Here is a 57671-nt window from a genome sequence, read left to right on the forward strand (position 1 = left end):
GGCGGCAACCAGGCCGCCGGGAGCCGAGCGGCCCGGACGCACGGAAAGCAGACATGCGGATTGGCCTTTTTGCTGTTGGCCGGCTCAAAGCCGGGCCTGAGAAGGATCTTGCGGCTCGTTATCTCGAACGGCTGGCAAAGGCCGGACCGGCGATCGGCATCGAATTTTCGCGCGTCGTCGAAGTGGCCGAAAGCCGCGCCGCAAACGCTGCGACTCGAAAACGCGAAGAAGCCGGCCTGCTGGAAAAGGCATTGCCGGAAGGCGCCGTTCTCATTCTCCTCGACGAACGCGGCAAGGCGCTCGACAGCGAAGCCTTCGCCACGACGGTCGGCCAGTATCGCGACAACGGCAAACGCGACCTGATGATCGCCATCGGCGGCGCCGACGGGCTCGATCCGGCCCTTTACGACCGGGCGGACGCCACGTTCTGTCTCGGCAAGATGACATGGCCGCACCAGCTGGTGCGCATCCTCATCGCCGAACAGCTGTACCGCGCCGTGACCATCCTTTCCGGCCATCCCTATCACCGAATTTGACGGCAACGGTCGCGTAGTGCCGGATTTTCGTCTTTCCTTAATCGGTAACGGCGATGTTCCTTGGCGATCGGCCGCAAATCAGCTTAGATTCCGGCTTCTTTTGACCGCGATGACCGAAGACCGAATGGACGCATCGACCTGCAAACCGAAAAGAGCGCTGCTGGCAGGGCTTAGCCTTGCCGTTGTCGCCGGTTTGTCGCAGCCACCGTTTCTCCCAGAGGCTTTCGCCCAGGAAAAATCCGGCACCCAGCCGAGGATCGTCGCGGAAAGCGACCCTACCGCCGAATTGCAGCGCGAGCGGGACCTGACACGCAGCGAGCTGGAAACGCTGTCCAGGACCATGACCCTTTCGGCTGAAAAAGCCGCGAGCCTGAAACAGAGCATCGACGCGCTGGAGAAAAGCACCGTCAGCCTGCGTTCGGCACTGATCGATTCGGCAAACCGCCGCAAGCAACTCGACAAGCAGATCGCCGCCAGCGGGGAAAAACTCGCGGAACTCAATATCCGCCGCGACAAGATCCATGGCTCGCTGAAGGAGCGCCGCGGCCTGCTGGCGGAGGTTCTCGCTGCCTTGCAGCGCATGGGCCGCAATCCGCCGCCAGCCCTTCTCGTGACGCCCGACGATGCGCTTGCCTCCGTGCGCAGCGCCATCCTGCTCGGCGCCGTTGTTCCCGGCATCCGCAAGGAGACGGAGCGGCTTGCCACCGACCTGCAGGAACTCGCGACGCTTTCGGCTGAAATCCTGACGGAAAAGGCCAATTTCACCACCACCGTCACCAACAATCTCGAAGAAGAGCGGCGCATGGACCTGCTCATCGTCGAGAACGACAAACTAAGCCGCAAGACGGCCGAGGAACTGGAGGCGGAGAGGCGGCATGCGAAAGATCTGGCAGCCCGCGCCACCAGCCTCGAAGGCCTGATCGGCTCGCTGGAAACGGAAATAACCTCCGTGCGCGAGGCAGCCGCACTGGCAAAGGCGGAGGAGGAAAAGCGCCGCCAGATGACCGACGAGCAGCGGCAGAAGGCAAAAGAACTCGCCGAGAACGGCGTGCCCGACAAAAACCGCATTGCGCCTGCATATGCTTTTTCCGATTTGAAAAATAAGCTGGAGCTTCCGGTTGCAGGCGAGATCATCCGCCAGTTCGGCGATGCCGACGGCACCGGTCACCCGGCCAAGGGCATGACGATCGCATCCACACCGGGCATGCTGGTCACGGCGCCGGCGGATGGTTCGGTGGTTTTCGCCGGGGTTTTCCGCAGCTATGGCCAGGTGGTCATCCTGAACACCGGCGATGGCTACCACCTGGTGATGTCCGGCATGGATCAGATCAAGACGCGCCAGGGCAAATTCGTCTTCGCCGGCGAACCCCTTGCAGTCATGGGTGAGAAAAGAGTGGCGAGCGCGACGGCATTGGCGCTGGAAACGGATCGCCCGACACTTTACATTGAATTTCGAAAAGGCGACCAGCCGGTCGATTCCCGACCGTGGTGGACCGCGACAGGCACTGGAAAGGCACGCAATGATACGTAGGGCTTCACTTGTTCTCGTAGGCGCTCTGATGGGTGCGACGGCGATGAGCGTCATTTATTCGGCTGGCATGCCTGCGGTCGCCGCAGGTGCGTCCACCTACAAGGAACTGTCGATCTTCGGCGACGTCTTCGAGCGCGTCCGCGCCCAGTACGTCACCCCGCCGCAGGAAGACAAGCTCATCGAGAATGCCATCAACGGCATGCTGACCTCGCTCGATCCGCATTCCAGCTACATGAATGCCAAGGATGCCGACGACATGCGCACCCAAACCAAGGGTGAGTTCGGCGGCCTCGGCATCGAAGTGACGATGGAAGAAGAACTCGTCAAGGTCATCACCCCGATCGACGACACGCCGGCCTCGCGCGCCGGTGTCCTGGCCGGCGACTTCATCTCCGAGATCGACGGCCAGCCGGTGCGCGGCCTCAAGCTCGAAGACGCCGTCGACAAGATGCGCGGCGAGATCAACACGCCGATCAAGCTGACGATCCTGCGCAAGGGCGCCGACAAGCCGATCGAGCTGACCATCGTCCGCGACATCATCCCGGTTCGCGCCGTCAAGTCGCGCGTCGAAGGCGACGTCGGTTACCTGCGTGTCATCTCCTTCTCGGAAAAGACCTATGACGACCTCGAAAAGGCGATCGTCAACATCAAGAAGGAAGTGCCGGCCGACAAGCTGAAGGGCTACGTGCTTGACCTGCGCCTCAACCCGGGCGGTCTGCTCGACCAGGCGATCAACGTCTCCGATGCCTTCCTGGAGCGTGGCGAAGTGGTTTCGACCCGCGGCCGCAATCCGGACGAGACCCGCCGCTTCAACGCCGGCCCGGGCGACCTGACCGACGGCAAGCCGGTGATCGTGCTGATCAACGGCGGTTCGGCCTCGGCCTCCGAAATCGTCGCCGGCGCCTTGCAGGACATGCATCGCGCCACGGTTCTCGGCACACGCTCCTTCGGCAAGGGTTCGGTCCAGACCATGATCCCGCTCGGCGAGAACGGCATGCTGCGCCTGACCACGGCGCTGTATTACACGCCGTCGGGCAAGTCGATCCAGGGCACCGGCATCCAGCCGGATATCAAGGTTGACCAGCCGCTGCCGGTCGAACTGCAGGGCAAGGTGACCATGGAAGGCGAATCCAGCCTGCCGGGCCACATCAAGGGCCAGAACGAGACCGAAGAGGGCTCAGGCTCCGTGGCTTACGTTCCGCCGGAACCCAAGGACGACGTGCAGCTGAACTACGCGCTCGACCTGCTGCGTGGCGCCAAGAAGGATCCGGCTTTCCCGCCGATCGCCGACAAGGCCGAAGTCACCAAGTAAATATCGGGAAAGGCGCCGGCCCCTCACGCGGGGGCCGGCGCCTTTTGATTCGCGATCGGGGCGGGCGCATCATTGGGAACGGATCTCCACGAACCGCTGGGCAGGAACCGCGCCGCGGCCAAAAAGCCTTATCGCCGGCTGACGGCGGCTGCGGTGTTTTCCGTTCTCGGCATCGTCTTCATCGGTGCCGTTTCCGTTTATGCCCTCCTGCCATCCGAAAAGCTGGGCCGTCCTTCCGAAACCGAAATCGCCCAGGCTGAAAAGCCGGCGGAGACATCGCAGAATACCGGCGAGATTGCCGCAGAGAAGCCAGCGGAGCAAGCCGATGGCCTGCCGCGCGAAAAATCGCATTCCGGCGCCAAGGTCGAGCGGACGCTGACCAATGACGGCTCCGTCGTCACCAAATATTCGCCGAAAACGAGAGACGGGAAAGGCCCGGTGCTGATCGACACCGCCGCCATCGGCCAGGATCCGCGCATGGCGGCGCTGCCCAACGACGACCTCCTGGAAGACAGCCCCTATGGAAAGCTGCCTATCATCGGCAAGGATGGATTGCGCCCGGTGGAGCAATATGCCCGCCCCTGGTCCGGCAGCCGCAGCACCCGCATCGCCATCGTCGTCGGTGGCCTCGGCCTCAGCCAGACGGGCACGCAGCGCGCCATCAAGCAATTGCCGGAAGAAATCACCTTCGCTTTCGCCGCCAGCGGCAACAGCCTGCAGCGCTGGATGCAGGAAGCCCGCCGCAGCGGCCACGAGATCCTCATCCAGTTGCCGCTGGAACCATTTGATTATCCGGATAACGATCCTGGCCCGGGCACGCTGCTGACGTCGCAATCCAAGGACGACAACATTGCCGATCTGCACCAGGCGCTAGGCAAGATCACCAATTATACCGGTGTGATGAACTACCTCGGTGGCCGTTTCCTCTCCGATGCCGATGCGCTCGACCCGATCATGCGCGACATCGCCGCCCGCGGCCTCCTGTTTCTCGACGACGGGTCGGTGGCGCAGACCCAGACGGGCAATTTCGCCAAGGCGCTGGACATGCCGCATGCCTTTGCCGACGTGCAACTGGACGGACAGCTGAATACCGGCGCCATCCTCGCCAAGCTGGACGAACTTGAGCGCATCGCCCGGCGCAACGGCCAGGCGATCGGTGTTGCCTCCGCCTTCGACGAAAGCATCGCCGCCATCCGCCAGTGGAGCGACGAAGCATCGCTGCGCGGCATCGAGATCGTCGGCGTTTCGGCGCTGGCAACCAATCCTTGAGATGCCAAACCTTGAGACCAATGATATGAGCAAGAACAAGAACGCCCCCGTGAAAGCCGAAGACCTGCCTTACCGTCCCTGCGTCGGCATCATGGTGCTTAATCGCCAGGGGCTGGTCTGGGCGGGCAAACGTATTCCCATCGGCAATTCCGAATATGACGGTTCGCCGCAGCTGTGGCAGATGCCGCAAGGCGGCATCGACAAGGACGAAGACCCGCTGAAGGCCGCCTATCGCGAGCTTTACGAAGAAACCGGCATGCGGTCGGTCTCCCTGCTTGCCGAGGCGCCGAACTGGATCAATTACGACCTGCCGCCGCAGCTCATCGGCATCGGCCTCAAGGGCAAGTTTCGCGGCCAGACGCAGCGCTGGTTTGCCTTTCGTTTCGAAGGTGACGAAACCGAGATCGCCATCAACCCGCCGCCCGGCGGGCACGAACCGGAGTTCGATGCCTGGGCGTGGAAGCCGATGCACGAATTGCCCGGCCTGATCGTCTCGTTCAAGCGCAGCGTCTACGATGCCGTGGTGGCGGAATTCAGCCACCTCGCCGGGCAGTAAGGGCCAGGAGGCGTTACCATGCTGCATGTCGGCTGGAGCCATCGGACCGAGGCGCCGGCCCGCATCATGGTCTACCCGGACGGCTGCCGCGACGTCATCATCGCCGAGCCGCCGGACCGGGCGCCATACATCCTGTTTTCGGATTGGGATTTCCAGCCGCGGGCGGTCGATGTGATAGCGGGCACGCGAATGACCGGCTTTCGCCTGCGCCCCGGCTTGACGCTGACGCCTGCCGCCCTTGCCGAATTGACCGGGCAGGAAACGAAGATAGCGACCTTTCTCGAAAGCATGTTGAGCCCGACAGACGAGCTTGCCGATGTCATCGCTCTTCTCGCCGGCTCCACCATGCCGCTTGCCCGCATCGCCCGCCATGCCGGTGTCTCGTCGCGGACGCTGCAGCGACGGTTGCGCGAATGCCAGATGCCGTCGCCGGATTACTGGCGCCGTCTCGGGCGGGCGCGACGCACGGTTTCCGCCCTATCCGGCAGCGAAACCCTGGCCGATACGGCGGCTCGTTTCGGGTACAGCGATCAGGCGCACATGAGCCGCGAATGCAAATCCTGGTTCGGCCGGAGCCCGGCGCAATTGCGCCGCGACCCCGGCACGCGCGCCATCCTGGCTCAGCCGGGGGTCGGCAACTGGACCGGCGAGCAGATCTCGATCAGGTAGCCGTTGGGGTCGCCGACATAGGCGATCACCTGCCCCCAGGGCACGTCTCTTGTGGCCTGAACCAGCGTCGCACCCGCGGCAAGCGCCTGCTGCAGCGCGCCCTCAACATCCTCCGTCTCGAAGGCAAGCTCGAAAGCCGGGGCGGCGAGCGAAGGTTTTTGCGGATGTTTTCCCAATTGCCGCATCAGCGCCGTGGAGGAAAAGGCAAGTTTGGTCGCGCCAGTCGAAAGCTCGCCGTAGTCACCGCTCTCATGCAGGAAGGCGATTTCGAAACCGAAGGCGCGGACGAAGAAATCGAGGCTGGCACCGACGTCGTCGACATAGAGGATGGTGTAGCGAAAATTCATGAGCTGCTCCTTTGCTTCACCCCGCGACAGATAGGGGAATGGCCGTGGAAGATCTTGAATTTTCGCGACACAAAAACGAAAAAGCCGCCCGCGAAACACCACGGGCGGCTTTTCAAAGCATGAAAAATTAGTGCTCGTCGCCTTCTGCTTCGTCGGCAGAGCCGGCATTGAGCTGGCCGTATTTCGCTTCGCCGATCTTGTCGAGCAGTTCCAGCTGGGTTTCCAGGAAGTCGATGTGACCTTCCTCGTCCATCAACAGCTGCTCGAACAGTTTCATGGAAACGTAGTCGCCGGCCTCGTAACAGATGTCGCGCGACTTCTTGTACGAGGTGCGGGCGTCGTATTCGCCGGCAAGGTCGGCTTCCAGCACTTCCTTGACGTTCTGACCGATGCGCAGCGGCGAAACCGTCTGCAGGTTGGGGTGGCCTTCGAGGAAGATGATGCGTGCGACAAGTTTGTCGGCATGCTGCATTTCTTCGATCGATTCGGCACGTTCCTTCTTTGCGAGCTTGGTATATCCCCAGTCTTCAAGAAGGCGATAATGCAGCCAATATTGATTGACCGCGCCCAGTTCGAGGAACAATGCCTCGTTAAGCCGCTCGATGACTCTTTTGTCGCCTTTCAAGGTCCGCTCTCCTGTTTTCTTCATGGAATTCTTTGAGGCGGGCCATAAAATCAAATATTTCGGCGTCCGTCGAGTCACGCCGGCTATGGTAATGTTCGGTTGTGCGGATGATGATGTCCACCACATTGGGGAAACAGCCGCAGCAGCGGCCGCGCTTTTCCATCGCGTGATAGACTTTTGCCGGCACGATCAGCTGCCAACAGTCCTCATCGAGGAGCCCGATGATGGTGTCTTCGATCTCTTTTACGGTAATGAAGTTGCAGCTGCAAACCAGCATGTCGTCTTGCCTGTCATACGCAACGTACTGAATTGGTTTCATAAAGCAAAAGAGGATATTTGCTGTCAACAAAAAACTGCCGCGACGGGGATCGACAAAGATTGGAATCGATCTAAACTTGATAAAATTGATCGTATTTTCATGAGCTTAGGGAGAGCCTTCGGCCCGAAGCACGACAAAAGCCTGCGTCATAAAACCGCAAAAATTCCAAAAAAATATTTTTGGTGAGGACGAAAAAACGATCGCCCGGATGCTGTTTCGGCGAAAGAAAGACCTCGGCATCCGCGACTCAATGAAAGTTGCGCCCCTTCGGCATGACCTGCGCCGCTTCGATGGCCGCCCTTCGTGCCGTTTCCCTGTCGCCGCCTCCTTCCTTCCCTGCGCCATGACGGCGCAATTCGATTGCCCTGGATTGCAGCCCCTCCGTCGGTGGCCCATCCCCCGCCTTGCCCTTCTGCAGCAGGGTCAGCAGCGGCGTCATGTCCTCCAGATGTTCGGCGACCACATGGATCACTCCGCTTTCCCGCTGCAGACGACCGCGAATGAGCACCACCCGCGCGCCCATGACCACGGGGCGGTAACGATCGAAAACCTTGTTCCAGACGATCGCATTGGCGACCCCGGTTTCATCCTCGATGGTCATGAAGATGACGCCTTTTGCCGATCCGGGCCGCTGGCGCACCAGCACCAGGCCGGCAATACTCACCCGCTGCCCCGCCGGTGCTGTCGCTAGGTCGCGGCTGCAGGTCACGCCTGCCCGGGAGAAACGCTGGCGCATAAAGGTGACCGGATGAGCCTTGAGCGACAGCGACAAGGCACGATAATCCTCGATCACCTGCTCGCCGGGCAGCATCGCCGGTAGGGCCACATCCGGCTCGCGCTGCAGATCGTTGTTGTCGCCCCGATCGAAGAGCGGCAGATACTCCGCCGCCGCCTTTTCATCCAGAGCCCTGACCGCCCACAACGCATCGCGGCGATCAAGACCGAGGGAGCCGAAGGCATCTGCATCCGCCAGCCGCTCGATGGTAGAACGCGACAGGCCGGATCGCAACCAGAGATCACGCACCGAGACATATCCGGCGCCGCGCCTTGCAACACAGGTCCGCATTTCGTCCTCGCCCGCCCCCCTGACCTGCCGGAACCCCAGTCGCACGGCTTTTTTTGTCAAAATGACGGCTCGCATCGTGGCATGCCGCGGATCCACCCGGCGCGGATCAAAGCCATCATCTTCCAGCAGGCAATCCCAATCGGAATGGTTGATATCGACAGGTCGAACAACGACGCCATGCTCACGCGCATCCCGCACCAATTGTGCCGGCGCATAAAACCCCATCGGCTGCGAATTCAGCAACGCGACGCAAAAAATGTCCGGGTAATAGGTCTTGAACCAGCAGGAGGCATAAACGAGCAGCGCGAACGAGGCTGCATGGCTTTCGGGAAAACCGTATTCGCTGAACCCCTTGATCTGGTTGAAGCACCGTTCGGCGAACTCTTTTTCATAACCTTTCTTCACCATTCCGGCGATCATCTTGTCGTGGAAATAGGTGATCGTGCCCGTCCGCTTGAATGTCGCCATCGCCCGCCGCAGCCGATCCGCTTCCGCCGGTTCGAAACCTGCGGCGGTGATGGCGATCTGCATCGCCTGTTCCTGGAACAGCGGCACGCCGAGGGTTCGCTCCAGGATTGCCTTCAATTCCGGCTTGGGGAATTCCACTGCCTTCCCATGACGGCGCCATTCCTCGCGGCGCTTGAGATAAGGATGGACCATGTCTCCCTGAATGGGGCCGGGCCGGACGATCGCCACCTCGATGACCAGATCGTAGAACTCGCGTGGCCGCAGGCGCGGCAGCATGCTCATCTGCGCCCGGCTCTCGATCTGGAAGACGCCGATCGTATCGGCCCGGCAGATCATGTCGTAGACCGGACCTTCATCGGCATGGACGGCATGGCCGAGATCGGAGAGCGACTTCTTCCGATCATAATGCAATCGAAGCAGTTCGAAGGCCTTGCCCAGGCATGTCAGCATGCCGAGCGCCAAAACATCGATCTTGAACAGGCCGACCGTATCGAGATCGTCCTTGTCCCATTCGATCATGAAACGGTCTTCCGAGGCCGTATTCATGATCGGAACGATCTCGTCGAGGCGATCCCGGGTGATGACGAAGCCGCCGACATGCTGGGTCAGGTGCCTGGGGAATTCCATGAGCAGACCGGTATATTCGAGAACCTGCTTGGTCGTGCGATCCTGCATGTCGAGACCGGCGGCCCTGGCCTGCTCGTCGGAAAAACCATGCGTCCACCAGCCCCACACGGAAGCAACGAGGGCAGACTGCACGTCTTCCGACAGCCCGAAGGCCTTGGCGACCTCCCTGCCCGCCGACCGGGTCCGGTAGGTCGTGACGGCGGCGGCAAGGCCGGCATATTCCTTGCCATAGGTCTTATAAATGTAATCGATGACCTCCTGGCGGCGGGCATGCTCGAAATCGACATCGATATCCGGCGGCTCATGGCGCTCCGTCGATAGAAACCGTGCGAAAAGAAGCTTCATCTTCCTCGGATCGACATCGGTGATCTCAAGGCAATAGCAGACCGTCGAATTGGCAGCCGACCCTCTTCCCTGGCAGAGGATGTCCTTGCTGCGGGCAAATTGCATGATGTTGCGGATCGTCAGGAAATAGGAGGGGTAGTCCTTGTCCTCGATAAGCTCGAGTTCCTGGCTGATCTGCTGGACAACGGCACCGGACGCACCTTCCGGAAAACGCTTGGCAAAACCTTCCCAGGTCAATCGCCGCAAGGTTGCCATCGGCGTTTCGTCCTCACGGGTCTCCATCGGATAAAGATGCCCGAGCTCGTCGAGAGAAAAAGATAGCCGGCGAAATAGTTTCTCCGTATTGCTGACGGCCTCCGGATAGACGCGGAAAATCCGCCGCATCTCCGCACAGTCTTTCAGGTGACGTTCTGCATTGGCGGCCAGCAGAAGCCCGGCTTCGGCGATTGTGACATGATGACGAATCGCCGTCACGACATCGGCCAGCGGGCGCCGCTCCACCCGGTGATACAGCGGCTCGTTGGTTGCGATGAGCGGCAGGCGCAATTTTTCCGCAAGCATGGCCAGTTCCGCAAAAATCCGCCGGTCATTGCCGTCGTAATGCGGGGAAAGAGCGAGATAGGCTCGGCCGGGGCAGCTGGTTTTCAGGCTTGTCAGAAAATCTTCGAGATGCTGCCAAGCGGCCGGGTCAATGCGCCTGCGGTCGGGCACCACCACCAGGATCAACTCCTCCTGCCATTCCATGAGATCTGCGGCGTACAGGGTGCAAGTCCCCTTTTCCGAGCGCAGGTTGCCGGTGCTCAGCAGGCGGCAGAGATGGCCCCAGCCCTTGCGATTGATGGGAAAAGCCAGGATGTCAGGCGTTCCGTCGCAGAAGACGAGGCGGGCGCCCGGCTGAACGGCGACAGGATCGAGCAGTTCCTCCCCCTCTTCCGTCTGCCAGGGTTTTCCGGCCATCGCCGCCTCGTATTTCTCCAGGATCGCCTTGGCTTTCGAATGCGCCCGCACCATGCCGGCAACGGAATTGCGGTCGGTGATGCCGAGGCCGGACAAGCCCAGCCGGGAGGCCTGGGCAACCATGTCTTCGGCGCTGGAGGCGCCTTCCAGGAAGGAAAAATTGGTGCGGGCACCGATTTCGCAAAAGCCGGCGGTGCTCATGCGAATACGCCCTGCATGTACCAGAGCGGCTCGCTGGTCTCGCGCTCGTAAAGGCCTTCACGATAGAGCCAGTAGCGACGCCCGACTTCGTCCTCGACGCGGAAATAATCGCGCGTGAACGTATCCTTCTCATCGACCCACCATTCCGCCGCCAGCCGCTCCGGCCCTTCGGCGCGGCGAACCCGGTGAAGCGTGCGCCGCCAGCGGAAGCTGACCGGCGGCCCTTCCGGGACGGCGGCGGTGGCCTCGACGATCTCGGGGTGGCGGAAAAGGCGCAGCGGCCGCTCGGATCGGCAGGCGGTGACCTCTCCCGCCGACGGCGGTGTTTTCGACAGGCCCTGGACCACCTCTGCCGCCGGCACGAACAGGGAGGCACGTTCCGGCAGGTGGCTTTGCCGGTCGACCGGCGCCAGAAGACAATCGCTGCCGAAGCGGGCGGTCACCTGGTCGATGAAGGTGCCAAGGCTAGCCTGCTGGTTTCCTTCCCCGGAAAAATCCTGCTGCTCGGCCGCAAAACTTTCCGACTGCAAGACATTGAGGCGAACGATCTCGATTCCGAATCCGGCATCGAGATCGTCATGCAGCGCCTGGAACCGGCCACGGAACAAGGCGGCCGTCCGTTTCGGCTCCCGCAACGGCAGCGATGCGCCGGCCGACAGACGCAGGACGGCGCCATCGACACGGAAAAGAAGCAGTTCGAAAAGACGGCCGCCCAACCCCTGCCTTTCCAGCTCCGGTTTTAGCGCTATCGCCAGCTGCAGGGCCAGATGCAGGAGATCCTCCTCCGCCTGGACCGGTTCGGCGAGCCGCCGCTCCACCGACAGGCTGGCCACCGGCCGCCGCGGCGAAATCGGCTCGTCGTCCTGCCCGAGCGCCTGGTCCAAGCGCAAAAGCAGGCCGGCGCCGAACCGGCGGGCAAGCGGTGCCCGCGGCTTGTGGAAGAGATCGCCGACCTGCCGCAACCCGACCTTGAAAAGCGACAGAACCATCTGTTCGTCGAGGCGCAGCGCCGAGAGGGGCAGGGGCGCCAGAGCCCGTTCGGCCTCGCCGTCACCGATAATGGTTTCCTGGCCGTAGCGGGCGATCGCCCAGGAGAGGCCGGGGGACGACGAGATGGTGGCGCGCACGTCGAGGCCGAACTGCTGCAGTTTCGACAGCACATCCTTGAGCAGGGCGGCCTCGCCGCCAAACAGATGGGCGCAGCCGGTGATATCGAGGAAAATGCCGTCCTCGCCGTCGAGCGCAACCAGGGGCGTGTAGCGATCGCACCAATCGGCGATCGCCGCCAGGAAACGCCGGTCGGCGGCGGCATCCGCCATGATCACCTCCAGCTTCGGGTGGATGGCGCGCGCCTCCGCCACGCCTTGCAGCTTTTTCAGGCCGATCCTTTCGGCAACCTCGTCGAGCGCCGTCAGCCGCATGGCATTCTTGATCGATGCGGCACAGACCAGCGGCGGCCCGTCAGGACGCCCGGTGCAACGCCACGACATGCCCCAGCGGCTGCGGGCGATGCGATCGGTCGCCAGATGCGGAAAATAGAGCGCCAGAATGCGCTGGCTGCGGCTTTTCGCCAGAAGCGACGGAGGGAAGGGGGAGGGCAGAGAACTGGCGGTCATGGGGGTTCCACTCCAGGTAAAAATCCGCAAGGGCCGGTAGCCGGCTCTTTTCGAAAACAAGGTGAAAGGCCGGGTTGTCGAGACTGCCCGGCAAGGCGGAACCATCCGCCAGATGCCGGACGGTGGCCGGCGCCGGCCCGATGCGCAGCCGAAAGACGGCGCTGCTCGCCTCCTCCTCTCCGGCCTGCCGCATCAGCAGCAGAGAACATCCGACGGCCCGCGCCTTCAGGCTCAGCCGCCGGCTTTCCGTCAGCCCGAAACGGGCGGGATTGCCGCGCACCTCCAAAAGTACGGCCGAGAAGGCCCGGCTTTCCAGCCCGGCCTCGGCCAGCCACAAGGCTTCGTCGATGCCCTTGGGCGAGGCATACAGGAGATGGTTGGCCGGCAAGCCGAAATCCTGCAGCCCCTGCACCAGGGGCAGGCCGGCTTCCATCGCCACCACCTTTTCGCCGATCCACAGGACCAGCGGCCGACGGGCCGCCTTTGCGAAATGGCGATGCAGCAGCACGCAGAGACCGAGGGCAAAACCCGTGACGGCCCCGGCATCGCGCAGCTCGGCGCCGCGCAATTCCATCATCTCGCCCAGCGGCAGACCGCCCTGCAGCACCGCATCGAAAGCCGGCACACCGAGCGGCAAAACCTTGCCCGACGGCTCTTCACCCGGCTTCGGCCGGGCTGTGAACGGCTTTTCCGACATCGATCCGATACAGGCGACATCCGCAGGCAAAACCTTGCCTTCGATGCGCGCGATGGTTTCGCGCAGGGCAAAAAGCGCCTCTCGCGCCACGGCGTTTCCGGCCATGGACGTTCACTCCTCATTCGATTGTCATAAGGGCCCGTTTTCATAAGGGCAGGAGGCGGGCCATCCTATGTGGCGCCTCCATGTTCACTTTATGTTCTTATGGATTCCAGAGGTGCAAAGGAGAGTCAACAGGATTCTTTGTGAATTTATTCCTGTCCCGAAATCCGCACTCGAAAAGTGCCGGCAAAGGGCCTATATGGTGTCAGCAATAAGGAGCAGTGATGGCCCGTATCGACCAGACCGAAGATTGGCGTGAACGTCATGCGCCGACGATCAGTACATTCGAATCGTTGGCGATTGAGGCCTATGGCAACCTTCCGGAAGAATTCCGCTCTCTCACCGACAACCTGATCATCGAGATTTCCGATTTTCCGACCGACGAAGTCTTCGAGGACATGGCGCTCGAGACGCCCTTCGACCTGCTCGGTCTTTTCGAAGGGCGCGGCATCACCGAACGGTTCACCATGGATACGGGCGAGATGCCGAACCGTATCACGCTCTATCGCCGGCCGATCCTCGACTATTGGGCAGAAAATGAAGAAACGCTGGGCGATATCATCACCCATGTGCTGATCCACGAGATCGGCCACCATTTCGGCCTCAGCGACGACGACATGGAGCGCATCGAAGAAAGCGCCGAGGCGGCAGCGGACGGGCGCTGACGCCTGCCGTGCTGCAACCCGGCTGGAAACGATCTCGTTTTATTGCTCGGAGAGCTTCATCTCTGGATCGTAATCCTTGCCATGCACCGTTTTCACCACGGCCTGGCCGGCGATCATCTGGCCCGTCTGGCTGTTGAAGGAAAGCGTCGGCGAACCCTGCAGTTCCCACCCCTTGTTGAGCGCGGCGCTGACCTTGTGGCAGAAGGACGCGTCGTCGGGACCGGTCAGGAAGCGGTAGAGTTTCATCGGGCAGCCTTTCGTTCGGCAATGAGGCGGACTTTCTGCATCAATCGTTCGGCTTCTTCAAGATGCAGGCGCTCGACCATGCGTCCGTCGAGATTGACGACGCCGAGGCCGGCGGCAGCGGGATCGGCAAAGGCGGCGATGATCGCCTCGGCCTCCCTGACGGCCGCTTCGTCCGGGCCAAAATGCCGGTTGGCGGCGTCGATCTGGGCGGGGTGGATCAGCATCTTGCCGTCGAACCCCATGGCGCGGCCCTGGCCGCATTCGGCGCCGTAGGCGTCGAGATCGCGAAAATCGTTGCAGACGCTGTCGATGACATCAAGCCCATAGGCGCGGGCAGCGAGAACCACCTGCATCAGCCACGGCACGAGATAGCTCCGGCCCGGCAGCGGCAGGACGCCGGTTTCCTTGCGCAGGTCGTTGAGGCCGACGACGAAACAATCGAGCCGCGGCCCTTCGGTGCGCCCGGTCTCGGCGATCGCCGCGATATTGAGGATGGCGCGCGGCGTCTCCACCATCGCCCAGATCCGCAGGCTCTCCGGCGCGTCGTTTTCGTCGAGGAGATCGGAAACCGCCAGGATATCGTCGGGGCTGTCGACCTTCGGCAGCAGCACGGCCTGCGGACGCAGCGCCAGCACGGTCTCCATGTCCTGGGCACCAAAATCCGAGGACAGCGCATTGATGCGGATGACGGCCTCGCGGCCGGCAAGCGGCGTTTCCGAAAAAAACCGCTTCAGATTGTCGCGCGCCTCGGCCTTCTTCTCCGGCGCGACCGAATCTTCCAGGTCGAAAATCACCGCATCACAATCCAGCCCATGCACCTTTTCAAGTGCCCGGCGGTTGATGGCGGGCACGCTGAGGACCGAGCGGCGCAGATGGGCGGGACGAAAATGCGGAGAAACAGGCATGACCAAGTTCTGCCAAGCTTTTGCCGGCGCCGCAAGTCAACAAAATGCCATGCTCCCCTTGCACAAGGGGAATCAAGGGACCACATTGCAATCAGAGAAAGGCTTGAAAATCATGCAGAACATCCGTTCATTCTTCTTCACCCTCTCCGCCGTTGCTCTGGTCGCCGTCCTCGCGTTCCTCACCTTCTCCGCAACACTTGCCTTTGCTGGCGTGCTTGCGGCGGTGATGATTGCCCGTGCCGTTTCCATGAAGCTGAAGCCGGTTCCGGTGCGCGCCCGCCATGGCCGCCAGCCGAATCGTGTCTGGAATGACGGACGCGGCACGATCATCGACATGTGATTCGATCTCCGGCAGCACCACTGCCGGCCTGCCGCAGGCATCCTGTCAAAATTCTCCTTCAATTTTGCCCGGATTTCCTCTATTGGCAGGGAAAATCCGCATGACAGCAAGGCAGGGTCCCATGGATAAGTTCGTAAAGCTCACCGGCGTCGCTGCGCCGCTCCCGGTCGTCAACATCGACACCGACATGATCATCCCGAAAGATTATCTGAAGACGATCAAGCGGACCGGTCTGGGTACCGGCCTTTTCGCTGAAGCCCGCTACAAGGAAGACGGCAGCCTGAACGAAGATTTCGTGCTGAACAAGCCCGCCTACCAGAACGCCAAGATCCTGGTTGCCGGCGACAATTTCGGCTGTGGCTCCTCGCGTGAGCATGCGCCGTGGGCCCTGCTCGATTTCGGTATCCGCTGCGTCATTTCCACCAGCTTTGCCGACATCTTCTACAACAACTGTTTCAAGAACGGCATCCTGCCGATCGTCGTCAGCCCGGAAGACCTGGACAAGCTGATGGATGATGCCCAGCGCGGCTCCAACGCCATCCTGACGGTGGATCTCGAAGAGCAGGAAATCACTGGTCCGGACGGCGGCCGCATCTCCTTCGACATCGACGCCTTCAAGCGCCACTGCCTGCTGAATGGCCTCGACGACATCGGCCTGACGCTCGAAAAGGTGTCGAGCATCGACAGCTTCGAGAAGTCGAACGCGGCAAGCCGCCCCTGGGCCTGAGCCAAGCCGGCGACAAGACGGTTACCATGATGAAGCAGCCCGACCAGGGCTGCTTTTTTGTTGCCCGCAGGGTGGCGGCCCACCTTGTGCCGCTCACCTGCAGCACATGGCAAAACCTCGCCAAGATCGCGGTCACGCTGCTTGAAATACAGGGCCGCGGCGTTTATGAACGCCCGCAACATATTCCCAAAACAAGCGTCCCAATACAGGGGTTTTCCATGACAGTGCGCAATCTTTTCCTTCTGCCGGGTGACGGCATCGGCCCGGAAGCCATGGCCGAAGTCCGCAAGATCATCGCCTATCTGAACGAGGCAAAGGGCACGGGTTTCGTTCTCGACGAAGGCCTGGTCGGCGGTGCGGCCTATGATGCGCACGGCTCTGCCGTTTCGGAAGAAGACATGGCCAAGGCGCTCGCCGCCGATGCCGTGCTGTTCGGCGCCGTCGGCGGCCCCAAGTGGGACGCCGTTCCTTACGAAGTCCGTCCGGAAGCCGGCCTGCTGCGCCTGCGCAAGGACCTGAAACTGTTCGCCAACCTGCGCCCGGCGATCTGCTACCCGGCGCTTGCAGCCGCCTCGTCGCTGAAGCCGGAACTGGTGGAAGGCCTCGACATCCTGATCGTGCGCGAACTCACCGGCGGCGTCTATTTCGGCGAGCCGAAAGAAATCATCGACCTCGGCAACGGCCAGAAGCGCGGCATCGACACCCAGGTCTATGATACCTACGAGATCGAGCGTATCTCCGGCGTCGCCTTCGAACTGGCCCGCACCCGCCAGAACCGCGTCTGCTCGATGGAGAAGCGCAACGTCATGAAGTCGGGCGTGCTCTGGAACCAGGTGGTGACGGAAACGCACAAGGCGAAATATTCCGACGTGCAGCTCGAGCACATGCTGGCGGATGCCGGCGGCATGCAGCTGGTGCGCCAGCCGAAGCAGTTCGACGTCATCGTCACCGACAACCTGTTCGGCGACATGCTCTCCGACGTCGCCGCCATGCTGACCGGTTCGCTCGGCATGCTGCCGTCCGCCTCGCTCGGCGCGCCGGATGCCAAGACCGGCAAGCGCAAGGCGCTCTACGAGCCGGTGCACGGTTCGGCGCCTGACATTGCCGGCAAGGGCATCGCCAACCCGATCGCCATGATCGCCTCCTTCGCCATGTGCCTGCGTTACTCCTTCAACCTCGTCACCGAGGCCGACACCCTGGAGAAGGCAATCGCCAACGTGCTCGACAAGGGCATTCGCACCGGCGACATCATGTCCGAAGGCTGCAAGCAGGTCGGCACCGTCGAGATGGGCGACGCGATCCTCGCCGAGTTCAAGGCGATTTCGGCCTAAGTTTTTCACGTGAAACATAAAACGCCGTCTCTTCATCCTGGAGAGACGGCGTTTTCATTGACGCAGCCCCGCCTGCTTCCTATCTCCGGAATGACACTGCCGCCGACCGGAGCGACGATCCTGCATAGATCTGCCCATCGCCGTTTTTTTGCGCGCCTTGCGACGCGCTACCAGACACGGATACAGCATCACAGGCGCCTCGCCTGGTTCGGCTATACGCTTTCGGCGTTGAACGTCGTCGCCATCGCCTTCTTCGTTTTCGATGCGGCACTGGGGCGCACCGCAAAGGACCTGCCCGGCCGCCTCGTCACCATCGCCGGCGATATCACCGATATCGGCAAGCTGACGGCAATCCTGACGGTGACGGTCACGGTGATTGCCGTGGGACTTCTGCTCGGCAGAAGGCTTTCGAACGTCCGCCGGCGCTATCGCATGGCGATCCTGACGCAGATGGCCGTCTATCTCAGCCTGTCGGTCGTCGCGGCCAGCGTGGTGGTCCATATCCTGAAACTGGCGATCGGCAGGGCCCGGCCGCTGCTCTACGACAGCACCGGCATCTTCAGCTTCGATCCGTTCAACGGCGGCTTCCTCCACGAAAGTTTTCCCTCCGGCCATTCGGCACATGTCGGTGCGGTCTTCGTGGCGCTGGCGCTGCTTTTTCCGCGGTTTCGCCTGCTGTTCGTCGGTCTCGGCCTCTGGCTCGGGGCAACACGCATCATCATCGGTGTGCATTATCCGAGCGACGTCATGGCCGGACTGGCGCTCGGTGCCTGGTTTGCCTTTGCCACGGCCGTCGTTTTTGCCCGCTATGGCGTCATCTTCGTGCTGTCGCCGGAGGGCTGGCCCCGTCCGCGCTTCATCGGCATGACGATTTTTCACCGATCCCCCGGCAACGTTAAAAAACTGTAGCAGCGCCGATCTAGAACGGGCGCCGGTCGTTGGGGAACGAACGGGACGATGGACGCCGATGAAAAACCTGATTGCGACGCTTGATCGGCGCATGCGGCGCAACCGCTGCAAATGGCCGTGCCTGCGCTGGCAGACCGCCCTTTTCCTCACTGGCAATCTGGTTCTCATCCTTGCCCTTCTCTACGACAGCCATTTTGGCGAGAATGTCCGGGAGTTGCCAAAAGAAATCCGCTTTTTCGGCCGCAATCTCACCGATCTCGGCAAATCCGGCTGGATCCTGTTCGTCAGTGCCTTCCTGCTGTTCGAGGGACTGGCACTGGCGCGGCTCTTGCGGTCACCGACGGAGCGGGGACGGGCGATGTTCATGAGCGCCATCGGCGCCTATGTGCTGATCAGCGTGGCCGCCTCCGGGCTGCTCGCCAATCTTCTCAAGCGCCTGATCGGCCGGGCCAGGCCGGAGAAATTCGAAGAACTGGGCGCCTTCAGCTTCCATCCCCTGGCCGGCAATGCCGGGTTCGAAAGTTTTCCGTCCGGCCATTCCACCACCATCGGCGCTTTTTTCGTCGCTCTTGCATTGCTCTGTCCGCGCTGGTCGCCGATCTTTCTCGCCGGCGGCCTGTGGCTCGGCATGACCCGCCTGATGGTCGGCGCCCATTATCCGAGCGACATCATTGCGGGACTTGCCTTCGGCGGCTGGTTTTCCTTCTTCATGGCGATCGTCTTTTCACGATACGGCCTGGTCTTCACCGCCGCCGCGAACGGCTGGCCGACGCCGCGCCATACATTCCTGCGGACATAAAAAACCCGGCGCCGTCAAGCGCCGGGGAGGGGCCGGAGGAGATGTCGCCGGCCGTTTCGGATTGAACCCGACGCTCAGTCGGCGTGGATATCGCGGTCCTTGGTTTCCGGCAGGAACAGGATACCGATCACCAGCGTGATGCCGGCGAAGACGATCGGGTACCAGAGTCCGTAGTAGATATCGCCCTGTGCCGCGCTCATGGCGAAGGCCGTGGCCGGCAACAGGCCGCCGAACCAGCCGTTGCCGATGTGATAGGGCAGCGACATGCCGGTGTAGCGGATACGGGTCGGGAAGAGTTCCACCAGTAGGGCGGCAATCGGACCGTAGACCATGGTCACGTAGATGACGAGAACCGTCAGCACTGCGATGACCACGACCCAATTGACCTGCTGCGGATCGGCGACCATGGCGAAGGTGCCGCCCTTGGCGATGGTGTAGACGGCCATCTCGGTGACGCCGTTCGCCTCGTCCGCCGTCAGCAGCTTGTCGGCCACCAGCTTGTCGGCCGGAACCGTGGCCTTTTCGCCGGCGCGAATAGCTTCGGCATTCAGGGCGAGTTCCGGGTTGGCGGCAACAAAGGCATCCAGCTTCGCATCCGGAACCTTGGCGGCGCCGCGCACCAGCGGATAACCGCTGTCATGCAGGGCCATGTTGATCTGCTTTTCGAAAGCGCCGCCCAGCGCCTTTGCCTTGTCGCCGGCGGCGATGGCATCGTAGCTGCTGACGGTTTCGTCGCCGATCTTCACCGTTGCCGGCGTGCCGGCCGGACCTGCAACCACGTCATAAGGAACGGAGTTGCGCGTCAGGAAGGCGGTGGCGATATCGCACGAGGTGGTGAATTTCGCCGTGCCGGTCGGGTTGAACTGGAACTTGCAGTCTGCCGGATCGGCGGTGACGGTGGCGCGGACGGTGGCCTGTGCCTGTGCCAGCGCCGGGTTGCCGGCCCAGGTGAGAGCCTTGAACAGCGGGAAGTAGGTGAGCATGGCGAGCACGAGGCCGGCCATGATGATCGGCTTGCGGCCGATCTTGTCCGACAATGCGCCGAAGACGACGAAAAAACCGGTGCCGATCAAGAGCGAGATCGCCACCATGATGTTGGCCGACTGGCCCTCGACCTTGAGGATGTTCTGCAGGAAGAACAGCGCGTAGAACTGGCCGGAATACCAGACGACGGCCTGGCCGACGACGGCACCGAACAGTGCGAGCAAGGCGATCTTGGCATTGCGCCATTGGCCGAACGCTTCCGTCAGCGGTGCCTTCGAACCCTTGCCTTCTTCCTTCATCTTCTTGAAGGCCGGCGATTCGTTCATCTTCAGGCGGATCCAGACGGAAACGCCGAGCAGGATGCACGACAGCAGGAACGGAATGCGCCAGCCCCAGGCGGCAAAGGCTTCCTTGCCGAGCGCCAGCTGGACGAGAATGATCACCACCAGCGACAGGAAAAGACCGAGCGTCGCCGTGGTCTGGATCCAGGAGGTGAAGAAGCCGCGCCGGCCATGCGGCGCATGTTCGGCCACATAGGTTGCCGCACCGCCATATTCACCGCCGAGTGCCAGGCCCTGCAGCATGCGCAGGACCAGCAGCGCGATCGGCGCTGCGATGCCGATCGAGGCCGAACCCGGCAGGATGCCGACCAGGAAGGTCGAAAGACCCATGATCAGAATGGTGACGAGGAAGGTGTATTTGCGGCCGACGAGGTCGCCGAGGCGACCGAAGACCAGCGCGCCGAAGGGGCGGACCAGGAAGCCGGCGGCGAAAGCCAGAAGCGCGAAGATGTTGCGCGTCGTTTCCGGATACTGGCTGAAGAAGCTCGCGCCGATATAGACAGCCAGTGAACCGTAAAGATAGAAATCATACCATTCGAAAACGGTACCGAGCGACGAGGCGAAGATAACCTTCTTCTCCTCGCCGGTCATGGGCCGGGCCTTGGCGCCCTCCGCAGTCGCGACATTTGCCATTGTCTGTCCTCCACAGAATGCAAAAAATATGGGCGTGCCGGAACCCTTACTCTCCTCCAGGTCGTCCAGACGGACGGGGCACGCTTATGGCAAGAGTGGCAGAAAACCAGGGCAAGGAAGAGAGCGCCTTTGGGATTATGACTTTAGTCTAATGCCGGCATGCAAATTGTCGCAGCCTGCGGCTGGATTTCACGGCGCGCATGGCCCAAAACTGCACCGCAAGCCCTGCACATGAAAGGACGACAATCGATGGTAAGCTTGGTCGGCATCTCCGGCAGCCTGCGCAAAGGCTCCTACAACACCGCACTGCTGCGCGCCGCCGTTTCGCTGATGCCCGAGGGTGCGACGCTCGACGCGCAGACCATCCACGGCATCCCGCTCTATGATGGCGATCTGGAAGCGCAATCAGGTATACCGGCCGCCGTTTCGGCCCTGAAGGACAAGGTGGCCGCCGCCGACGGATTGATCATCGTCACGCCGGAATACAACAACTCCCTGCCCGGCCCCCTGAAGAATGCCATCGACTGGATGACGCGGCCGAGTGCCGACATTGCCCGCGTCTTCGGAGATCGCCCCGTCGCCGTTCTTGGCGCCTCACCCGGCAATTTCGGCACGATCCTGTCGCAGGATGCCTGGTTGCCGGTGCTGCGCACGCTCAAAGCCCGCGCCTGGTTCGGCGGCCGGCTGATGGTGCCGCATGCCGGCGCGGTCTTCGATGCCTCCGGGACACTCGTCGACGACAAGATCCGCGAGCGGCTTGCGGAATTCCTGGCGGGTTTCGTCGCCTTCATCGAGGAAACAAAGTCCGGCGCGTAACGGACCAGTTACAGCCCGCCCGGCAAAGCGTCTTGACTCCGCAAGAAAAAATCGTAATAGCAACAGCGGAAAAGGAAACCGTACATGATCCTGCGCGATGTCATCGCTGAGCGGAATCACCTGGCACAATCTGCCGGGCGGATCTTTCCTGCTCCGGTTTCTTCCAAAACCAAGGCCAAAACGACGACGAAAACCGTCTGACGTCTCTGGCCTGCCGCTCTCTCCCCGGCTCGGCCGGGGATCGGAAACCGCGTTTTCGCGGCTTTCCCCTCACCAGCCCGCGGAGAGAAGAGAAAGAGAGCTTAAACATGGGTTTCAAGGTAGCAGTCGCGGGAGCAACCGGTAATGTCGGCCGGGAAATGCTCAATATCCTCGCCGAACGCGGTTTTCCCGCCGATGAAGTGGTGGCGCTCGCCTCCGCCCGTTCGCAGGGCACGGAAGTCTCCTTCGGCGACAAGACGCTGAAGGTCGCCAACCTGGAGAACTACGATTTCTCCACCACCGACATTTGCTTGATGTCGGCCGGCGGCGACGTGTCGAAGAAGTGGTCGCCGAAGATCGGCGCGCAGGGCTGCGTCGTCATCGACAACTCTTCCGCCTGGCGTTACGACGCCGAAGTGCCGCTGATCGTTCCGGAAGTCAATCCGGATGCGGTTGCGGGCTTCACCAAGAAGAACATCATCGCCAATCCGAATTGCTCCACGGCGCAGCTCGTCGTCGCGCTGAAGCCGCTGCACGACTTCGCCAAGATCAAGCGTGTCGTCGTCTCGACCTACCAGTCGGTCTCCGGCGCCGGCAAGGACGGCATGGACGAACTGTTCAACCAGACGCGCGCCGTCTTCGTTGCCGATCCGATCGAGAACAAGAAGTTCACCAAGCGCATCGCCTTCAACGTCATCCCGCACATCGACGTGTTCATGGAAGACGGCTACACCAAGGAAGAATGGAAGGTGCTGGCCGAAACCAAGAAGATGCTCGATCCGAAGATCAAGGTCACCTGCACGGCCGTGCGCGTTCCCGTTTTCATCGGCCATTCCGAATCGGTCAACATCGAGTTCGAAAACGAGATCACCGCCGACCAGGCCCGCGACATCCTGCGCGATGCGCCGGGTTGCCAGGTCATCGACAAGCGCGAAAACGGCGGCTACGTCACGCCCTACGAATCCGCCGGCGAAGACGCCACGTATATTTCACGAATTCGTGAAGATGCGACCGTCGAGAACGGCCTCAACATCTGGGTCGTTTCCGACAACCTGCGCAAGGGCGCAGCCCTCAACGCAATACAAATCGCCGAATTGCTGGTCAATCGCGGCCTGATCAAGGCCAAGAAGCAGGCGGCCTGATACGCTTTAGAAACCATTATCGAATAAAAGCTTCGCATGTCCCGTTCCGGGACTGCGGAGCTTTTCCTTTACATGCCCCTGGTAATGATCTTCTATTCATCTGGAGTCTGCAGCACGATGTACTGGCATTCTGCTGAGACGGCGATGACGGAAAAAGCCGTTACCGGCATGTTTCAAACACGATCGAAGATCTGAACACGGGGTTTTTCATGCGCGTCAAGAACATGGTCCTGGCGGCACTTGCGGGCGCGGCGGCCTTCGTCGCGGCTCCGATGGCCGCTTCCGCCGCCCAGTGCGGCAACAATGCCGGCGGTTTTCCGGCCTGGGTCGAAGACTTCCAGCGGGAAGCAGCGGGACAGGGTGTCAGTCCGTCCGTGCTCAAGAAGGCTTTTGCCGGCGTAAAATACAGCACCGCCACCATTCGCGCCGATCGTGGCCAGAAGAGCTTCAAGCTCTCCTTCGAGCAGTTCATGCAGAAACGTGGCGGCCAGGCGATCATTTCGCGCGGCCGCAGCATGAAGAAGAGCAATGCTGCTCTCTTCTCGCGCATCGAACAGCGCTACGGCGTGCCGGCCGGCCCGCTTCTGGCGATCTGGGGCATGGAAACCGGTTTCGGCGGCTTCCTCGGCAAGGAACACACGCTGTCGGCCGTCGCCACCCTGGCTTATGACTGCCGCCGTTCGGCTTTCTTTACCGATCAGCTCTATGCTGCGCTGCAGCTCGTCGGCAACGGCTCTCTGAGCCCGAATGCCCGCGGCGCAGCCCACGGCGAAATCGGCCAGACGCAATTCCTGCCGCGCAACGTCGTCCGCTTCGGCGCCGACGGCGACGGCAACGGCCGCATCGATCTCGTCGGCTCCAAGGCGGACGCACTTGCTTCCACCGCCAACTTCCTGCGTGGCCACGGCTGGAGCCGCGGCGGCGGTTATCAGCCGGGCGAAGGCAATTTCGGCGCTCTGCAGGGCTGGAACGCCGCATCGGTCTATCAGCGCGCCATCGCTCATATCGGTGCCCAGATCGACGGCCAGTAGTCGTAAAATCCGCAGCGATCCGACCCCGCCCTTCGGCGGGGTTTTTTTATGCGTCTATCCTTCCGGGATCGATAGCAACGCAGGGATTTGCGTACATCTGCTGCGATAAGGAGTGGGCGGGGAAAGAAAAAACCGGACGCAGGGACCAATTCAAGCCATGCGCTTGCGGGAACGGTCCTGGTTTTCGGGAACGAAGGCATCCGCGACCACCCTGTTGCGACCGGAATGTTTTGCGGCATAAAGCGCCAGATCGGCCCGCTTGATCAGCGGCTCAAGCATGTGCCGGCCTGCCTTGTCTTCCCGCCCGGCGCATCCGAAGCTCGCGCTTATCTTCAGCTTTTCGCCGCTGGGCAAGGCGATCTCCGCCGTTTCGATCGCGATCCGGACCTTTTCGGCAATCTTTACCGTCTCCTCGATGGTGCAATCGGGCAGCAGCGCCAGAAACTCCTCGCCGCCATGGCGCACCAGCAGGTCGAAGTTGCGGAAATGCCGGCGTGCGATGAGCGCGACCTCCCGGAGCACGGCGTCGCCGGCATCATGGCCATATGCGTCGTTGACCTGCTTGAAGTGGTCGAGGTCGAAAAGAACGATCGACACCCAGCGCAAACCGACGGCCTGGCTGAGGAGCGTCACCGCCGCCTGTTCGAAACCGCGGCGGTTGTAGAGGCCCGTCAGCAGATCGGTCTGGGCGGCGCTGCGCAGCTCGCCGATCAGGATTTCGCGTTCGCGGGTCAGCCTGTCGACCAGATTGACGCCGCGGGCCGCCAGGATGATGACGATGGCCACGAGAACGAACAGCGTCATCGAGATGCCGAGGACCAGCATCAGGTGGAAACGGGCGCGGCTGGCGAGATCATCGCCGGACTTGCGGATGTCGGCGATTTCCTCGCCGATTTTCGTGCGCCAGAAATCGAACCGCGCCTTCTGGAGCTTATCCCATTCCCCGACAGTGTCACCGGTCAGGGGCAGGACGTTGGCCAGCACGGCCTGCGCGAAACGCTCGATCTTCTTTCCGGTCTCCGACTGCTCGAAAATCATGATGTCGTGAATGATCGGCGCGTCGGTGTGATAACGCAGCTGGCTGATACCGGCGCGATGCAGGCCTTGCGCCGTCGCCAGCGCATCGCGGTCGGCGACATCCAGGCCGTTTTCGGTCAGGCTGCGACGAACGAGGAAATTGGTGACCAGCCCGCCCTGGTGAGCGGTCAGGATGTTGAAAAATTCGACCGATTTGTGCAGCAGCGTCCTGTCGGTCACCCTTGTTCCGAGAAAATCCACCACTTCGAGCTGAATGAGGGCAGCAGGCCGGTAGGCGGCGATGATCTGCTTGATCGTCGCTTCGCCGGAATCGACCGCCAGGCGAAAGTCGCGGATGCTCTTGTAACTGACGTTCCAGCTCTCCAGCAGCTGCTCGAGCCTGTCATCGACAATCACCGCATCGGAAACCGCAAAATAGAAATCCTGACGCGCCTGATCCATCGCGCTGCGGGCTTCGTGCATCGCCGAGGTATTGTGCGGGCTGCCATCGGCCAGATAGGCGATCGTGGCGCGCGCTTCCTGCGGCAGAACCGACGCGGCGATGGAGCCGGCTTGCGACAGCAGGTCGGCATAATGCTTATCTTCGTCGAGCGCCAGATATTCCAGGTAAGAGGTGCGCACGACCGCGATCGAACCGAGCAGCATGAACAGCGACGGCAAAAAGATTGCCGCCATAACCACGTTCTTGATGGTCGTCAGGTTCATGAACGGTTTCCGTCGATAAAGATAATCCCATGGAAGACCGGCACGCGCGATGCCGCACTCGACACGAAATACTTCCGACTACGAAAACTAGCCTCGCGCCGTTAAGAACATCTGAACGGATAGGTACGTCCTGCACTAGGCGTTCGGCGCGGCCTCTTCAGGCTGGGCAGGTTCGCCAGGTTCCGCACCCTCTGCAGGGTCGGGACGGCGGAAATCGCCGGTCTTGCCGTCCATGATCCACAATTCACCATTGGAGATGTCGAACCATGCCCCATGCACCTGCAGCTTGCCGCGTTCTTCCAGAATGCGTACGCAGGGGAAGGTGCGGAGATTCCTGATCGAATTGCGGATGGAGACGCGCTCCAGCGCCGTTTGCCGCTCGGTGGCGGTCATCACGTCGTTGCTCTGGATCTGCTCGGCAGCCGGCTTCAGCAGGCTCATCCAGCGGCCGATGAAATCACCCGGTGACAGAGGCTCCATGGCAGGATCAAGCGCCGCCTGGATGCCACCGCAGCGGCCATGGCCCATAACGACGATATCCTTCACCCGCAGCGACTGCACCGCATATTCCAGCGCCGCCGAAGTCGCGTGAAAATGACCGTCCGGCTCATAGGGCGGAACCATATTGGCGACGTTGCGCATCACGAAGAGTTCGCCGGGCCCGCTGTCGAAGATGATCTCCGGCGCGGCGCGCGAGTCACAACAGGCAATGACGAGAACCTGTGGTTTCTGGCCGTTTTCCGCCAGGACGCGATAACGCTCGCGTTCGTCCACATAACGACCGCCCATGAAATTTCTGTAGCCGTTCAGCAGCGGCGAAGGAAAACGATGCATGATTCCGGGGATCCTTCTTTCACGTCAAAAAAATTTGTCGCAGCAACTGTCTAGCGCTTGCGCTGCTGGGCCGGATGAACGAGGCGACGCATCTGCACCATCGCCATCGGCGTCGACAGGCTGGCCAGGTCGCTCTCCAGTGTCAGTTCGTCTCCGCCGCGCTTGGCGGTGCGCGCCAGGATCTCGTAAACCGAGGCCGTCGCAAGCTGCAGAGCCTTTTCTTCGTCGACACCGTCGAGCAACCGCGCCAGGAAGACGGCAGACAGCAGGTCGCCGAGCCCGTTCGGCGGATTGTCGATCAGCCGGTGCTCGGCGAGCAGCGCATGGCGGCCGGACAGATAAAGATTTCCTGTGCCACCGGCCATCATCGGCGCGGCCGAGGTCACCAGCATGCGCGGCGGCCCGAGCGACAGGGCCGCATCCATGATTGCCGTATTGTCTTCAAGCGCCGATCCCACCATCCAGGCAAGCTCGTAGCGGTTCGGCGTCGCCAGCGAGGCAATCGGGATCAAGTGATCGCGAACGGCCGTCGCCGTCGCCTCGGCAATATAGAGGCCGCCGAGATCGCCCATCACCGGATCGCAGACATACATCAGATCCGGCTTCTTTTCCTTGAGCGCCGTCACCAGCCGCGCCACCGCATGCGCCTGGGCAGGATTGGCGAAATAACCCGACAGCACCGCCGAGACCTCATCGATCCAGGGCGCCCGGATGAGATCGTCGATCGCCTTGTCGAAATCGCCTTCCGGAAAAGTCAGCCGTGTTGCCGGGCCACGGCCGGGATGCCAGGGCAAAACGATCGTCGGCATCGCCCACACCGGAAAGCCGAGAGCTTCCAGCCCCAGGACGGCAGCACGATTTCCAACCGAACCGCGGATCACATGGCTGGAGATGACAATGACCGCGCCGCGTTTATCTTCGCTCATGGGACCTCTTCCGATCTGCACCAGCAGCGTTGTTCATCCCTTTCGGCCGTCGATGTCAACCGCATTCACAAAATGATGAACTTCTTCTCCTATCTACAGGAAGAGGCCGGAAAATCAAAAAATTGCGTGATCGCGGCTGCCCTTGCCGTTCTCAAGGTCACAAAATTTAAAAAATCGGTGCTTCCATCATCATTTGACAATCATTTCTTCGCAATTTGACTAAACTTCGCCGAACCGCATGGGGGAAAGACGTCGATGGGCAGCAAAAACACGCCGAAACGCGAAAAACAGATCGAAAGCGCGCGCAAGATCGCCGCAGCGACGGGGGAGGCTTTTATCGAGCCGGCGCTGCTCTTCGGACGTGCCAGCAATGACGACCTGGAGCTTTATTCGCCCGAGATGCTGGCCCGCTCCGCGGTGCATGCGGCCTACGAACTGGGCGGCTGGGACGGCAAGACCGCCCGCGTCCAGGTCGGCACGCTCGACGGCGTCGATCCGCTCGGCGTTGCCGTCTCGGTGCTGACCGTGACGGATCGCAATATGCCTTTCCTCTACGACTCGGTCATGGGTGAGGTCACTTCTTCTTACCGCGACATCTATCTTGCCGTTCATCCGATCCTGCTGCGCCAGGCCGATGGAGAAGTCACGCTTTATACCGCCGATCGCCCCGGCACCCCGGAAAGCCGGGTCAGCCATATTCAGCTGCATCTCGCGCCGCTGACGGCAGAGCAGGCGGCCGATCTGGTCGCCCGCCTGACGCACCTGCTCAACCAGGTGCATGTTGCCGTTGATGGCTGGCAGCCGATGCTGTCGCGTCTGGATACGGTGATGGGCGAACTCGCCGCATTTGGCGGCACCCGCCGCAAGGCCGACCGCGACGAAGCCTATGCTTTCCTCGACTGGCTGCGGCAGGACAATTTCACCTTCCTCGGCATGCGCGACTACCTCTATTCCGGCAAGGGCGAAGACGCGACGATCGAGCGTGACAAGGGCACCGGCCTCGGCATCCTCTCCGATCCCGATGTCCGCGTGCTGCGCCAGGGCAAGGACGCGGTGATGACAACACCGGAAATCCTCGCCTTCCTGCAGGGGCCGGATTTCCTGATCGTCACCAAGGCCAACGTCAAGTCCGTCGTCCACCGCCGCGCCTACATGGATTACATCGGCGTCAAGCGTTTCGACGAGGAAGGCAATGTCGTCGGCGAGCTGCGCATCGTCGGCCTCTTCACCTCGACCGCCTATACACATGCCGCCGCGCAGATCCCGCTCCTGCGTTCCAAGGTCGAGAAGGTCATCGACCATTTCGGCTTCGATCCGAAGAGCCATTCCGGCAAGACGTTGCAGAACACGCTGGAATCCTATCCGCGCGACGATCTTTTCCAGATCGACACCAGCCTGCTTGCGCGGTTCTGCGAACAGATCAACGAACTGTCCGAGCGTCCGCGCGTGCGCGTGCTGCCGCGTATCGATCATTTCGACCGCTTCGTTTCGGTGATCGTCTACGTGCCGCGCGAGGAATACAATTCCGTCGTTCGCGAAAAGGTCGGCGATTATCTCAAGACCGTCTATGACGGCCGGGTTTCCGCCTATTATCCCGCTTTCCCCGAGGGCGGCGTCGCCCGGGTGCATTTCATCATCGGCCGCTCCGCCGGCACCACGCCGCGGGTGCCGCAGGCCAAGCTGGAAGAAACGATCCGCCGTATCGCCTCGCGCTGGGACGAGCGTTTTGCCGCGCTCGCCGGACCGAAGGCGCCGGCCATCGATGTCGGCCAGGCCTATCAGGAAGCCTTTACGCCTGAAGATACGGTTGCCGACCTCGCCAACATCACCGCCTGCGCCGAAGGGGCTGCGATCCGCATCGGTTTCCACAACCGTGATACCGACGGCGTAAAGACCCTGTCGCTTCGCATCTTCCACGGGCACCAGAATCTCGCTTTGTCGCGCCGTGTGCCGCTGCTGGAAAACCTGGGTTTCAACGTCATCAGCGAGCGCACCTTCGACATCCATGTCAGCGGCAAGGGTGGCGAGGAGGCGCTGGTGGTGCTGCATGACATGACCCTTGAGCCGGCAAACGGCCGCCCGGTCGATCTCGCCAGACATGGCAAGGTTCTGGAGGACGCCTTCGTCGCCGCTTTCGAGGGCCGCATCGACAATGACGGCTTCAACCGCCTCATCCTGTCGGCAGACCTGACCGGCCGTGAAGTGACGGTGCTGCGCGCCTATGCCCGCTATCTGCGGCAGACGGGCATTGCCTATTCGCAGGATTACATCGCCGAAACGCTCGGCAAATATCCGGCGATCGCCACGCTGATCTTCCAGCTGTTCCGCGACATGCTCGTCCCTGATGTCGCCGAGAAGGCCCGCATCAAGAAACTCACCGACCTGCACCAGAAGATCGAAACGGCGCTGGCCACGGTGCCGAGCCTCGACGACGACCGCATCCTGCGCCGCTTCGTCAACGCCATCGATTCGACGCTCAGGACCAATTATTTCCAGCGCAACGCCGACGGTTCGCCGAAGGCGATGCTGGCCTTCAAGCTCGATCCGAAATTGCTGGACGGCCTGCCGGAACCGCGGCCGTTCCGCGAAATCTTCGTCTACGGCGTCGAAGTCGAAGGCGTGCACCTGCGTTTCGGCAAGGTGGCGCGTGGCGGCCTGCGCTGGTCGGACCGTGCCCAGGACTACCGCACCGAAGTGCTCGGCCTCGTCAAGGCACAGCAGGTGAAGAACGCCGTCATCGTGCCGGTCGGCGCCAAGGGCGGCTTCTTCCCGAAACAGCTGCCGGTCGGCGGCAGCCGCGACGCGATCTTCGCCGCCGGCACCGAGGCCTACAAGACTTACATCCGCACCCTGCTGTCGATCACCGACAACATCGTCGGCGCGGACATCGTGCCGCCGGCCGATACGCTGCGGCTTGACGGCGACGATCCATACTTCGTCGTCGCCGCCGACAAGGGCACGGCAACCTTCTCCGACACCGCCAACGGACTTGCCCAGGAAGCCGGCTTCTGGCTCGACGACGCCTTCGCCTCCGGCGGTTCGGCCGGCTACGACCACAAGAAGATGGGCATCACCGCCCGCGGCGCCTGGGAAACCGTCAAGCGCCACTTCCGCGAATTCGACATCGACATCCAGACGACGCCGTTTACCGTCGCCGGCGTCGGCGACATGTCGGGCGACGTCTTCGGCAACGGCATGCTGCTGTCGGAAAAAATCCGGCTGATCGCCGCCTTCGACCATCGCGACATCTTCATCGATCCCGCTCCGGACATGGCCACCACCTTTGCCGAGCGCAAGCGGCTGTTTGGCCTGGCGCGATCGAGCTGGCAGGATTTCGACCGCTCGCGCCTTTCGCCCGGCGGTATGATCATTTCACGCTCGGAAAAATCCGTCACCCTGACGCCGCAGGCCGCCGCTGCCATCGGTCTCGACAAGACGGTGGCGACGCCCTTCGAAATCATGACGACGATTCTCAAGGCCCAGGTCGATCTCCTGTGGTTCGGCGGCATCGGCACCTACATCAAGGCGCTGAATGAAACCGACACCGATGTCGGCGACCGCGCCAACGACCCGATCCGCGTCACCGCCGACGAAGTGCGTGCCCGCGTCATCGGCGAAGGCGCGAATCTCGGCGTGACGCAGCGCGGCCGTATCGCCTATTCGCTGAAGGGTGGCCGCAGCAACTCGGATGCCATCGATAACTCCGCCGGCGTCAATTCGTCCGACGTCGAGGTCAATATCAAGATCGCTCTGTCGACCCCGATGCAGGACGGCCGTCTGCCGCGGCCGAAACGCAACCAGCTGCTCTCCTCTATGACCGATGAAGTTGCCGCCCTGGTGCTGCGCAACAACTACCTGCAGTCCCTGGCGATCTCGATGACGGAGCGCAAAGGGCAAGGCAACGCCGAAGAGTTGAGCCGGCTCATGAATGTGCTGGAAGCGGCTGGCCAGCTGAACCGCAAGGTGGAAGTCCTGCCGGACAATGCTGCGCTCGCCGAACGTTACGCCGCCGGAAAGCCGTTGACGCGGCCGGAAATCGGCGTGCTTCTTTCCTACGCCAAGATCGTACTCTTCGACGCGCTGATCTCCGGCGACCTGCCTGATGACGCGGCGTTCCAGAGCGTGCTGATGCAATATTTCCCCGGCAAGATGCAGAAGGCCTATGCCGGCGATATCGCCGCCCACCGCCTGCGCCGCGAAATCATCGCCACCGTGCTTGCCAACGAGGTCATCAACCGCGGTGGCCCCGGTTTTGTCGTGCAGATGAGCGATGCGACGGGTGCGACCTCTTCCGAAGTCGTCAAGGCGGCATCGCTTGCCCGCGACGGTTTTGGCCTGACCCGCCTCTGGGCCGAAACCGACGCGCTCGACGGCAAGATCGGCGGTCAGGCGCAAAACCGCCTTTATGCCGATATCGGCAGTTTTTACGCCGGCATTACCCGGCTGATCCTCAAGACCGGCCTGGAAAAAGGCACGGTGGAGGAAGCCGGCGCCCGGCTGCTGGCAGGCGTCAAGGGCCTGAAGTCGAGCATCCAGTCCGTCATGCCGGCGGACATGGCGAAAGAGATCGAGGAACGGCAAGCGGAATACGTGGCGTCCGGCGTACCGGAAGCGCTGGCCAGGGATGTCGCCGGCCTGCTCGGCCTTGTTCTGACGCCGGAGATCATGCAGATCGCCGCCCGCACCGGCCACAATCTCGTGCGTGCCGCCGAATGCTATTTTGCGGTGTCGCAGACCTTCCGCATCGGCCGGCTGCTCGCCGGCGGCCAGCGCATCATGCCGGCCGATCACTACGAAAACCTGGCGCTGGCCCGCAGCCTCGACCAGATCTCGGCGGCACGGCGCGACATCGTTACGACAGCGCTGACGCGCCATCCCAAGGAGAAACAGCCGGTCCAGGCCTGGCAGGCGGAAGACCGCATCCGCATCAACCGCCTCGGCGAACAGCTGGTGCTGCTCGGCGACAGCGGCGATGCCAGCCTTGCCAAGCTGACCGTCGCCGCCGGCCTGCTCGGCGACCTGGCCCGGGGTCCGACCGAATGACCACATACTCTCCGACGGCAGGGAGAAGGTCAGCGTGACAGCCTTGGCAACGGAAACGGTGCCAAGGGTTCCGGCGCGGGGCATCTGGGGCTGGATGCTCTTCGACTGGGCCGCCCAGCCGTTTTTCACCGTGGTGACGACCTTTATCTTCGGGCCTTATTTTGTCGCCCGGCTGACGGAAGATCCGGTGGCCGCGCAGGCCGCCTGGAGCAACATGGCGACGGTTTCGGCGATCATCATCGCCATCCTGTCGCCGATCCTCGGCTCGATTGCCGACCAGTCCGGTGCCCGGAAACCGTGGATCGCCTTTTTCGCGGCGATCAAGATCGTCTGCCTTTCCATGCTGTGGTTCGCCGAACCGGGCTCACCGGTCATCTATCCGATCATCTTCATGGTGCTGGCATCGATCTCGGCGGAGTTTTCGATCGTCTTCAACGATTCGATGATGACGCGGCTGGTCGACAAGCAGGATGTCGGGCGAGTTTCCAACATCGCCTGGGGCCTCGGTTACCTCGGCGGCATGATCGTGCTGATCACCGTCGTGGCATTCCTGGCCGCCAATCCCGACAGCGGCAAGACGCTGCTCGGTCTCGACCCTCTGTTCGGCCTCGATGCAAAAACCGGGGAAGATGCGCGGATCACCGGGCCGATTTCCGCCGTCTGGTATCTGATCTTCATCCTGCCGATGTTCCTGTTCACCCCGGATGCACCGCGCGGGCTGCCGTTTGCCGCCGCCGTCCGCACCGGGTTGCGCGAGCTTGGCACGACGCTCGGCGAACTCAAGCACCGCACCGGCATCCTGCGGTTTCTCGTGGCGCGCATGCTTTATCAGGACGGCGTCAATGGCCTGCTGATCCTGGGCGGCACCTTCGCCGCCGCGATGTTCGGCTGGGCGACGATCGAAATCGGCGTTTTCGGCATCATCCTCAATGTCGTCGCCATCTTCGGCTGCTGGGTGGCCGGCAGCATCGACCGGCATCTCGGCTCCAAGATCACGGTGCTGATCAGCCTCGTGCTCTTGCTCGCTGCCACCGTCGGCATGGTCTCGACGGGGCAGGGGTTCACGCTGTTCGGCCTCGTGCAACTCCCCACGACCGATAGCGGCGGCCTGTTCGGCACTGCGGCAGAAAAGATCTACCTGCTCTACGGATTGCTGGTCGGCCTGTCATTCGGTCCGGTCCAGGCGTCGTCGCGTTCCTATCTGGCGCGTAGCGTCAGCCCTTCGGAAGCCGGACGTTATTTCGGCATCTATGCGCTGTCGGGCCGCGCCACCAGCTTCATGGCAACGCTGAGCTTCTCGCTCGTCACCTATTGGAGCGGCTCGGCCCGCTTCGGCATGGCGACGCTGGTTGTCTTCCTGCTCGCAGGCCTGATCCTGCTGGTCGTGACACCCTATCCAGCCGAAAGAACGGAAGAGCCGGCTGGGGCATGACCCCGCCGGCCCGATCCTCTTCTTTACGCCATGCCGGAAACAAGACCGGAACGGCGCAAAAACATCAATGGCGGAAATGCCGCATGCCGGTGAAGACCATGGCGATGCCATGGGCATCGGCTGCCGCAATCACCTCTTCGTCGCGCATCGAGCCGCCCGGCTGGATGACGGCAGTCGCACCAGCAGCAATCGCTTCCAGCAGACCGTCGGCGAAGGGCAGGAAGGCTTCGGAGGCCACGGCCGAACCGCGGGTCATCGGTCCGTCCCAGCCGGCAGCCTTGGCCGCATCTTCCGCCTTCAGCGCCGCGATGCGCACCGAATCCACCCGGCTCATCTGGCCGGCGCCAATACCGGCCGTCTGGCCGTTCTTGGCATAGACCACGGCATTCGACTTGACGTGTTTGGCAACGGTGAAGGCGAACTTCATGTCTTCCAGTTCCTGCGCCGTCGGCGCCCGCTTCGTCACCACACGCAGGTCGAGGTCTTCCACCATGCCGTTGTCGCGGGTCTGCACCAGCAGGCCGCCGGAGACGGTGCGCGCCGAGAGGCCACGCGAACGCGGGTCGGGCAGGCCACCCGTCACCAGGAGGCGCAGGTTGGGCTTGCGGGCAACGATCGCCTTCGCTTCCTCGCTGGCATCAGGCGCAATGATCACTTCGGTGAACAGCTTGATGATGTCTTCCGCGGCGGCGGCATCGAGCGTCTGGTTGAGCGCGATGATACCGCCAAAAGCCGAAACGCTGTCGCAGGACAAAGCCCGACGATAGGCGTCGAGCAGGCTGGTGCCTGTCGCCACGCCGCAAGGATTGGCGTGCTTGATGATGGCGCAGGCCGGCGCCTTGTCCGTCGGGAACTCCGATACCAGCTCGAAAGCGGCGTCCGTGTCGTTGATATTGTTGTAGGAAAGCTGCTTACCCTGCAGCAGCACGGCCGTCGCCACGCCGGCACGCTTTTCCCCGGTGACGTAGAAACCGGCGCTCTGATGCGGGTTTTCGCCGTAACGCATCTTTTCCTTCAGCACGCCGCCGATAACGCGGTGACGCGGCATCTCGATATCGAGCGCTTCGGCAAACCAGTTGGAAATCGCCGCATCGTAGGCGGCGGTGCGGGCAAAAGCCTTGGCGGCCAGCGTCTGGCGGAAGGCATAGGACGTCTGGCCGTCGTCGGAGCGCAGCGCCTGCATGGCGGCGGGATAATCGGCCGGATCGGTCAGGATCGTTACATAGGCATGGTTCTTCGCCGAAGCGCGGATCATCGCCGGGCCGCCGATGTCGATGTTTTCCACCGTCGTCGGATAATCGCCGCCGGCGGCGCGCACGTCCTCGAACGGATAGAGGTTGATAACGACGAGATCGATGGATTCGATGCCGTGTTCCTTCATTGCCGCGACATGCTCGGCATCGTCACGGATAGCCAGAAGGCCGCCATGGACACGCGGATGCAGCGTCTTGACGCGGCCGTCCATGATTTCCGGGAAACCGGTGAGTTCGGACACATCCGTCACCGGCAAGCCCTCGGCGGCAATCGCCTTGTGCGTACCCCCGGTCGACAGCAGACGCACACCGTGCGCGATCAGGGTTTGCGCCAGTTCGACGATGCCGGTCTTGTCGGAGACGGACAAAAGCGCCGTGCGGATCTTGACCTTGTCAGGGGCGGGGATTTTTTTGGAAACGACAGCCATGAACGTGCTCCGGATAGCCTGCAGCGGAAATTGCGATCGAGGGTCGCCTATCACAGCTTGGCGCCGGAGGGAACGAAACTATTTCTGCCGCGCCAGTTCCCAGCGGATTTCCGCCAGGGCGGCGGCGGAAAAGGCGATTTCCAGCTGTTCGGATTGGCGCACGCCGGAGGAATCGGCAAAAAACACGTCCTCGGCAATCTCGATGACCTGTCCTGGCACCGAAAAGAGCCAGGTCTCCCCATCCGGAGCGCTCAGCAGAATGCTGTCTTCGCTCTTCGGAACGATGTCGATGGCAGGATGGATGTGAAACCGCAGGACGACATCGCGGGCATCGTTACCACCTGCGCTGCGGCCCGGCATGGGCAGGAAGCGATCGAAACCCACCAGCCGGGTGCCGTTGGACGCCAGCCGGAACTCGCGTTCATGCAGCACGCCGAATGGAACGGCATAACCATTATGCGATGCCACGAGGCAATCGCTGCCGTCGGCCGCATCGATCCGCGACACCTCTACCGCCGAGACGCCGGCAACCATCACCGGCCCCAAAAATTCCGACTGCGACAGGCGTGACGACGAGGTGTCATTGAGGACCGCTGTCGAATGTGCCGCGGTCGACCGCGACATCTGGCGATAGGCGTCGGCGGCAAATTTCGGCGCGCCGCAATTGGTGATGAAGCGGTGCCGCCCCGACGACATCTCGAAGGACAGGCACCCGGCATGCGCCAGATGCGACAGATCCACCGACTGCGGACAGCCGGTATCGACGATCACCACCGTATTGCCGGCGGAAAGGCGATGATAATCGAGATCCGGCAGCGAGCGGAACGGTTGGCCGGATGTCTCGTCATAGCGCAGCACCGACATCAGCTCGTTGGCGAGCGTCGATGTCGCACCGTTGAACAAGGCGAGGTCGCCACCCTGGTGGCGGAAGAAACGCAGGGCCGGATACATGCGGTCGATGCCGGATATCAGCTTGGCAGGGACGTCATGGCCGAGATTGACATAGGTCTGGCGCAGCGGCAGCAGGTCGAGCAGCAGGTCCAGCGCCGTCCGCGGATTGCGGGAAACGTGACCACCATCCGGCAGGATCTGGCGCTCGATTTCCCGGTCGAGTTCCTGCCCGGCCCGGCGCAGCGCCGAGGCGCGCACCGGCATGGCGACCGAAGCCATGGCAAGCGCAATGCGGGCGCGGAACCGCGCCTCGGCATTCGGGCTGTGGCGCGCCATGCGCCTGAGATAACGGATCTGCACCGCCAGGCTTTTCATGAAGCGCCGGTAGAAACCGCTTTCCACGCCTTGAAGCACAACGGGCGAATGGGACAGCCAGGAAATGACGCGTTGCGCCGTAACGTCGAGATCCCAGGCAACGCCGCCGGCGCGGCGGCCATGCATATGGATCCACTGGTCGACGATGGCCCGGGCATTGGAACAGGCATTGTCCGTCTTGTCGGCGCGGATATGGCGCAGCCACGTGAAGCCGTGAAGTCGGCTTGCAAAAGCCCGCGAGGGCATATCCATGGCGAACGGCGATTCGCCGTTGGTCGTCAAAACGCGACCGGCGAGGGGGAAACGTCCTTCCAGGATTTCTTCGGCGACAAAAGGATCGATGATCCTGAGATCGGTGGGAGCAACGATCAGCCGTTCCGGAACCTGCACGGAAGACCGTGTCAGCCGGAAGCGCATCAGCGCAAACCGGCGCCTTGTCCGTCGCCACGTTTCACGCACATACAGGTAGAAGAGGTGCCGACGGCTCGCAAGCTTCATGTGAGGTTGTTTACTCCGCCGACCCATGGATAAAGCGTTGGACAAGTTGCGTCAATTCGGCACACGCGCCGTGCCGGCATTCGTCCACTGGCTTATGACGGCTAACGGGCTGATTTTATTGGCTGCGCTGCAGCATGACCGCATAAAATCCATCCAGACCACCGGCAAAACCTTCGGTAGCCGGCAACATGGCCGGCGTCGTGCGGAAGGCGCCTTCCGGGGAAATCGCGTCTTCAAGGCCCGGCCAGTCTGCTGCGGCCACCGGAACGCGGCGGACATCCGGCATTTCGGCCAGGATACGCGCCACCATTGCCTCGCCTTCGAGCGGGTCGAGCGAGCAGTTGGAGAAAACGACGAGACCGCCCGGCTTGACGAGGGTCAGGGCATGCCGGAGCAGGCGCTCCTGCACCGTCGCCAGCTTGGCGATATTCTGCGGACCCTTGGTCCACAATACGTCGGGATGGCGACGCGTCGTTCCGGTGGACGAGCAGGGGGCATCGAGCAAAGCCGCGTCGAACAATTCTTCGGGCTTGAAGGAGGCCATGTCCGCTTCTACTGTCTGCGCCGAAAAACCGAGCCGCGCCAGATTGCCGTTGAGCCGCTTCAGGCGATTGGCGGAAAGATCGAGTGCCGTCACCTCGGCGCCGGCCAGGACAAGCTGGGCCGTCTTGCCGCCCGGAGCGGCGCAAAGATCGACGACACGCTTGCCGGCGAGCGGCCCGAACATCCGGGCCGGCAGGCTTGCGGCCGCATCCTGCACCCACCATTGCCCTTCCGAAAAACCGGGAAGATCGGCAACGCTGCCGTCGAAGGCGGCGAGCCGGACGCTGCCGGTCGGCAGCACGGTACCGCCGAGTTTTTCGGCCCAGAGCGCCGCATCGCCCTTGACCGTCAGGTCGATGGCGGCCGGGCTGGTCTGGGCTTCGGAAATACGCTCCGCCGCCTCACGACCATAGACGTCGCAAAGCCGGTCGAAAAACCACTGCGGCATGGCAGGAATGGCGGCGGTCTGCTGCAGCAGCGCATCCTTCTCCCGCGCCAGCCGGCGCAGGACGGCATTGACGAGACCGGCAAAACGCCGGTTGCGCGGATCACGATTGGCCTGCTCCACCGCAAGGTCCACCGCCGAATGATCCGGCACGTCGAGATAGAGGATCTGTGCTGCCGCGACAGTCAACACATGCTCCAGGGCACGAGCACCTTCCGGCAGCGGCGAATCGAGAAGCGACGACAGCATCGCGCCGAGCCTGGGCAGATGACGCAAGGCCGAATTGAGGATGGCCCGCACCAGAGCGCGGTCGGCATCACTCAGCGCCTTGTAGGCGGGGTTGCCGTTCTCGGCGTCGAGCATGCCGTCAAGCGATACCCTGCGATCGACCACGGCCGCAAGCAGCTTGGCTGCCGCTGCCCGCGCCTCGAGACCGGGCTTGTCGTCGAGGCCGCTCGGTGCGTTGGCGGTGGCAGGCTGCTTTTTGCGCGGCCGGCGAAATGCCGGCTTGTTCTGTGACGTCAAGACCAGGGACCTTTGGGTGGCTGAGAGTTGCCGCGACCCCAGCCTGTCGGCGGAACGGAGCGCGATTTACGCACCGCAGTATCAGCTTGCGGCGTCGGCGTCGAGGCCGGGCGGTTTTCCTGGGCCATACGCTGCAGCGCCGCGATGCGGTTTTCCGTGTTCGGATGGGTGGAGAACAGATTGTCCATACGTTCACCCGACAGCGGATTGATGATGAACATGTGCGCGGTCGCCGGATTGCGCTCTGCATCGTCGTTGTGAATGTGTTGCGCCGCGCCGGCGATCTTGGCAAGCGCCGAGGCAAGCCACAGCGGATTGCCACAGATCTCGGCGCCACGACGGTCGGCTGAATATTCCCGTGTCCGGCTGATCGCCATCTGCACCAGCATCGCCGCCAGCGGCGCGACGATCATGGCGATAATGACGCCGATCGCGCCGAACGGATTGTTGTTGTTGTTGCGATTGCCGCCGAAGATGAAGGCAAAGTTGCCGAGCATGGAGATCGCACCGGCCAGCGTCGCCGTGATCGTCATCGTCAGCGTGTCGCGGTTCTGCACATGCGCCAGTTCATGCGCCATGACACCGGCGACCTCCTGCGGGGTGAGGGCGCGCAAAAGGCCGGTCGAGGCGGCAACGGCGGCATTTTCCGGATTGCGGCCGGTGGCGAAGGCGTTCGGCTGCGGGCTGTCGTAGAGATAAACGCGCGGCATCGGCAGGCCGGCATTCTTGGAGAGATCGCGGATGATGCCGTAAAATTCCGGCGCATTGCGTTCGTCGATTTCCTGGGCATTGTAGGCCGAAAGCACCATGCGATCGGAATTCCAGTAGGAAAAGAAGTTCATGCCGGCCGCCACGACGAGGGCGATCAGCATCCCGGATTGCCCGCCGATCAGATAACCGACCCCCATGAACAGGGCTGTCATGAAGGCAAGCAGCATGGCAGTACGCATGAGATTCATCAGGGGTCTCCAAGGTTGTCGTCAGTCAGGTGGGCGGCGCGTTTTTCACCCGGCGCTTTCCTTTCGCCCGCAAGCCCCCTATGATTTGGCTATTCAGCCGCAATTTTCAATGTTTTTACGGAATACAGCCATGGCGGACGCCCAAGCCGACAATGACAACAGCGAAAGCTCCAGCACATTGCACGACACCGGCAAACACCTGCCTCCCGCCGCCTTGCGTGCGCTGAAGGAAGCGGAAGAGCGTCGCCGGGCCGAAACCGAAGCCGCATTGCCAAAAGAAATCGGCGGCCGCGGCGGCGCCGATCCCGCCCGCTTTGGTGACTGGGAAATCAACGGCCGAGCCATCGATTTCTAAGGATATAATTCCTATTGACGTCGCCGATTTTTAGGAATTATATCCTTTTATGGATATTTCCTCGAATCGAACGCAAAACGTCCTGCTGACTTGCCTTTTGGGCGGTATCGGATTGTTCATGGCGGCAGGCTCTGTCTGCGGCCGGGAGCAGGGTGTTGTTGCCGGTCCCGTCGAAGCGCAGGTCATCCGGGTTATCGATGGCGATACAATGCTGGTGGAGGCGCGGCCATGGCCGCAGCAGCGCATCGAGGTCTATGTGCGCTTGCGCGGCATCGATACGCCGGAACTGCGGGCGCATTGCGAGCAGTCGAGAAAAACCGCCCTGCAGGCGAAAAAGCTTCTGGCCGAGCTTGCCGCGGAAAATCCGACCCTTTGGCTCCGGGATATTTCGGGTGACAAATATTTCGGCCGTATCGTCGCAAACGTCACCTTCGAAAGCGGCTTGAATCCGGCTGAGGCACTTTTGTTTGCCGGATATGCAAAAGCCTATGACGGTGGACGAAAAGACGAAGACGAATGCCCGATGGTGAAAGAAGCCGCTTTTCCGTAATGCATGAAAAAAGCAGAAAGCCCGATTTCCTTTGAAGAAACCGGGCTTTTCATCGTGTCGCGGTACGATTGCTTATGCCGCGTCGGCGCGGTTCTGGCGGTTGGCGATCAGATCGTCGACGACGCCCGGATCGGCCAGTGTCGAGGTGTCGCCGAGGGCGCCGAAATCGTCCTCGGCGATCTTGCGCAGGATACGGCGCATGATCTTGCCGGAGCGGGTTTTCGGCAGGCCGGGGGCGAACTGGATTTTATCCGGCGTGGCGATCGGACCGATTTCCTTGCGAACGTGCTTGACCAGTTCCTGCCGCAAGGCATCCGTACCCTGTTCGCCGGCCATCAGAGAGACATAGCAGTAGATGCCCTGGCCCTTGAGGCCATGCGGATAGCCGACGACGGCAGCTTCCGAAACAAGGTGGTGCGAGACCAGCGCCGATTCGACTTCCGCCGTGCCGAGACGATGTCCCGAGACGTTGAGAACGTCATCGACGCGGCCGGTGATCCAGTAATATCCGTCCTCGTCGCGCCGGCATCCGTCGCCGGTGAAATATTTGCCCTTGTAGGTCGAGAAATAGGTCTGGATGAAGCGCTGGTGATCACCGTAGACGGAGCGCATCTGGCCGGGCCAGCTGTCGGTGATGCAGAGGTTGCCGTCGGCAGCGCCTTCCAGCACCTGGCCTTCATTGTCGACGAGTTGCGGCTGGACACCGAAGAACGGCTTTGTCGCAGAACCCGGCTTCAGATCGGTGACGCCCGGCAGTGGGCTGATTAGGATGCCACCGGTTTCCGTCTGCCACCAGGTATCGACGACCGGCGACTTCTGCTCGCCGACGACATTGTAATACCACTCCCAAGCTTCCGGATTGATCGGCTCGCCGACCGATCCGAGCAGCCGCAGCGAGGCGCGCGACGAGCGCTTGACGAAATGATCGCCGGCACCCATCAGGGCGCGGATCGCCGTCGGCGCGGTGTAGAAGATATTGACCTTGTGCTTGTCGATGACTTCCCAGAAACGGCCCTGGTCAGGGAAATTCGGCACGCCTTCAAACATCAGCGTCGTCGCCGCATTGGCGAGCGGACCGTAGACGATATAGGAGTGACCGGTGACCCAGCCCACATCCGCCGTGCACCAGTAGACGTCGCCATCGCGGTAATCGAAGACGTATTGATGCGTCATCGAGGCGTAGACGAGATAGCCGCCGGTGGTGTGCAGCACGCCCTTCGGCTTGCCGGTAGAACCCGAGGTGTAGAGGATGAAAAGCGGATCTTCCGCCTTCATCTTCACCGGCGGGCAATCCGGCTTCACCGTGGTGATTTCCTGGTGATACCAGATGTCGCGACCCGGCGCCCAGCCCGTCTTGCCGCCGGTGCGGCGCACGACGAGCACCTTGTTGACGATCACGTGGTTCTTTGCGGCGATGTCGATGGCGGTGTCGGTGTTTTCCTTGAGCGGGATCGGCTTGCCACCGCGCACGCCTTCATCGCAGGTGATGACGAAGGTCGATTCGCAGTCGACGATACGGCCGGCCAATGCATCGGGGGAGAAGCCACCGAAGACCACGGAATGAATGGCGCCGATACGGGCGCAGGCCAGCATCGCATAAGCCGCTTCCGGGATCATCGGCATGTAGATGGTCACCCGGTCGCCCTTCTTGACGCCGTGCTTCTTCAGCACATTGGCGAGGCGACACACCTGGTCGTAGAGCTGGTTGTAGGTGATCTTCTTGTCGATATAGGGATTGTCGCCTTCCCAGATGATCGCGGTCTTTTCACCATGCGTCTTCAGGTGGCGGTCGATGCAGTTGTAGGAGACGTTGGTAATGCCGTCTTCATACCACTTGATGGAAACCTTGCCGGTGAACGACGTGTTCTTGACCTTGGTATAGGGCTTGAACCAGTCGATCCGCTTGCCATGCTTGCCCCAGAAGCGATCAGGATCTTCGACGCTCTCGGTATACCATTTCTGATAGGTATCGCTGTCGATGAGCGCGCGGCTTTTTGCCGATTTAAGAACCGGATAAAGCTTGGCTGACATGAACTCCTCCCTCATGTTGATGCCATTATGTATGTGCGACCTTCATAGCAGGTCAACCCGTTCCGGCAATTAGACAAAGGTCATTTGTCTCTTGGAGAATTGCAATTATGACACAATGCCTATATAGAGCAGTCTAATTTCCGGAAATTTGTGGTCATACCACGTCCCGCGACCCCGGCGCGGGCCGACAGAAGGACTATATCCATGGCTCAACAACTGCTCATGCCGAAGGCGACGGCCGTGTGGCTGGTCGATAACACCGCATTGTCTTTCGACCAGATCGCCCAGTTCTGCAAACTGCACCCGCTGGAAGTGAAGGCGATTGCCGACGGTGAAGCTTCGCAGGGCATCAAGGGCCTCGACCCGATCTCGACCGGCCAGCTTTCGCGCGAAGAAATCGCCCGCGGCGAAGCAAACATCAACCACAAGCTCAAGCTTTCCGATCCCAAGGTCCGCGTACCGGAATCGAAGCGCAAAGGCCCACGCTACACGCCGGTTTCCAAGCGCCAGGATCGTCCGAATGCCATCCTGTGGCTGGTGCGCAACCATCCCGAACTCAAGGACGCCCAGATCTCCCGCCTCGTCGGCACCACCAAGTCGACGATCGAGCAGATCCGCGAGCGCACACACTGGAACGCCGCCAACCTGACGCCGATGGATCCGGTGACGCTGGGCCTGTGCAGCCAGATCGATCTCGATTTCGAAGTGGAAAAGGCCGCCAAGGGCCGTCCGCTGCCGACCGCCGCCGAACTCGGCGCCACCCTGCAGCCGACCCAGGAAACCGAACGCCTCGGCTTCAGCTATGAGCGGGAAGAAGAAAAAGAAATCGACGCCGACGCCGTTTTCGCCAAGCTCAAGTCGCTCAAGTCGACGCGCACCGACGAAGACGAGGACGATCAGTACTGATCGTTCCCGACGGAATACAAAAAGCCCGGCCATCGCGCCGGGCTTTTTTCGTTTGCCTCAACCGGGATGCAGGCCGCGTCCCTGCAACACGGCGGTGATCTCGTCCAAAATGACCGGATCGTCGATGGTTGCCGGCATTTTCCACGGCAGCCCATCTGCGATCTTCTGCATGGTGCCGCGCAGGATCTTTCCGGATCGGGTTTTTGGCAGGCGCTGGACGATCATGACCGACTTGAAGGCGGCGACCGGGCCGATCTCCTGGCGGACCAGCGAAATTACCTCCCGCTCGATATCTCCGACATCCCGCGCCACCTTGTTTTTCAGCACCAGGAAACCGCATGGTACCTGACCCTTCAATTCGTCGGCAATGCCGATGACGGCGCATTCGGCGACATCGGGATGCAGGGCGCAAGCCTCTTCCATCGCACCGGTCGACAGGCGGTGGCCAGCGCAATTGATGATATCGTCGGTGCGCGCCATGATGAACATGTAGCCGTCGTCATCCATGTAGCCGGCATCGGCGGTCTTGTAGTAACCCGGAAACTCCTGCAGGCAGGCGGCGCGAAACCGGTCGTCGGCATTCCAGAACGTTACGAGATTGCCGGGCGGCAGCGGCAGCCGGATAACGATATTGCCGAGTGTGCCTGCCGGTACCGGATGGCCTTGATCGTCCAGCACCTCGATCGTGTAGCCGGGCAGGGGAACGGAAGGCGAGCCGTATTTCACCGGCAGCAATCCCAGTCCCAGCGGATTGGCGGCCACCGGCCAACCGGTTTCCGTCTGCCACCAATGATCGATCACCGGCACATTCAGGATACGCTCGGCCCATTTAATCGTTTCGGAATCGGCTCGCTCACCGGCGAGAAACAGGGCGCGAAAACCGGACAGATCGTATTTCAGGGCGTACTCCCCCTCCGGATCGTCGCGACGGATGGCCCGGAAGGCCGTCGGTGCCGTGAACATTACCTTGACGTCGTGATCGGAAATCACCCGCCAATAGGTGCCGGCATCGGGCGTGCCGACCGGCTTGCCCTCGAACAGGATGGTGGTGTTTCCCGCCAGCAGCGGCCCATAGACGATGTAGGAATGGCCGACCACCCAGCCGATATCGGAGGCCGCCCAGAAGACCTCGCCAGGCTTGACGCCATAGATGTTCTCCATGCTCCACTTCAACGCCACCATGTGGCCGCCATTGTCGCGGACCACGCCCTTCGGCTGGCCGGTCGTGCCGGAAGTATAGAGAATATAGAGCGGATCGGTGGCCTTGACCGGCGTGCAGGCAACGCTGGCGCCAGCGGCCTTTTCCGCGGCCACTGCTGTGTCAAAGTCGACATCGCGGCCGGGTTTCAGCTCGGCCTGCAATTCCGGACGTTGCAGCACCAGGCAATGTTCCGGCTTTATCCTGGCGATCTCGATCGCCTGATTGACCAGCGGCATGTAGGCGACGCTGCGCCCCGGCTCCAGCCCGCAGCTTGCGGCAATGATCAGCTTGGCATCAAAATCGTCGATACGGGTTGCCAGCTCATGTGCTGCAAAACCACCGAAGACGACGGAATGGATAGCACCGAGGCGAGCGCAGGCCAGCATCGAAAACACCGCTTCGGGAACCATCGGCATGTAAAGGATGACACGGTCGCCCTTGCCGACGCCGAGGCGGCGCAGGGCGGCGGCAACCGCGACAACCTCGGCCAGCATCTCGTCATAGGTGAAGGTGGCGACCTTGCCCGTCATCGGGCTGTCGTAGATGAGGGCTTTCTGGCCGCCGCGGCCTTCCGCGATATTCCGGTCGAGGCAGTTGAAACAGGTGTTGGTTTCCCCGCCGGCGAACCAGCGGCCGTAAACGCCATCTGCAGCATCGAAAACCTGGTCGAACGGTTTCGACCAATCGAGCGTTTCGGCGATTCCCCTCCAGAAACCCTCCGAATCGGCCTGCCACGCCGCATAGGTCTGGGCATATGTGCTTTGCATTCTTTCCTCCCGGTATGCAAACGCCAAGCTGTAAACAGCCTAGACCCATTTACCGGGGGAATACAGGGCCTGGAAAGCAAGACCAAAGCCCTAGGCATAAAGACCAATCAGCGGCTGCCGAAAATCGCCGATCCGACCCGGACGCCAGTGGCGCCGAAGGCAATCGCCGTCTCGTAATCGCCGGACATGCCCATCGACAGTTTTTCGATGCCCGCCTCGGCGGCCAGTCGTGCCAGAAGGGCAAAATGCGGCCCGGGATTTTCATCTGCCGGCGGAATGCACATCAGCCCTTCGATCTCCAGCGCCAGTTCGCCGCGGCAAAGCGCAACGAAAGCCGGCAACTCATCCGGTGCGATGCCGGCTTTCTGCGGCTCCAGGCCGGTATTGACCTGGATATAGAGGCGAGGCGCTCGCCCCTGCCGTTTCATTTCCGCAGCGAGCGCGCGGGCGATTTTTTCCCGGTCCACGGTCTCGATGACGTCGAACAGCGCCACCGCTTCCGCCGCCTTGTTGGATTGCAGCGGCCCGATGAGATGCAGCTCGATCCCTGCGGTTTCCGCCTTGAGGTCCGGCCACTTGCCCTGACTTTCCTGAACGCGGTTCTCGCCGAAGACCCGTTGGCCGGCGGCAATCGCCGGACGGATATCGTCGGCCTCGAAGGTCTTGGAGACGGCAACGAGCGTTACCGACCCCACGGAGCGGCCTGCTTCCCGTTCGGCGGCCGCAATACGGCTTTTCACCGCGTCGAGACGTTCTTGCAATTGCGTCATGCCATCCTCATCTGTCGAACAATTCTTTGCGCTTAGCTAAACCCTCGCCTCACCGTTGCCAAGCTTCGGTGCTCCATCGATGATAAACTTTGCCTGACCCAGACCGCTGAAAACTTGACGCTTCGACGGTTTCATGATGAAGGTCACGGCCAATTCTCCCTGATTTCCTGGAATATCGATCCCATGGCCTCCGAACGTTATAATCCGCGCGACACCGAACCCCGTTGGCAGAAGACGTGGAACGAAAACAGCGTTTTCGTCACCGACAACAACGACCCGCGCGAAAAATATTACGTCCTCGAAATGTTCCCTTATCCTTCGGGCCGGGTGCATATGGGCCATGTGCGCAACTATGCCATGGGTGACGTCGTCGCCCGCTACAAGCGCGCCCGCGGTTACAATGTATTGCATCCGATGGGCTGGGACGCCTTCGGCATGCCTGCGGAAAATGCCGCCATGCAGAACAAGGTCCATCCCAAGGACTGGACCTACCAGAACATCGCGACGATGCGCAACCAGCTGAAGTCGATGGGCCTGTCGCTCGACTGGAGCCGTGAATTCGCCACCTGCGACGTCGAATATTACCACCGCCAGCAGCACCTGTTCCTCGATTTCCTCGAAAAGGACCTCGTCTACCGCAAGCAGTCCAAGGTTAACTGGGACCCGGTAGACAACACGGTTCTCGCCAACGAGCAGGTGATCGACGGGCGCGGCTGGCGCTCCGGCGCGCTGGTGGAACAGCGCGAGCTGACGCAATGGTTCTTCAAGATCACCGATTTCAGCCAGGACCTGCTGGACGCGCTCGATACGCTCGACCAGTGGCCTGAAAAAGTGCGGGTGATGCAGAAGAACTGGATCGGCCGTTCGGAAGGCATGGCGATCCGCTGGGAAGTCGTCGACGGCACCTCGCCGGCAGGCACGCGCGAGGTCACCGTTTACACGACCCGTCCGGACACGCTGTTCGGCGCCTCTTTCCTGGCGATCGCCGCCGACCACCCGCTGGCCAAGGAAGCCGCTGCCGGCAATGCCGAGATCGAGGCCTTCGCCGAAGAATGCCGCCGCGCCGGTACCTCGGTCGCTGTTCTGGAAACGGCGGAAAAGAAGGGCATGGACACCGGCATCCGCGTGAAACATCCGCTGGACCCCTCGTGGGAGTTGCCCGTCTACATCGCCAATTTCGTGCTGATGGACTACGGCACCGGCGCGATTTTTGGCTGCCCCGCCGGCGACCAGCGCGACCTGGACTTCGCCCGCAAGTATGATCTGCCAGTCACGGCTGTGGTGATGCCGAAGGACGGCGATCCCGCAAGTTTTGCCATCGGCAACGAAGCCTATGTCGATGACGGCGTGATGATCAATTCCCGCTTCCTCGACGGCATGACGACCGACGCGGCATTTAATGCCGTGGCCGAAAGGCTGAGCACCCAGCTTCTCGGCAATCAGCCGCAGGGCGAGCGCAAGGTGAATTTCCGCCTGCGCGATTGGGGCATTTCCCGCCAGCGTTATTGGGGCTGCCCCATCCCCGTCATCCATTGCGACGATTGCGGTGTCGTGCCGGTGCCGAAGAAGGACCTGCCGGTCAAGCTGCCCGACGACGTCACCTTCGACAAGCCGGGCAATCCGCTCGACCGCCATCCGACCTGGCGTCATGTCGCCTGCCCGAACTGCGGCAAGGATGCCCGCCGCGAAACCGATACGATGGACACCTTCGTCGATTCCAGCTGGTATTTCGCCCGCTTCACGGCACCATGGGAAAACGAGCCGACCGCGCCGGATATCGCCAATCGCTGGTTGCCTGTCGATCAGTATATCGGCGGCATCGAGCATGCGATCCTGCATCTGCTCTATTCGCGCTTCTTCACCCGCGCCATGCGCGAGACCGGCCACCTCGACCTCAAGGAACCCTTCAAGGGCCTGTTCACCCAGGGCATGGTCGTCCACGAAACCTACAGCCGCGGCGAAGGCACGTCGCGCGAATGGATCGCTCCAGCCGATATCCGCATCGACGAGGTGGACGGCCAGCGCCGTGCCGTCCTTTTGTCGACCGGTGAGGAGCTGAAGATCGGCTCGATCGAAAAAATGTCGAAGTCGAAGAAGAACGTCGTCGATCCCGACGACATCATTGCCTCCTACGGTGCCGATACCGCGCGCTTCTTCGTGCTCTCCGACTCACCGCCGGATCGTGACGTCATCTGGTCCGAAGCCGGCGTCGAAGGCGCCCATCGCTTCGTTCAGCGCGTCTGGCGCCTGATATCAGAAGCGGCCGAACAGCTTCGCAAGGTTAAGTCGAATCCGGCTAAAGAAGGTGAAGCTCTCGCCATTTCGCAGGCCGCGCACAAGGCACTGCAAGCGGTTCAGGGCGATTTCGACAAGCTGAACTTCAACAAGGCCGTCGCGCGCATCTACGAAATGGTCAATGCGGTCGCGGTCCCTTTCGCCAATGTTGCTGCCGGCAAGGCTGACGAAACATATGCAGCTGCCGTTCGCGAAGCGGCAGAGATCCTCATTCTGCTGATTGCGCCGATGACGCCGCATCTGGCGGAGGAATGCTGGGCAGCACTCGGCAATGAAGGCCTGGTGGCCCAGGCTGCCTGGCCGGCTTTCGATGCCGCACTTGTGATCGACAGCGAGATCGTCCTGCCGGTGCAGATCAACGGCAAGAAGCGCGCCGAATTGACAATCGCGCGCGATGCGGACCAGAATGCCGTCCAGCAGGCCGTGCTCGCGCTTGACGCCGTGCAGACAGCTCTTGCCGGTCAGACGCCGAAGAAGATCATCGTGGTACCGCAAAGGATCGTAAACATTGTCGTTTGATGCGAGCGTGAAACTTCTCCGGAAAGGCAGCACCGCTGTCGTTATCGCCCTGGCGCTGCTTGCAAGCAGCTGCCAGGTGCGCCCACTTTATTCCGAATCGACCGGTGTCGCCCAGAATCTGGCGGCGATCTCCTATTCGCCGGCCGGCAGCCGCGTCGGACAGCAGGTCCGCAACCGATTGATCTTCCTGACATCCGGGGGCGCCGGCGAACCGGCCAAAGCCGATTACGAGGTGCAGCTGACCGTCGCCAGCTACGTCACAGGCGTTCTCCTGGTGGAATCCTCCGATACGGCCCGCGCCGGTCAGATCGTCGTCAATGGCGACTATACGATGCGACGCGTTTCGGACGGCCAGGTGCTGCGCACCGGGCATCGTTCGGCCACGTCGCTGGTGGATTTCCCCGTACAGGAATTTGCCAAGCTGCGCGCCATTCGCGATGCCGAAAATCGTGCCGCGCGGGAACTGGCAGAGCTGATCCGGACCGATCTGGCCATTGCGCTCGGCCGGTAAGGCTGTTCCATGGCGGAAGTGAAGTCTCACGAGTTCGATCAGTTTCTGCGGAACTCCACGCGGCTTTACCGTATCTTTCTTATCTATGGCCCGGATCGCGGCCTGGTGTCGGAACGCGCCGGCCTTATCGCCGCTGGAACCAAAGTTCCCGCCGACGATCCCTTTGCTTTCGTCAAGCTCGACGTGACCGACCTGCACGGCAATGCCGGCCGGTTACTCGACGAAGCCTATGCCATCGGCCTTTTCGGCGGTCAGCGGCTGATCTGGTTGCGCGGCGTTGCCAATGAAAAGGCCGTCATCGAGGCCGTGCAAGCGCTGATCGACAAACCTTCGGAAGATTGTTCGCTGATTATCGAGGCGGGCGACCTGAAGAAAGGTGTCGGATTGCGCAAGATCGCCGATGGCGCCCGCAGCATTGCCTCCATCCCCTGTTATGCCGACGACGGCAGGGCCTTGAACGCCCTCGTCGACGCCGAGCTTGCGGCCGAAAACCTGCGGATCACCCCGGCGGCCCGCCATCTGCTTCTGGAGTTTCTGGGTGGCGACCGGATCGCGTCACGCAACGAGATCCAGAAGCTGGCGCTCTATTGCCGCGGCCTGGAGACGGTCGACGAACAGCACGTCTTCGACATCATCGGCGATGCCAGCGCCATATCCGCAGATGACGCGGTGGACGCCGTACTCAAGGGTGACAAGGAGGGTTTCCTGCATGAAACCCGCAAGATCATCACTTCGAAGATGTCGATCTTCCTGGTTCTGCAAAGTTGCCTGCGGCAATTGCAGCTCCTGGATGCCATGCGTGCGGAAATGGATGAGAAAAATACGCAGCCGGCCCAGATCATGCAAACCCAGGGCCGTCACCTGCATTTTCGCCGGAAACCGGTCATCGAGGCTTTGCTGAAAAGCTGGTCAGCCGCAACGATCGCCCGTGAAATGAACCGCGTACAATCTGCCATCCTGCAGACGCGGCAGCGTCAAAGCCTGGAAGAAAGTATCGCGCTGCAAACGTTGCTTGCAGTCGTCTTGCAGGCTAGTCGCAAAGGTTGAGCGACACTATCCGAAGAACAGTGTACGGCCTGTTTCACAGCTCAGGAAGCAAGGTCACAGCGTCATATCGCCGGAATCAACGCCGCTCCAATAGCCGGCAAACGTCTTCCAGCTGTTCCAGCGTCTTATAGGCGATTTTGATCTGCCCGCCGCTGCCACGATGGTTTATGCTGACATCCAGGCCCAGCGCATCCGACAAGGTGCGTTCCAATGCAAGCGTATCCGAATCCTTCTCCTCGCGGCGTGAAACGCCGTAGGCCGGATCGTTCTGCGCCTTGATATCGTTCTGCGCCAGCCGTTCAGCGTCGCGCACCGACATGCCCTTGGAAACGATCGTCTTTGCAAGCACGGTCGGATCGGATGTCGAAACGAGTGCACGCGCATGCCCCGCCGACAATGAGCCCGCAGCCAGCATGTCCCGCACAGGATCGGGCAATTTGAGCAATCGAAGGCTGTTCGCCACGTGACTCCGGCTCTTGCCGATGATTTCACCGAGATCGTTCTGGGTGTAGCCGTGCTCGGCAATCAACTGTTCGTATCCAAGCGCCTCTTCCAGCGGGTTGAGATCCGAACGCTGCACGTTTTCGACGATGGCGATCTCAAGCGCGGTGCGATCATCGACATCACGCACGATGACCGGTATCTCGACAAGCCCGGCCAGTTGCGCCGCCCGCCAGCGCCGTTCGCCAGCAATAATCTCATAACGATCCGATGCCGCCGTACGCACAACGACCGGTTGAACAATGCCGTGCTGGCGAATGGAACTCGCCAGATCCTGCAATTCGTCTTCATTAAAATAACGACGCGGATTCTTCGGGTTCCGGCTCACGAACTCGATCGGGATCATGCGATCGGGATTGACACCAGCCTTGTTTCCGCCAACCGGAAGCGGCTGGTCCATTTCACCAATCAGCGCGGCCAGACCACGGCCGAGGCGGCGTTTGGAGATATCGTCGTTCATGCTGCACTCTCATTATCGGCGGGCCCGACAGGTTTCAGGCCGCTTTCCTTTGGCGTTCACGCTGGATGACTTCGGAAGCAAGCTGGAGATAGGCCTGGCTGCCGGCACACTTCAAATCATAAAGAATCGCGGGTTTACCATAAGACGGCGCCTCCGAGACCCGCACGTTCCGCGGTATCAACGTGTGATACACCTTCTCGCCCAAGTGACTGCGGACGTCATGAACAACCTGTTGCGCAAGATTGTTGCGGGCATCGAACATAGTCAAAACGATACCTTGGATATCCAAGGCAGGATTGACCGTCTGGCGGATCTGGCCAACGGTTTCCAGAAGCTGGCTCAAACCCTCGAGCGCAAAGAACTCGCACTGCAGCGGCACCAGCACCGAATGGGCGGCAGCCATGGCATTCATTGTCAGCAGATTGAAGGAGGGCGGGCAATCCACCAGAATGTAAGAAAATGCCAGCGCCTCATCCTGCTGCAGGGCGCGCCGGAGTCGGAATACACGATCGCTCTTTTGCGCGATCTCCATCTCGAAACCGAGGAGATCCATGGTTGACGGCACGATATAGAGATTGGGAACCGCGGTTTCCACCACCGTCTCCAATATGCCATGCGATCCCATCAGCAAATCATAGGAGGATAGTTTACGATCGCGACGATCGATGCCCAGCCCTGTGCTTGCATTGCCTTGCGGATCGAGATCGACGATCAAAACGCGCTCACCGATCGCAGCCAAGGCCGTCGCAAGGTTGATCGCGGTTGTCGTCTTGCCGACGCCACCTTTTTGATTCGCAATGGTGATGATGCGATTCTTCTCGCTTGCCATACGGTTCACCTGGAGGATGATGCATTCAGTCGTTTGATGCCGGTGATCTCTAGAACAACGGAATCCCGCTCGATCACACTCTCATGTTTTACCAGATCGAAACGCCATCGGCCATGTGCTTTATCGATCTCCTCGGCATAATCCCGGCCTTTGTGCAGCAAGGCCTTGAGATTTTCGTTCCGGATGGCCCAGGGCTCGATGTATTCGAGCAAAAGATCCAGGTCTGCCAGAGCACGAGCCGACACAATATCGCAGTCAGGAACCACAGCCGCAGCGTCTTCGATTCGAACGGCATGCACCGAACCGCGACCGCCGGTTTGCAACAGCGCTGTCCGCAGGAATGCGGCTTTCTTGTTGTTGCTCTCCACGAGGTGAACCCAGCCCTCGCCAATCTCGGCAAGGCAGATGGCAGTAATGATACCCGGAAATCCGCCGCCACTGCCCAGATCCAGCCACCGATGATTGCCAGGGCAAAGCTGGTAAATTTGCAGGCTATCGACAATATGGCGCCGCCAGAGATCGTCCTTGGTGGAAGGTGCCACCAGATTGATGGCTTTGGCCCACTTGCTGAAAAGATCGGCAAAAGTTTCAAGCCGCTGCAATGTTTCACGTGAAACACGCAGGCCGTTTAACGCAACCCCAGGACTCTTTTGCATTGTATCAGGCAACTTTTTGTTGGCCATTGGCCATTTTACGAAGAAAAGCGAGGATCAACGCGATCGCCGCCGGTGTCATTCCATCCACCCGGGACGCCTGCGCGATATTGGTGGGTCTGGCGCGTTGCAGCTTCTGCTTGAGTTCATTCGATAGGCCTGGCAAAGCCGAAAAATCGAAATCCAGCGGAATCTGACGCTCTTCCTCCCGCGCGACCTCCGCTATGTCGCTTGCCTGTCGATCCATGTAAACCGCATAGGTCGCTTCGATCTCCACAGCATCAGCAACACGCCTGTCGATATCAGCCAACTCCGGCCATACGGTTCTCAAGCTGGCCACGGAGTGCTCGCTGTAAGAGAGCAAATCATAAGCGCTTCGCCGTTGGCCGTCCTGGTTGAGCTTGATCCCGAAACGGGATGCCTCCGGCGGCGTTAGCGCCAAGGTCTTTAACAGTGCGCGCGCCGCCGATAGATTGGCCTCAAAAGCCTCAAAGCGCTCACGACGGGCAACAGACAGGCAACCAAGCTCGGCGGCCGTCGGGGTCAGCCGCATATCAGCATTGTCAGCTCGCAGCGACAATCGGTACTCGGCCCGCGAGGTGAACATTCTGTAGGGCTCCGCAACCCCACGCGAGGTCAAATCGTCGATCATCACACCGATATAGGATTGCGTTCGGCTGAAATGGAACGCGTCCTTGCCGGCGGCGAGACGTGTCGCATTGAGGCCAGCCACCAATCCTTGCGCGGCGGCCTCTTCGTAACCTGTGGTTCCGTTGATCTGACCTGCCAGGAACAGCCCGGGGATCTTTTTGACCTCCAGCGCCAGCGTCAATTCTCGTGGATCGATATGATCATATTCAATCGCATACCCCGGCTGGAGGATGACGACATTCTCCAGGCCCGGAATGGTCCGGATGAAAGCTTCCTGAACCTCCGCGGGAAGGGAGGTGGAGATGCCGTTGGGGTAGACGGTATTGTCATCGAGGCCCTCAGGCTCCAGAAAGATCTGATGGCCATCCCTTTCGCCGAACTTGACGATCTTATCCTCGATCGACGGGCAATACCGCGGACCGATGCCTTCAATCTGGCCGGAATACATTGCCGAACGCCCGAGATTATCAGCAATAATCTGATGCGTTTCTGGCGTAGTTCGCGTCACTCCGCACTGAATCTGCCGATTGACGATGTGATCGGTCATAAACGAAAACGGCACCGGATCTTCATCCGCATCCTGCGCGCCGATTCCTGCCCAGTCAATCGTCAAGCCATCCAGCCGGGCAGGCGTGCCCGTCTTCAATCGACCCATTTCGAGTCCGAAACGACCAAGCGTATTGCTCAATCCTAAGGATGGCTTTTCACCGACGCGACCAGCCGGAATCTTGACGTCACCGATATGGATCAAACCACGCAGAAATGTTCCCGTCGTAAGCACGATGGAGCGGCAGGCAATCCGCGTGCCGTCGCCGAGCACGAGCTGCTTGATCGTTTCATCCTGAAGATCGATATCGAAGGCATCTCCTTCTATGACATCCAAATTCGCATATGCAGAAATCTCCGCCTGCATTGCCAAGCGATAGAGCTTACGATCAGCCTGCGTTCTCGGTCCACGAACCGCCGGTCCCTTTTTCCGGTTCAGCATACGAAACTGGATGCCCGCTGCGTCGGCAACGCGGCCCATCAGACCGTCCATCGCATCAATCTCGCGAACGAGATGACCTTTACCCAAGCCGCCGATGGCCGGGTTGCACGACATCACGCCAATTGTTTCCCGCTTGTGCGTGACCAGGGCAACGTCGGCGCCAAGTCTTGCCGCTGTGGCGGCTGCTTCGCTTCCCGCATGTCCACCACCGACCACGATGACATCGTAAATACGGGTCATGTTCTACTCCAGAAGAAGAAAAAGTGTTTCACGTGGAACGCTATCGGAGATGTTTCACGTGAATCATTTGCCGACGCAGAATTCCGAGAAAATCACCCCGAGCAGATCCTCGACATCGATCCGTCCCGTCAGTCGTTCCAACGATTGCGAAGCACGACGGAGGTATTCAGCTCGAATATCCAAACTCTCGCCGGTCTTTACCAGCGCAAGACTGAGGTCTTCAAGCATATTCCGCAAATTCTGTCTCTGGCGCTCTCGCGCAGGCATCGAAAATGCAGTTTTTTGGTCGATAAAGCCAATATCGGACAACAACATCCGCCGTAATTCCGGCAAACCTTGCCCCGAGGCCGCGGAAATCCGCAGATCGTATCCCTCGGCGGCAGTGTCTTCCGGATAACGATCCGCCTGCGTTCCGATATGCAGTATTTTTGCATCCGTACCGAATTTTTGTTTCGATAGCGAATCGTTCCCGATCTCGTCAAGATAGAGGATGATATCGGCTTCCTCGATCTTGATCCGCGCCCGATCAATGCCGATCTGCTCGATCCGGTCCTCGGTCGACCTCAGCCCCGCTGTATCATAAAATCGCACAGAAAAGCCATCCATATCGAGATCGACATGCAGGACGTCACGCGTTGTGCCGGCGATGTCGGTGACGATGGCGACATCACGCTCAGCCAGGCTGTTCATCAGCGTCGATTTGCCGGCATTTGGTGGCCCGGCGATCACCACCTTCAACCCGTCGCGAATAATCTCCGCCGTTCTACCGGCATCCACATGATGCGTCACATCGAGAAGAAGTGCTTCGAGATCTGGCCAAACCAGATGTGACACCGAACCGGGAACGTCGTCTTCATCGGCAAAATCCAGTTCCGCTTCGATCAACGCCCGGGCCCGGGTCATGCGATCCGCCCAGCCCTTGTAGAGCGTCGACAACCCACCGGAGCTCTGCTCGACAGCCAAGCGTCGCTGCATTTCCGTTTCGGCGTGGATGAGATCGGCAAGGCCTTCGATCTCGACCAGATCCATCTTGCCGTTCTCGAAGGCGCGTCTGGAAAATTCACCGGCCTCGGCGAGCCGAAACCCAGCAATCCGCGACAGTCGGTCCAGTACGGCGGAAATCACCGCCCGCCCGCCATGGACTTGCAGCTCGAGACAATGTTCACCGGTGAAGGAATGAGGGGCGGGAAAAGATATGACAATCGCATCATCGAGCAGTTTGCCATCATCACCCAGCAAGCGGCGGCGTGTTGCCTGCCGGGGCAGGCCCTGGCTGATGCCAAAAGCGGCAAACACCTGCCAGGCTTGCGCACCGCTAACCCGGATCACCGCAACCCCGGCCGGGGGCGCGCCAGTGGACAATGCAAAGATGGTATCGAGCATCCGATCTTCACCCTGAAAACGGAAAAGGTGGGCTAAGCAGCCCACCTTTCAAAAACGAAATCCTGAAGAATCCGGCTAAGGAAAAATCAGGTGTTCATCGAGTCGAAGAAGTCACCGTTGTTCTTCGTTTGCTTCAGCTTGTCGATAAGGAACTCGATAGCGTCGGTCGTGCCCATCGGGGCGAGAATCCGGCGAAGGACAAAGATCTTCTGCAGATCCTGACGGGGAACCAGCAGGTCTTCCTTGCGGGTACCGGATTTGAGAATATCCATCGACGGGAAGATGCGCTTGTCGGCGACCTTGCGGTCAAGGACGATTTCCGAGTTGCCGGTGCCCTTGAATTCTTCGAAGATCACTTCGTCCATACGGCTGCCGGTATCGATCAGCGCCGTGGCGATGATCGTCAGCGAGCCACCTTCCTCGATGTTACGCGCCGCACCGAAGAAACGCTTCGGGCGCTGCAGGGCGTTGGCATCGACGCCACCGGTCAGGACCTTACCGGAGGAGGGGACAACGGTGTTGTAGGCACGGCCGAGGCGAGTGATCGAGTCGAGCAGGATGACGACGTCGCGGCCATGTTCCACAAGGCGTTTTGCCTTTTCGATCACCATTTCGGCAACCTGCACGTGGCGCACCGCTGGTTCGTCGAAGGTCGAGGACACGACCTCGCCGCGCACCGAGCGCTGCATATCCGTTACTTCTTCCGGGCGTTCGTCGATCAAGAGGACGATCAGATAACATTCCGGATGGTTGGCGGTGATCGAATGAGCGATGTTCTGCAGGAGGACTGTCTTACCGGTCCGCGG

49 protein-coding genes (1 of these 49 only partly in view) are annotated in these 57671 nt (G+C 61.2%); 24 read left to right on the forward strand and 25 right to left on the reverse strand.

The genetic code is table 11. The features are described from left to right. Nucleotides 1–53 precede the first annotated feature (53 nt). The 6 genes from rlmH (at nt 54) to ACSQ3I_RS09305 (ending at nt 5873) form a co-directional block, all read left to right on the forward strand. Complete coding sequence (gene rlmH / locus ACSQ3I_RS09280) at nt 54–536, forward strand: 23S rRNA (pseudouridine(1915)-N(3))-methyltransferase RlmH (protein WP_435998130.1); 483 nt, start codon at nt 54–56, stop codon at nt 534–536. Between the two features lie 124 nt (nt 537–660). Beyond that, the gene (locus ACSQ3I_RS09285) at nt 661–2067 is read left to right on the forward strand and encodes a murein hydrolase activator EnvC family protein (protein ID WP_435998132.1); all 1407 of its coding nucleotides are present in this window, start codon (nt 661–663) and stop codon (nt 2065–2067) included. Next, nucleotides 2057–3379, forward strand: a complete 1323-nt coding sequence (locus ACSQ3I_RS09290; RefSeq protein ID WP_435998134.1) for a S41 family peptidase — start codon at nt 2057–2059, stop codon at nt 3377–3379. Before ACSQ3I_RS09285 ends, ACSQ3I_RS09290 begins: the two co-directional genes overlap by 11 nt. A 72-nt stretch (nt 3380–3451) precedes the next feature. Further along, nucleotides 3452–4648, forward strand: a complete 1197-nt coding sequence (locus tag ACSQ3I_RS09295) for a divergent polysaccharide deacetylase family protein (RefSeq protein ID WP_435998136.1) — start codon at nt 3452–3454, stop codon at nt 4646–4648. A gap of 25 nt (nt 4649–4673) precedes the next feature. After that, complete coding sequence (locus ACSQ3I_RS09300; protein ID WP_435998138.1) at nt 4674–5204, forward strand: RNA pyrophosphohydrolase; 531 nt, start codon at nt 4674–4676, stop codon at nt 5202–5204. 18 nt (nt 5205–5222) lie between these two features. Continuing rightward, complete coding sequence (locus tag ACSQ3I_RS09305; protein WP_435998140.1) at nt 5223–5873, forward strand: helix-turn-helix domain-containing protein; 651 nt, start codon at nt 5223–5225, stop codon at nt 5871–5873. Here the strand turns inward: ACSQ3I_RS09305 and ACSQ3I_RS09310 are convergent. The 6 genes from ACSQ3I_RS09310 to ACSQ3I_RS09335 form a co-directional block, all read right to left on the reverse strand. Beyond that, nucleotides 5825–6220, reverse strand: coding sequence for a VOC family protein (locus tag ACSQ3I_RS09310; RefSeq protein ID WP_435998142.1), 396 nt, complete (start codon nt 6218–6220; stop codon nt 5825–5827). The two genes, ACSQ3I_RS09305 and ACSQ3I_RS09310, sit on opposite strands and share 49 nt — an antisense overlap. 127 nt (nt 6221–6347) lie before the next feature. Beyond that, nucleotides 6348–6845, reverse strand: coding sequence for a bacterioferritin (gene bfr, locus ACSQ3I_RS09315; protein ID WP_435998144.1), 498 nt, complete (start codon nt 6843–6845; stop codon nt 6348–6350). Continuing rightward, entirely contained in the window at nt 6811–7164 is a 354-nt protein-coding gene (locus tag ACSQ3I_RS09320) for a (2Fe-2S)-binding protein (RefSeq protein WP_435998339.1), read from the reverse strand. Before ACSQ3I_RS09320 ends, bfr begins: the two co-directional genes overlap by 35 nt. Nucleotides 7165–7411: 247 nt before the next feature. Then, on the reverse strand, nt 7412–10828 hold the full coding sequence (locus ACSQ3I_RS09325) for an error-prone DNA polymerase (RefSeq protein WP_435998146.1): 3417 nt from the start codon (nt 10826–10828) through the stop codon (nt 7412–7414). Further along, complete coding sequence (locus tag ACSQ3I_RS09330; RefSeq protein ID WP_435998341.1) at nt 10825–12402, reverse strand: Y-family DNA polymerase; 1578 nt, start codon at nt 12400–12402, stop codon at nt 10825–10827. The genes ACSQ3I_RS09325 and ACSQ3I_RS09330 overlap by 4 nt, the downstream gene beginning before the upstream one ends. Beyond that, complete coding sequence (locus ACSQ3I_RS09335) at nt 12290–13246, reverse strand: ImuA family protein (protein WP_435998147.1); 957 nt, start codon at nt 13244–13246, stop codon at nt 12290–12292. The genes ACSQ3I_RS09330 and ACSQ3I_RS09335 overlap by 113 nt, the downstream gene beginning before the upstream one ends. 221 nt (nt 13247–13467) lie before the next feature. Here ACSQ3I_RS09335 and ACSQ3I_RS09340 point away from each other — a divergent pair, with 221 nt between their 5' ends. Continuing rightward, nucleotides 13468–13908, forward strand: coding sequence for a metallopeptidase family protein (locus ACSQ3I_RS09340; protein ID WP_435998149.1), 441 nt, complete (start codon nt 13468–13470; stop codon nt 13906–13908). A gap of 39 nt (nt 13909–13947) precedes the next feature. Here ACSQ3I_RS09340 and ACSQ3I_RS09345 read toward each other — a convergent pair whose 3' ends face one another. Then, the gene (locus ACSQ3I_RS09345; RefSeq protein ID WP_435998151.1) at nt 13948–14154 is read right to left on the reverse strand and encodes a DUF1737 domain-containing protein; all 207 of its coding nucleotides are present in this window, start codon (nt 14152–14154) and stop codon (nt 13948–13950) included. Then, nucleotides 14151–15059, reverse strand: coding sequence for an HpcH/HpaI aldolase/citrate lyase family protein (locus tag ACSQ3I_RS09350; protein ID WP_435998153.1), 909 nt, complete (start codon nt 15057–15059; stop codon nt 14151–14153). The genes ACSQ3I_RS09345 and ACSQ3I_RS09350 overlap by 4 nt, the downstream gene beginning before the upstream one ends. A 112-nt stretch (nt 15060–15171) precedes the next feature. Here ACSQ3I_RS09350 and ACSQ3I_RS09355 point away from each other — a divergent pair, with 112 nt between their 5' ends. From ACSQ3I_RS09355 to lpxE, 5 genes are all read left to right on the forward strand, one after another. Then, nucleotides 15172–15399: a hypothetical protein gene (locus ACSQ3I_RS09355; protein ID WP_435998343.1), complete on the forward strand. Its 228-nt coding sequence runs from the start codon at nt 15172–15174 to the stop codon at nt 15397–15399. Between the two features lie 121 nt (nt 15400–15520). Continuing rightward, nucleotides 15521–16126: a 3-isopropylmalate dehydratase small subunit gene (leuD, locus tag ACSQ3I_RS09360; RefSeq protein ID WP_435998155.1), complete on the forward strand. Its 606-nt coding sequence runs from the start codon at nt 15521–15523 to the stop codon at nt 16124–16126. A 218-nt stretch (nt 16127–16344) separates the two neighbouring features. After that, nucleotides 16345–17457 carry a 3-isopropylmalate dehydrogenase gene (leuB, locus tag ACSQ3I_RS09365; protein WP_435998156.1) on the forward strand — a complete coding sequence of 371 codons (1113 nt, stop codon included), beginning with the start codon at nt 16345–16347 and terminating at the stop codon, nt 17455–17457. 57 nt (nt 17458–17514) lie between these two features. Further along, nucleotides 17515–18366: a phosphatase PAP2 family protein gene (locus tag ACSQ3I_RS09370; protein ID WP_435998158.1), complete on the forward strand. Its 852-nt coding sequence runs from the start codon at nt 17515–17517 to the stop codon at nt 18364–18366. Between the two features lie 58 nt (nt 18367–18424). Continuing rightward, on the forward strand, nt 18425–19165 hold the full coding sequence (gene lpxE, locus ACSQ3I_RS09375; protein WP_435998160.1) for a lipid A 1-phosphatase LpxE: 741 nt from the start codon (nt 18425–18427) through the stop codon (nt 19163–19165). A 74-nt stretch (nt 19166–19239) separates the two neighbouring features. Here lpxE and ACSQ3I_RS09380 read toward each other — a convergent pair whose 3' ends face one another. Further along, nucleotides 19240–21123, reverse strand: coding sequence for an MFS transporter (locus ACSQ3I_RS09380; RefSeq protein WP_435998162.1), 1884 nt, complete (start codon nt 21121–21123; stop codon nt 19240–19242). Nucleotides 21124–21372: 249 nt separating this feature from the next. On the opposite strand from ACSQ3I_RS09380, the gene ACSQ3I_RS09385 reads away from it, so the two are divergent. From ACSQ3I_RS09385 to ACSQ3I_RS09395, 3 genes are all read left to right on the forward strand, one after another. Further along, nucleotides 21373–21939, forward strand: a complete 567-nt coding sequence (locus tag ACSQ3I_RS09385) for an NADPH-dependent FMN reductase (RefSeq protein ID WP_435998164.1) — start codon at nt 21373–21375, stop codon at nt 21937–21939. A 308-nt stretch (nt 21940–22247) separates the two neighbouring features. Continuing rightward, nucleotides 22248–23282, forward strand: a complete 1035-nt coding sequence (locus ACSQ3I_RS09390) for an aspartate-semialdehyde dehydrogenase (RefSeq protein WP_435998166.1) — start codon at nt 22248–22250, stop codon at nt 23280–23282. A 209-nt stretch (nt 23283–23491) separates the two neighbouring features. Further along, on the forward strand, nt 23492–24313 hold the full coding sequence (locus ACSQ3I_RS09395; RefSeq protein ID WP_435998168.1) for a lytic murein transglycosylase: 822 nt from the start codon (nt 23492–23494) through the stop codon (nt 24311–24313). Nucleotides 24314–24463: 150 nt separating this feature from the next. On the opposite strand, the gene ACSQ3I_RS09400 is transcribed toward ACSQ3I_RS09395, so the two are convergent. The 3 genes from ACSQ3I_RS09400 to pdxY form a co-directional block, all read right to left on the reverse strand. Next, complete coding sequence (locus tag ACSQ3I_RS09400; RefSeq protein ID WP_435998170.1) at nt 24464–26056, reverse strand: diguanylate cyclase; 1593 nt, start codon at nt 26054–26056, stop codon at nt 24464–24466. Between the two features lie 135 nt (nt 26057–26191). Beyond that, nucleotides 26192–26890 (reverse strand): carbonic anhydrase, encoded by a 699-nt coding sequence (locus ACSQ3I_RS09405; RefSeq protein ID WP_435998172.1) that lies wholly within the window; start codon nt 26888–26890, stop codon nt 26192–26194. Nucleotides 26891–26940: 50 nt separating this feature from the next. Further along, nucleotides 26941–27816 (reverse strand): pyridoxal kinase PdxY, encoded by an 876-nt coding sequence (gene pdxY / locus ACSQ3I_RS09410; protein ID WP_435998174.1) that lies wholly within the window; start codon nt 27814–27816, stop codon nt 26941–26943. Between pdxY and ACSQ3I_RS09415 the strand changes: the two genes are divergently transcribed. The 3 genes from ACSQ3I_RS09415 to ACSQ3I_RS09425 are packed head-to-tail and all read left to right on the forward strand — an operon-like array spanning nt 27772 to nt 34291. Then, entirely contained in the window at nt 27772–28035 is a 264-nt protein-coding gene (locus tag ACSQ3I_RS09415) for a hypothetical protein (protein WP_435998176.1), read from the forward strand. The genes pdxY and ACSQ3I_RS09415 overlap by 45 nt on opposite strands. 36 nt (nt 28036–28071) lie before the next feature. Further along, complete coding sequence (locus ACSQ3I_RS09420; RefSeq protein ID WP_435998178.1) at nt 28072–32859, forward strand: NAD-glutamate dehydrogenase; 4788 nt, start codon at nt 28072–28074, stop codon at nt 32857–32859. A 34-nt stretch (nt 32860–32893) separates the two neighbouring features. Beyond that, complete coding sequence (locus ACSQ3I_RS09425) at nt 32894–34291, forward strand: MFS transporter (RefSeq protein ID WP_435998180.1); 1398 nt, start codon at nt 32894–32896, stop codon at nt 34289–34291. A 64-nt stretch (nt 34292–34355) separates the two neighbouring features. On the opposite strand, the gene purH is transcribed toward ACSQ3I_RS09425, so the two are convergent. From purH to htpX, 4 genes are all read right to left on the reverse strand, one after another. Next, a complete protein-coding gene (gene purH, locus ACSQ3I_RS09430; protein WP_435998181.1) occupies nt 34356–35972 on the reverse strand; it encodes a bifunctional phosphoribosylaminoimidazolecarboxamide formyltransferase/IMP cyclohydrolase in 1617 nt (538 codons plus the stop codon). A gap of 78 nt (nt 35973–36050) precedes the next feature. After that, a complete protein-coding gene (locus ACSQ3I_RS09435) occupies nt 36051–37736 on the reverse strand; it encodes a heparinase II/III family protein (protein WP_435998183.1) in 1686 nt (561 codons plus the stop codon). Between the two features lie 115 nt (nt 37737–37851). Next, nucleotides 37852–39255, reverse strand: a complete 1404-nt coding sequence (locus tag ACSQ3I_RS09440) for an RsmB/NOP family class I SAM-dependent RNA methyltransferase (RefSeq protein WP_435998345.1) — start codon at nt 39253–39255, stop codon at nt 37852–37854. Then, nucleotides 39246–40208 (reverse strand): zinc metalloprotease HtpX, encoded by a 963-nt coding sequence (htpX, locus tag ACSQ3I_RS09445; protein ID WP_435998185.1) that lies wholly within the window; start codon nt 40206–40208, stop codon nt 39246–39248. The genes ACSQ3I_RS09440 and htpX overlap by 10 nt, the downstream gene beginning before the upstream one ends. Before the next feature lie 130 nt (nt 40209–40338). Here htpX and ACSQ3I_RS09450 point away from each other — a divergent pair, with 130 nt between their 5' ends. Then, nucleotides 40339–40563: a DUF1674 domain-containing protein gene (locus tag ACSQ3I_RS09450; RefSeq protein WP_435998347.1), complete on the forward strand. Its 225-nt coding sequence runs from the start codon at nt 40339–40341 to the stop codon at nt 40561–40563. A 118-nt stretch (nt 40564–40681) separates the two neighbouring features. Continuing rightward, on the forward strand, nt 40682–41113 hold the full coding sequence (locus ACSQ3I_RS09455) for a thermonuclease family protein (protein WP_435998187.1): 432 nt from the start codon (nt 40682–40684) through the stop codon (nt 41111–41113). A 72-nt stretch (nt 41114–41185) separates the two neighbouring features. Here ACSQ3I_RS09455 and acs read toward each other — a convergent pair whose 3' ends face one another. Next, on the reverse strand, nt 41186–43144 hold the full coding sequence (acs, locus tag ACSQ3I_RS09460) for an acetate--CoA ligase (RefSeq protein WP_435998189.1): 1959 nt from the start codon (nt 43142–43144) through the stop codon (nt 41186–41188). A gap of 204 nt (nt 43145–43348) precedes the next feature. Between acs and ACSQ3I_RS09465 the strand changes: the two genes are divergently transcribed. After that, nucleotides 43349–44050 carry a DUF1013 domain-containing protein gene (locus ACSQ3I_RS09465; RefSeq protein ID WP_435998191.1) on the forward strand — a complete coding sequence of 234 codons (702 nt, stop codon included), beginning with the start codon at nt 43349–43351 and terminating at the stop codon, nt 44048–44050. Nucleotides 44051–44107: 57 nt separating this feature from the next. Here ACSQ3I_RS09465 and ACSQ3I_RS09470 read toward each other — a convergent pair whose 3' ends face one another. Together ACSQ3I_RS09470 and ACSQ3I_RS09475 are read right to left on the reverse strand one after the other, a co-directional pair. After that, complete coding sequence (locus ACSQ3I_RS09470) at nt 44108–46018, reverse strand: AMP-binding protein (protein WP_435998193.1); 1911 nt, start codon at nt 46016–46018, stop codon at nt 44108–44110. A gap of 107 nt (nt 46019–46125) precedes the next feature. Then, nucleotides 46126–46788: a YggS family pyridoxal phosphate-dependent enzyme gene (locus ACSQ3I_RS09475; RefSeq protein WP_435998194.1), complete on the reverse strand. Its 663-nt coding sequence runs from the start codon at nt 46786–46788 to the stop codon at nt 46126–46128. 183 nt (nt 46789–46971) lie between these two features. Between ACSQ3I_RS09475 and leuS the strand changes: the two genes are divergently transcribed. From leuS to holA, 3 genes are read left to right on the forward strand one after another with little or no spacing between them, the layout of a single operon-like run. Next, a complete protein-coding gene (leuS, locus tag ACSQ3I_RS09480) occupies nt 46972–49602 on the forward strand; it encodes a leucine--tRNA ligase (protein WP_435998196.1) in 2631 nt (876 codons plus the stop codon). Beyond that, complete coding sequence (gene lptE / locus ACSQ3I_RS09485) at nt 49592–50113, forward strand: LPS assembly lipoprotein LptE (protein ID WP_435998198.1); 522 nt, start codon at nt 49592–49594, stop codon at nt 50111–50113. The genes leuS and lptE overlap by 11 nt, the downstream gene beginning before the upstream one ends. A 9-nt stretch (nt 50114–50122) precedes the next feature. After that, the gene (holA, locus tag ACSQ3I_RS09490; protein WP_435998200.1) at nt 50123–51160 is read left to right on the forward strand and encodes a DNA polymerase III subunit delta; all 1038 of its coding nucleotides are present in this window, start codon (nt 50123–50125) and stop codon (nt 51158–51160) included. 76 nt (nt 51161–51236) lie between these two features. On the opposite strand, the gene ACSQ3I_RS09495 is transcribed toward holA, so the two are convergent. The 6 genes from ACSQ3I_RS09495 to rho all read right to left on the reverse strand — a co-directional run. Further along, nucleotides 51237–52121, reverse strand: coding sequence for a ParB/RepB/Spo0J family partition protein (locus ACSQ3I_RS09495; RefSeq protein WP_435998202.1), 885 nt, complete (start codon nt 52119–52121; stop codon nt 51237–51239). 34 nt (nt 52122–52155) lie between these two features. After that, on the reverse strand, nt 52156–52950 hold the full coding sequence (locus ACSQ3I_RS09500; protein WP_109461847.1) for a ParA family protein: 795 nt from the start codon (nt 52948–52950) through the stop codon (nt 52156–52158). A 5-nt stretch (nt 52951–52955) separates the two neighbouring features. Beyond that, entirely contained in the window at nt 52956–53606 is a 651-nt protein-coding gene (rsmG, locus tag ACSQ3I_RS09505; RefSeq protein WP_435998349.1) for a 16S rRNA (guanine(527)-N(7))-methyltransferase RsmG, read from the reverse strand. 4 nt (nt 53607–53610) lie between these two features. After that, nucleotides 53611–55482 carry a tRNA uridine-5-carboxymethylaminomethyl(34) synthesis enzyme MnmG gene (mnmG, locus tag ACSQ3I_RS09510; RefSeq protein WP_435998204.1) on the reverse strand — a complete coding sequence of 624 codons (1872 nt, stop codon included), beginning with the start codon at nt 55480–55482 and terminating at the stop codon, nt 53611–53613. 63 nt (nt 55483–55545) lie between these two features. Next, entirely contained in the window at nt 55546–56865 is a 1320-nt protein-coding gene (gene mnmE / locus ACSQ3I_RS09515; RefSeq protein ID WP_435998206.1) for a tRNA uridine-5-carboxymethylaminomethyl(34) synthesis GTPase MnmE, read from the reverse strand. Between the two features lie 86 nt (nt 56866–56951). After that, nucleotides 56952–57671: the 3' portion of a transcription termination factor Rho gene (gene rho, locus ACSQ3I_RS09520; protein WP_435998207.1), read on the reverse strand. 546 nt of this gene lie beyond the right edge of the window; only the last 720 of its 1266 coding nucleotides appear in the window; the start codon falls outside the window, past its right edge — the gene reads right to left on this strand; it ends in the stop codon at nt 56952–56954.

The organism is Rhizobium sp. LjRoot30, assembly GCF_964253915.1.
Classification (GTDB): Bacteria; Pseudomonadota; Alphaproteobacteria; order Rhizobiales; family Rhizobiaceae; genus Metarhizobium.

Bases quoted from the DNA above. Each gene is read 5' to 3' on its own strand.
- rlmH (WP_435998130.1), top strand. From the start codon at position 54: ATGCGGATTGGCCTTTTTGCTGTTGGCCGGCTCAAAGCCGGGCCTGAG.
- ACSQ3I_RS09285 (WP_435998132.1), top strand. From the start codon at position 661: ATGGACGCATCGACCTGCAAACCGAAAAGAGCGCTGCTGGCAGGGCTT.
- ACSQ3I_RS09290 (WP_435998134.1), top strand. From the start codon at position 2,057: ATGATACGTAGGGCTTCACTTGTTCTCGTAGGCGCTCTGATGGGTGCG.
- ACSQ3I_RS09300 (WP_435998138.1), top strand. From the start codon at position 4,674: ATGAGCAAGAACAAGAACGCCCCCGTGAAAGCCGAAGACCTGCCTTAC.
- ACSQ3I_RS09305 (WP_435998140.1), top strand. From the start codon at position 5,223: ATGCTGCATGTCGGCTGGAGCCATCGGACCGAGGCGCCGGCCCGCATC.
- ACSQ3I_RS09310 (WP_435998142.1), bottom strand. From the start codon at position 6,220: ATGAATTTTCGCTACACCATCCTCTATGTCGACGACGTCGGTGCCAGC.
- ACSQ3I_RS09320 (WP_435998339.1), bottom strand. From the start codon at position 7,164: ATGAAACCAATTCAGTACGTTGCGTATGACAGGCAAGACGACATGCTG.
- ACSQ3I_RS09325 (WP_435998146.1), bottom strand. From the start codon at position 10,828: ATGAGCACCGCCGGCTTTTGCGAAATCGGTGCCCGCACCAATTTTTCC.
- ACSQ3I_RS09335 (WP_435998147.1), bottom strand. From the start codon at position 13,246: ATGGCCGGAAACGCCGTGGCGCGAGAGGCGCTTTTTGCCCTGCGCGAA.
- ACSQ3I_RS09340 (WP_435998149.1), top strand. From the start codon at position 13,468: ATGGCCCGTATCGACCAGACCGAAGATTGGCGTGAACGTCATGCGCCG.
- ACSQ3I_RS09345 (WP_435998151.1), bottom strand. From the start codon at position 14,154: ATGAAACTCTACCGCTTCCTGACCGGTCCCGACGACGCGTCCTTCTGC.
- ACSQ3I_RS09350 (WP_435998153.1), bottom strand. From the start codon at position 15,059: ATGCCTGTTTCTCCGCATTTTCGTCCCGCCCATCTGCGCCGCTCGGTC.
- ACSQ3I_RS09355 (WP_435998343.1), top strand. From the start codon at position 15,172: ATGCAGAACATCCGTTCATTCTTCTTCACCCTCTCCGCCGTTGCTCTG.
- leuD (WP_435998155.1), top strand. From the start codon at position 15,521: ATGGATAAGTTCGTAAAGCTCACCGGCGTCGCTGCGCCGCTCCCGGTC.
- leuB (WP_435998156.1), top strand. From the start codon at position 16,345: ATGACAGTGCGCAATCTTTTCCTTCTGCCGGGTGACGGCATCGGCCCG.
- lpxE (WP_435998160.1), top strand. From the start codon at position 18,425: ATGAAAAACCTGATTGCGACGCTTGATCGGCGCATGCGGCGCAACCGC.
- ACSQ3I_RS09380 (WP_435998162.1), bottom strand. From the start codon at position 21,123: ATGGCAAATGTCGCGACTGCGGAGGGCGCCAAGGCCCGGCCCATGACC.
- ACSQ3I_RS09385 (WP_435998164.1), top strand. From the start codon at position 21,373: ATGGTAAGCTTGGTCGGCATCTCCGGCAGCCTGCGCAAAGGCTCCTAC.
- ACSQ3I_RS09390 (WP_435998166.1), top strand. From the start codon at position 22,248: ATGGGTTTCAAGGTAGCAGTCGCGGGAGCAACCGGTAATGTCGGCCGG.
- ACSQ3I_RS09395 (WP_435998168.1), top strand. From the start codon at position 23,492: ATGCGCGTCAAGAACATGGTCCTGGCGGCACTTGCGGGCGCGGCGGCC.
- ACSQ3I_RS09400 (WP_435998170.1), bottom strand. From the start codon at position 26,056: ATGAACCTGACGACCATCAAGAACGTGGTTATGGCGGCAATCTTTTTG.
- ACSQ3I_RS09405 (WP_435998172.1), bottom strand. From the start codon at position 26,890: ATGCATCGTTTTCCTTCGCCGCTGCTGAACGGCTACAGAAATTTCATG.
- ACSQ3I_RS09415 (WP_435998176.1), top strand. From the start codon at position 27,772: ATGGCTGGAGATGACAATGACCGCGCCGCGTTTATCTTCGCTCATGGG.
- pdxY (WP_435998174.1), bottom strand. From the start codon at position 27,816: ATGAGCGAAGATAAACGCGGCGCGGTCATTGTCATCTCCAGCCATGTG.
- ACSQ3I_RS09420 (WP_435998178.1), top strand. From the start codon at position 28,072: ATGGGCAGCAAAAACACGCCGAAACGCGAAAAACAGATCGAAAGCGCG.
- purH (WP_435998181.1), bottom strand. From the start codon at position 35,972: ATGGCTGTCGTTTCCAAAAAAATCCCCGCCCCTGACAAGGTCAAGATC.
- ACSQ3I_RS09435 (WP_435998183.1), bottom strand. From the start codon at position 37,736: ATGAAGCTTGCGAGCCGTCGGCACCTCTTCTACCTGTATGTGCGTGAA.
- htpX (WP_435998185.1), bottom strand. From the start codon at position 40,208: ATGAATCTCATGCGTACTGCCATGCTGCTTGCCTTCATGACAGCCCTG.
- ACSQ3I_RS09450 (WP_435998347.1), top strand. From the start codon at position 40,339: ATGGCGGACGCCCAAGCCGACAATGACAACAGCGAAAGCTCCAGCACA.
- ACSQ3I_RS09455 (WP_435998187.1), top strand. From the start codon at position 40,682: ATGGCGGCAGGCTCTGTCTGCGGCCGGGAGCAGGGTGTTGTTGCCGGT.
- acs (WP_435998189.1), bottom strand. From the start codon at position 43,144: ATGTCAGCCAAGCTTTATCCGGTTCTTAAATCGGCAAAAAGCCGCGCG.
- ACSQ3I_RS09465 (WP_435998191.1), top strand. From the start codon at position 43,349: ATGGCTCAACAACTGCTCATGCCGAAGGCGACGGCCGTGTGGCTGGTC.
- ACSQ3I_RS09470 (WP_435998193.1), bottom strand. From the start codon at position 46,018: ATGCAAAGCACATATGCCCAGACCTATGCGGCGTGGCAGGCCGATTCG.
- ACSQ3I_RS09475 (WP_435998194.1), bottom strand. From the start codon at position 46,788: ATGACGCAATTGCAAGAACGTCTCGACGCGGTGAAAAGCCGTATTGCG.
- leuS (WP_435998196.1), top strand. From the start codon at position 46,972: ATGGCCTCCGAACGTTATAATCCGCGCGACACCGAACCCCGTTGGCAG.
- holA (WP_435998200.1), top strand. From the start codon at position 50,123: ATGGCGGAAGTGAAGTCTCACGAGTTCGATCAGTTTCTGCGGAACTCC.
- ACSQ3I_RS09495 (WP_435998202.1), bottom strand. From the start codon at position 52,121: ATGAACGACGATATCTCCAAACGCCGCCTCGGCCGTGGTCTGGCCGCG.
- ACSQ3I_RS09500 (WP_109461847.1), bottom strand. From the start codon at position 52,950: ATGGCAAGCGAGAAGAATCGCATCATCACCATTGCGAATCAAAAAGGT.
- rsmG (WP_435998349.1), bottom strand. From the start codon at position 53,606: ATGCAAAAGAGTCCTGGGGTTGCGTTAAACGGCCTGCGTGTTTCACGT.
- mnmG (WP_435998204.1), bottom strand. From the start codon at position 55,482: ATGACCCGTATTTACGATGTCATCGTGGTCGGTGGTGGACATGCGGGA.
- mnmE (WP_435998206.1), bottom strand. From the start codon at position 56,865: ATGCTCGATACCATCTTTGCATTGTCCACTGGCGCGCCCCCGGCCGGG.